Genomic DNA, 57,671 nt, shown 5'->3' with positions numbered 1-57,671 from the left:
CGGGCCAGCTACATAACCAGGAAGACTCTTTGAAGATGGTTGCCAGCACCTTTCCTGCCGGCACACTATCCGGGGCTCCCAAGCATAAGGCAATGCAGTTGATTGATAGGTATGAAACAACAAACCGTGCATTTTACGGTGGGTGTATCGGCTTTCTTGATTTCAACGGTAATTTTAACAGCGCCATTATGATCCGCTCTTTCCTGAGCAAAGACTATAAGCTATTTTATCAGGCAGGAGCAGGTATTGTAGCAGCCTCTGATCCACAGAGTGAACTGCAGGAGGTAGACAATAAACTGATGGCATTGAGGAAGGCATTAGAATTAGCACAGAAGATCAATTAAAATGAAAGTACTTGTCATAGATAATTACGACTCTTTTACTTACAACCTGGTACATCTGCTGCAGGAATTAGGTGCAGATGTAACCGTAAGGCGCAATGACAAAACCACTTTAGAGGAAGTCGCTACTTTTGATAAAATCATGTTATCGCCAGGTCCGGGAATTCCCGACGAGGCAGGCATGCTGAAAGAAATCATACACACGTTCGGGCCGAGTAAGAGTCTTTTTGGTGTATGCCTGGGGCATCAGGCAATAGGTGAGGTGTACGGTGGTAAATTGTTCAACAGCAATAAGGTATGGCATGGCATCTCAACTACTGTTAAAGTGGTAAGGAAGGATGAGCCGTTGTTTAAAAACCTCCCTGAACAGTTCAGAATAGGGAGGTACCACTCCTGGTTAGTGGAGCAGGAATTACCTGAACATTTAGTGCCCACAGCTATAGATGAAAAAGGGCATATCATGGCCATGCGCCACAAGGAGTATAATGTGTGTGGCGTGCAGTTTCATCCGGAATCTGTGCTAACAGAACACGGAAAGGAAATTATAAGGAACTGGTTAAGATCATAATACTATCTATAAGCTATAGTAAACTATTTTAACCGGAAACCAGAACGTATAGCGCCTTCAATCAGATAAAATGAAAGAGATACTTAACCATTTATTCGAACATAAAACACTTACCAAGGATCAGGCCCGTGAAGTGTTGGTCAATATTGCTTCAGGAAAGTACAACCAGAATCAGATTTCAAGCTTCCTGACCGTTTTCATGATGCGCAGCATTACAGTGGAGGAACTTGAAGGATTCCGTAATGCACTTCTGGACCTGTGCCATCGTGTTGACCTGGATGCCTATAACCCGATCGATCTTTGTGGCACGGGAGGCGATGGCAAAGATACTTTCAACATATCTACGCTTTCATCTTTTGTGGTTGCAGCTAACGGAGTACATGTTGCCAAGCACGGAAATTACGGGGTTTCTTCCTCTTGTGGCTCATCTAATGTACTGGAGGCGTTGGGGATTAATTTCACTACAGATACAGATGCCTTAGAGCGAAGCATAGACAAGTATAACATCTGCTTCTTACATGCGCCCCTGTTTCACCCGGCCATGAAGAGTGTAGGCCCGATCCGGAGAGAGTTAGGTGTAAAAACTTTTTTTAATATGCTAGGGCCAATGGTGAACCCTGCCTTCCCGAAGCGACAGATGGTTGGTGTGTTCAGCCTGGAGCTGGCACGCATGTACGGTTACTTATATCAGCAACAGCCGGAGGTACGCTACAGTATCATTCACACCCTGGATGGGTATGATGAAGTTTCCCTGACCAGCCCATTTAAAGTTATCTCCGACCAGAAGGAGTCGCTTTTAGACGCAGAGGTTCTAGGCCTGCCGCGTTTGCAGCATGAGCAGATAAAAGGAGGAACTGACGTGGCTGATTCTGCCCGCCTATTTATGAAAGTTTTGAAAGGAGAAGGAACCACAGCACAAACAGCCGTAGTAGCAGCGAATGCTGGCATGGCTCTTAAAACAGCTCGCCCGGAACTGGAAATCAAAGAAGCTGTTGCAATAGCAAAAGAAACACTTGAATCGGGTAAAGCTTACCACTTATTTAACAGATTAGTAACAGATCAAAAGGCAGTAGGAGCCTGATTTGTATAAAGACATTCTGAATAGAAAATCTAATAGAAAGAACATGAACATACTAGACGAAATAATCGCTCATAAACACAAGGAAGTTGCGGAAAGAAAAGCGCTCTATCCTGAAAAGCTACTGGAGAAAAGTCTTTATTTTGAAACTGCCTGTCTTTCTATGGAGCGCTACCTGCTCAGGCCAGACAAGAGCGGAATCATAGCTGAAATCAAACGCAAGTCTCCTTCTAAAGGAGATATCAATCCCTATGTTTCAGTAGAGCGTACTTCTATCGGTTATATGCAGGCCGGTGCTTCTGCACTTTCTATACTTACGGACCTGACCTTTTTCGGTGGTAAAAATGAAGACCTGATTACTGCACGAAAGTATAACTACTGCCCGATACTCCGCAAAGATTTTACAGTAGATGAATACCAGATCCTGGAAGCAAAGTCTATTGGTGCTGATGCTATTCTGCTTATCGCTGCGGCCTTGCCTGCAAAGCGTGTTAATGAGTTAGCTTCTTTTGCTCGTTCATTAGGGCTCGAAGTTATTCTGGAGGTACATAACCTTGAAGAGTTACAGGAAACGTATTGCCCGGAAGTGAATGTTGTTGGGGTGAACAACCGTAACCTTAAAACCTTTAAAACAGATGTGGGTTTGTCTTTCGAGTTAGCACAGCATATCCCGGCTGGTGTTACAAAAATATCTGAAAGTGGTTTAAGCCAGCCAAAAACACTTATGGAATTAAAGGAGGCTGGTTATAACGGGTTCCTGATTGGAGAAACCTTTATGACCAGCAGCAGGCCTGAGCAGGCGGCAGCCAGGTTTATCAAAGAATTAAAAGCCTTGCAGGATAAAAAAGAAGTTGTAGCATGAAAGTAAAGGTTTGTGGCATGCGAGAGCCGGAGAATATACGCCACGTAGCGGCACTTGGTCCGGACTACATGGGGTTCATCTTTTATGAGGGGTCCAAACGGTTTGCTGAAGGCCACATTACACCAGAGCTGTTAGAGGAATTGCCTTCTTCTATCCAGAAAGTGGGCGTGTTTGTAAATGCATCAACAGAGGTTATAAAGGAAACAGTTTCTAAATATGGCTTGGATGCAGTGCAGCTACATGGACGGGAAACTCCCAGGCAATGCACAGAAGTTAAGGAATTGGGGGTAGAGGTAATCAAGGTATTCTCTGTGGATGATAAGTTCTCCTTTGAGAATGCTCTTCTTTACGAATCCTGTGCTGATTATTTCTTATTTGATACACGCGGTAAAGAATATGGCGGTAATGGCTTTCCCTTTGACTGGGAATTACTAAAAGATAATCTCTCGCCCAAACCATACTTCCTTAGCGGCGGCATTAATCCAGATAATGTACAGCAGGTAGATAAGGTTCGACCAAAGCCATTCGCAATAGATGTGAATAGCGGCTTTGAAACAGAGCCTGGTTTAAAGGCGGTTGCGCAGGTGAGGCTCCTGTTGGAACAATTCAAAATCAGGGATTAACATAATTGGAAGGAAAGGTTAAATGAACAAGCGGATCATCAATAGGATGTTTTTAATTTTAAACAGTTCCGGGTCCCACCATTTCTAATCTATAATTTCTAATTCATAATTTAAAATTTATGAACTACAACGTTGATGAAAATGGCTTTTATGGCAAATTCGGAGGTGCTTACGTCCCTGAAATGCTGTATCCTAATGTAGAGGAACTACGCCAGAACTATTTAAAAATAATGCAGGAGCCGGACTTTCAGGAGGAATTGCAGGCACTGCTAAAAGACTATGTTGGCCGCCCTACCCCCTTATACTTTGCTAAACGCCTTTCGGAGAAATATAATACTAATATTTACCTGAAGCGGGAAGATCTGAATCACACCGGTGCGCACAAGATTAATAATACGATCGGTCAGATTTTATTGGCAAAGCGACTGGGTAAGAAAAGAATCATAGCCGAGACTGGAGCAGGACAGCATGGTGTGGCAACAGCTACGGTATGTGCGCTTATGAACTTGGAATGCATCGTATACATGGGTGAAGTAGACATTAAACGTCAGGCGCCTAATGTAGCCAGAATGAAGATGTTAGGGGCGAAAGTGGTGCCTGCTATCAGCGGCAGCAAAACATTGAAGGATGCAACAAATGAGGCAATCCGGGACTGGATAAATAACCCGGAGGATACCTATTACATCATCGGTTCAGTGGTAGGGCCACACCCTTATCCGGATATGGTAGCCCGTTTTCAGGCAGTTATATCTGAAGAAATAAAAGCCCAGTTACTGGAAAAGACAGGCAGTGAGAATCCGGATTATGTAGTAGCCTGTGTGGGTGGCGGCAGCAATGCCGCAGGTGCCTTTTATCATTATCTGAATACCCCGGAAGTAAAATTAGTAGCAGTGGAAGCCGCTGGTTTAGGTATTGATTCCGGGGAGTCTGCTGCGACTTCTGTGTTGGGTAAGATAGGGGTGATTCATGGAAGCAGAACCTTGCTTATGCAGACAGAGGACGGCCAGGTAACAGAGCCATATTCTATTTCAGCCGGTTTGGATTATCCGGGAGTAGGGCCTATGCATGCTCATCTGTTTGATTCTAAACGTGCCATATTTGAAAGTATAACTGATGAAGAGGCTTTACAGGCTGTGCTTGAATTAACGAGGCTGGAAGGGATCATACCAGCCCTGGAATCTGCACATGCACTTGCTGCTATCGGAAGAATTGGTGCCAAGCCCGATGAGGTGGTGGTAATTAACCTTTCCGGCCGTGGCGATAAAGATCTTACAACTTACCTAGAACGCTTTCAATTAGATGGAGAATAGAATAAAAAAACTTTTCGCTAACAAAGCCAAGGGCCTGCTGTCGGTTTACTTCACAGCTGGTTACCCGAACCTGGAGGATACTGTACCAATCATTCTTGAACTCGAGAAAAACGGAGTAGATATGATTGAAGTGGGCATGCCATTTTCAGATCCCCTTGCTGACGGCCCCACTATTCAACAAAGCAGCGAAATAGCCTTACGGAATGGCATGACTATTCCTAAGCTGTTCGAACAGCTACAGGAGATACGGAAACACACACAGATCCCGCTTGTACTAATGGGCTACCTGAATCCGGTGATGCAGTATGGCGTAGATCGGTTTTGCCGGAAGGCAAAGGAAACAGGCATTGACGGCATCATTTTGCCTGATCTTCCTTTAGCAGATTATGTGCGGGAATATAAACAGCTGTTTGAGCAAAACAACCTGAGCAAAGTATTTCTGGTTACGCCACAAACCCCGGAGCAGCGGATAAGAGAAATTGATAGTCACACCAACGGGTTCATCTATATGGTTTCATCGGCCTCTACTACCGGTAGCACAAATGGTAAAGCCGTTGCCAATACAGATTATTTCCAGCGAGTTGGTCTGATGGGGTTAAAGAACCCTAACATTATCGGGTTCGGCATTCACGACCGTGATACTTTTAACCAGGCCTGTAATCACTCCAGTGGTGCAATAATTGGAAGTGCTTTTATTAAGGCACTTGCACGGGAAGGAAGCCTGGAGCAAAACATTCAAACATTTATCCAAAGCATCAAAAACTAACCATGATCATACAACTACAGCAAGGTATTCCTGCTGATCTGAAAGAAAAAATCCTGCAACAGGTAAAAACTGTTGGTTTTAAAGGGACGGAAGTGCTGACGCAAGAGGGGCATTACATTGTTGGAATCGGTAAGAAGGATTTTGACATACGAACTATAGGTCAACTTCCGGGAGTAGCCGATATTCATCGTGTTTCAGATGAGTATAAACTCATCTCGCGCAAATGGAAAGTTGAACCAACCCGGATTGACCTGGGTGAAGGAGTAGTGATTGGTGAAGGGCAATTCAGCATTATGGCAGGACCTTGTTCTATTGAAAGTGAGAAACAAATAGAGTTAGTGGTGGAGCACCTGAAAGCAAATGATGTGAAAATCATGCGCGGTGGTGTTTTCAAACCTAGAAGTTCTCCCTACGCTTTCCGTGGTCTGGGACTTGAAGGGCTACAAATGTTCTACAGAATCTGTAGGGAGAATGGGATAAAGATCATTACAGAAGTAATGCAGGTATCGCAGATAGAAGACATGGTTGATTATGTAGATGTGTTCCAGGTAGGAGCAAGAAACAGCCAGAACTTCAACCTGCTTGATTCCTTGGGAGAGGCGCAGAAGCCAGTACTTCTAAAGCGGGGTATTTCCGGCACTTTAGAAGAATTGCTGCAAGCAGCTGAGTATATCTTCTCGAACGGCAATGAAAAAATCATGCTCTGTGAGCGCGGTATCCGGTCCTATGAAGGTGCTTACAGAAATGTGCTGGACCTGAATGCTGTGCCGGTACTTAAAGAGAAAACACACCTGCCTGTTATTGTTGATCCTTCGCATGGCATAGGCTTGCGTAACTATGTTGAACAAATGTCACTGGCAGCAGTAATGGCAGGGGCTGACGGCGTAATATATGAAACGCATCAGAAACCAGAAGAGGCCTTCTCCGATGGCCAACAGACCGTAAACTTTCAGGAATCTGAGCGTCTGATCAAGCGTATGCGGAAGGCCTACGAGCTGCGGGAGAGTTTTTAAAGTTAATTTCTTTAACAAAGGAGTTGGAGCTTGTTAAGCTAACAGTGTTTCTTTGATGCTTGTGGTGAAAAGTTTCTGAGAATCTGCTATACTTTATACTACAGATCTTTTACCTTTGCAACACAATGAAGGGTACCATGGCACATATGCATCATCATCATGCACGAAGCATTAGTTTCGGAGCCGTCTGCCTATGGATTTGCTAGAAGTACAAATAAAACATATCCAAAAGCCTGACTCCGAACAGAGTCAGGCTTTTTTTATTTTTATTGAGGCTGAGGCATTGCGTCCTTGATTTACCAGAATTTCTAATTCATAATATATATAAATGAACTTAGTTATAGTTGATTATAAAGCAGGTAACGTTCAGTCGGTGCTGTTTGCACTGGAGCGGCTGGGGGTACAAGCGACCTTGAGCAGCGACTTCGAAACCATTAAGGCAGCTGATAAAGTTATCTTTCCTGGTGTGGGTGAGGCCTCTTCCGCTATGTTGCAATTAAAATCCCGCAACTTAGATAAACTACTACCAGAGCTAAAGCAGCCTTTCTTTGGTGTATGCCTGGGGATGCAGCTACTGTGTAAGCACTCTGAAGAGGGTGATACAGACCTTTTGGGGATTATTCCACTGCAGGTAAAGCGGTTTCAGACTGAGTTGAAGGTGCCACACATGGGCTGGAACCAGTTAGAGGGGCTTAATTCACCTCTTTTTGCTGGTATTCAGGAAAAAGAATACGTGTATTATGTTCACAGTTACTATGTGCCGCTGAGTGAGTATACCATAGCACAGACTTCTTATCCTGAACCATTCTCAGGAGCCTTACAATATAAAAACTTTTATGCCGCGCAGTTTCACCCGGAAAAAAGCGGACCTGCAGGTGCACAAATTCTGAAGAACTTTTTAGCCTTATAATGGAAATTATACCAGCAATTGATCTGATCGGAGGCCAATGTGTACGCCTTACCGAAGGAGACTTTTCCCAGCAAACTACTTATGATAGTAATCCCCTTGAAGTAGCTAAACGTTTCGAGAGCCATGGTATAAAGCGCTTACACTTAGTAGACCTGGATGGTGCCAGAGCTCGAAAGCCAGTGAACCTTGCTGTACTCGAAACCATTGCGGCCAACACTGGTTTAGTTATTGATTTCGGTGGTGGCTTACAATCAGAAGAAGCGGTGAAGCAAGCTTTTGATGCTGGTGCCTCTCAAATAACTGCCGGTAGCATTGCCGTTCGCCAGCCCGAAACGGTCAAAGACTGGCTATTAAAGTACGGTGCAGAAAAGATTATCATTGGCGCAGACTTCAAAGGTACAAATATCGCCATCAGTGCCTGGACGGAGGAGAGTAAATATCCCTTGCAGGATTTCATTTCTGGCTACGTTAAAACGGGAGCTCGTCTTTTTATCTGTACAGATGTTAGCAAGGATGGTAAGCTTCAGGGACCATCATTAAATACGTATAGGCACCTGAGCCTTACTTTACCTGATGCAGGCATTATCGCGAGCGGTGGCGTAACCACAATTGAAGACCTGGAGGAGTTACAGGAAATTGGAGTGAAAGGCGCTATCATTGGTAAAGCTATTTATGAAGGCACCATACATTTAAAAGATTTAGAACGATTTATATGTTAACTAAACGCATAATCCCTTGCCTTGACATAAAGAACGGGCGCACTGTTAAAGGTGTGCAGTTTGAAAACATAAGGGATGCAGGTGATCCGGTGGAACTGGCAAAATGGTATGCCGAGCAGGGAGCTGATGAACTGGTTTTCCTGGACATTACAGCTACAAATGAAGAACGCAAAACCTTTGCTGAGTTAGTACGTGATATAGCCCGGCATATCGATATTCCCTTTACAGTAGGGGGAGGCATCAGTGCTGTAGCAGATGTGGAGGTTTTGTTACATGCTGGAGCTGATAAGGTATCAATTAATTCTTCTGCTATAAAAAATCCCCAGCTTGTTGAAGAGCTGGCGAGGCACTTCGGGAGCCAGTGTGTAACTGTTGCTATTGATACCAAACATAAAGATGAAACAGGCTGGAAAGTTTATACCAGAGCCGGCACCATAGAAACAGAACATAGCACGGTAGACTGGGCAAAAAGAGTAACTGACCTTGGAGCAGGTGAAATTCTGCTGACCAGTATGAATAATGACGGAACCAAGGCTGGATTTGCATTAGGAGTAACGGGTGAAGTTGCCAAAGCTGTTTCAGTACCAGTGATTGCCTCAGGTGGTGCAGGCACCAAACAGCATTTTGCAGAAGCATTTGAAGTTGCACATGCTGATGCCGCACTTGCAGCCAGTTTGTTTCATTTCCGGGAGCTAAGCGTTCCTGAACTGAAGGCATATTTAAAGGAAAAAGGTGTAGCAGTACGTATTTAAATTTTCAGGGGTTTATTACTTGCTCTTGCAGAATTCTTAATCATTTGAAATTTATAAAAGTGGAATTAGACTTTGAAAAATCCGGAGGCTTAGTGCCTGCTGTAATCCAGGATAATGTTACTAACCAAGTGCTTATGCTTGGCTATATGAATAAGGAGGCTCTTGAAAAAACAAGACAGGAAGGTGTCGTAACGTTCTTTTCACGTACAAAGAACCGCCTCTGGACCAAGGGTGAAACTTCTGGCAATATCCTGCAGGTAGTCAGTATTACCCGCGATTGCGATAATGACACCTTGTTGATCAAAGTTAACCCTAACGGGCCTACCTGCCATACTGGAACAACCAGCTGCTTTGGAGAGGAAGAGTCCGCAAATCGTGCCGAAGCTATACGTTTTATAGCACAACTAGAGGAGGTGATACAGCAACGCAAGGTAAACCCGCTCGAAGGTTCCTACACAAATTTCCTGTTTGATAAGGGAATCAATAAAATAGCCCAGAAAGTAGGAGAGGAAGCCGTTGAGACTGTAATTGATGCTGTAGCAGGCAAGTTAGATACAATGAAAGGTGAGGCTGCAGATTTGATGTATCACTTGTTAGTATTGTTGTCCGCTTCAGGTCTTGAGCTCAAAGATATAGTTGCAGTTCTAAAGGAACGACATAATAAACAGTAGATAAATGTTCAATAATGAACATCTTTTAACGAAAATGAACACTGCCATTCAGTTTTGAAATAAGACCTTCTGTATCTTCAACTGTACCTTAGAGATATACTTTCTGTTAATACAATAGTTTTATAAAAGGAAGGGGCCGGATTAGTAAAACCCGGCCCCTTCCTTTTTAGGTATTAAGCGTTATTGTAGGACTTTAACGTTGGCAAATGAACCCCTTAATGTAATGTCGCAGCGGCGAATAAGAGGTTCTGCTATATCATATCTTTTTGGATCTACTGCTTCTTTAATCCTGATTTCATAGCTTCCACTGATAAGCTTATTTTTAGCATCATAGCTTGATATTGTAAAGTGGCCATCCATGGTACTAAAAGTACTTTCAATAATGGAGGAGCTATTTCCGTCTCGTCTGTAGGTGTACCGCACCTGCGCTGCACCAGCAGCTGGGTTTGGTAATGACTTTAAAGCATAAGAACCAATATAATTTCCAAGCAGCTGTAATTTACTGATATTGAAGTGGATCACATCTGTGTCAGCAAGCTTGGGAAGACCACTAAAAGTAATATTCAGGCGCTCTTCTTCCAGACTAGAATAAGTTTCTACACTCCATGTACTATAGCTGGCAATTTCAGCACTCTGGGGTTCATTATAAGCATAAGAAAATGTTCTGCTCATTTCTGCCTGTGTTGCAGGTAGTACTGTTTCTGTTTCAATAGAATTGTCAGAATCACAGGAAGAAACCAAACCTGAGAAGGTAAAGAGGATAAATACTGGTAATAGCTTTTTCATAGTTTTATTTTATACGATTTACAAAATCCCCAAAAGCTAAAACTATGCCAATATTAAGTATACATTATATAAAGTTTTTTAACTCATTTGTTACCTCTCCACCTTTTTCCTCCTGCAGGAAATGCCCAGCATTAATTCTTTTGATTTTTGCTTCGGGAAATGCCTCATGCCATTTATCAAGGAAGTGCAGCGGTAGTAGTTTGTCCTTCTCTCCCCAAAGTATCAGCTTAGGGATATTTCGCAGTTTCTCGTGTTGTGTCCAAAGTTCCGAAAAGTAAAGGTTTGATTCGTGTAGTGCTTTAGCGAAATACCAGGTCCCTAACCGGCTGGAGGAGCTTGAAAGAGGTTTTTGATAATGCCCCCTGATATCTTTGGTTAAATGCCTCCGTTCATTGTATCCCTGTGGCAAAAGTACCCTCGCTGAAAAACCCAATTGCAGATATAAAAATTTACCCACGCCTCCACTCATAAAACGGCTTATCTTCATTATTCTGGCCTCTTGCTCCAAACTCCACATCCAGGTATTCATTATCACGAGCTTCTTTATATTTTCAGGATGACGCAATGCATAACCTAACCCTATGGGGCCTCCAAAATCATGCACCACCAGCGTAATATTCTTCAGTTGTAAATGATTGATCAGCTTTTCCAGATTGTCAGCATGCGCCTCTGGAGAGTAGCTAAAATCAGAGGGTTTATCCGATAAACCAAAGCCAATATGATCTGGCGCTATACAACGGAAATGGCGACTTAATGGTCTAATCTGCTGCCGCCATAAAAAAGACCATGTTGGAGTGCCATGCACAAACAAAACAGGATCTCCCTCACCTTCATCAACATAGTGCAGGTTGCCGGCTTCTACTTTTAGCGTGTGGTGCCGGAAAGGGTATAGGAGAGGGTCCAGCCATTTCGGTTTTTCCATAGTCTGTTAAAGTTATTGTTTGTCGTATTTTCTGATCAGCAAAGAGGCAACATCATCAATAGGATAATTGTCCAGTAGCAAATAATGACTTGCCATGCCGTCAATTGATGCGAAAAGTAGTTTTGCTTCCAGTTCAGGATGGGGGAAACCGGCAGTTGATAGGTTCTGTTTAATCTTCGTCTCAATAAGTTTAGCTTGCTCCTCTATTTGAGTTTTAAGAGCATGAACTACGGTTGTTTGCATCCGAATACCATGGAGCAGTTTCCAGAAAAGCTTCTTTTCCTTAAGAAGCCTTACAGTCTGGTTTATATGTTGCGCAACTTCAGAAACGTTTGCTTCTGAATTGGCTAAACCTTCTTCAAAAGACATGTGAATGTCTTCGCTACCCCGCCTGAAGATTTCCAGAAGCAGCTCTTCTTTGCTTTTAAAGTAGTTATACATCAAACCAAGAGATACCTCCGCTTCTTTAGCAATCATCCTTATAGATGTAGCCTCATAACCATTCTGAGAAAATAGTTTCAAAGCTGTATCGACTAACGCGTTGATGCTTTGCTCTCGCTTAATCTCATTCTTTCTCATATATTGAATGAACGTACGTTCATAAAAATAGAAAAGTTTTTCTAATTCTTATTAATAAGTAAGAAAAAAATTACCTAAAGCAAGTTATCAGAAACCGGGAGTTCAGTTTAGGGCAAGCGCAGATTCGGTTCCAGTAAATTCAAAGAATCGAAAATTAATTGCGAAGGAGCTACGATTAAATCCTCTTGCAAGCCCAAGTAAACTGATTAAAGCAAAGGGAGGGGTTTTGCTAGCATTGGGCTTGAGACTATTTCTAAGGAGTAGGTAAAAAAATGCCTTATACGTTCGTAGTCTTAATTAGTAACTTCCGGTATTTTGTGAATATACTTGACTTAGAAACAAACCCCAGGTATACATCTCCCTCTACTACAGGTAAGTTCCAGGCCCCGGATTCATCAAATTTCTTCATCACGTCCGCCATACTATCATCATATTGCACGATAGCCGGTGGCTTGACCATTAATTCTTTTACCTTCACAACATCATATTTCTCAGCTTTAAACATTATCTCCCGCACGTTTTCCAATAGAATTACACCTTCCAATGATTTCGAATCATTTACAACAGGGAAAAGGTTTCTGCGGGAGTGCGCTATCACCTGCACCAGTTCGCCTAAAGTAGCCTCAGGGGATACCTCCTGAAACTCTGTTTCGATGAGGTGCCTGATCTTCAGTATTCTCAGTATGGTACGGTCTTTATTGTGCGTAAGCAGCTGCCCTTTCTGTGCCAGCTTTTTAGTATCAAGGGAATAAGGCTCAAAGTATTTTACTAAGGCAAAAGAAGTGGCAGCCACTATCATCAACGGAATCATTAAGGTGTAACCTCCCGTGATCTCCGCTATAAGGAAAACAGCTGTCAGAGGTGCATGCATCACCCCACTCAATATGCCGGCCATGCCTACCATTGCAAAGCTTCCTTCTGGTAACTTAGTTACTTCCAGCAGATTCATTAACCTGGCAAAGAAAAAACCTGAACAAGCGCCAACGAACATAGAAGGAGCAAAATTGCCGCCGTTGCCGCCAGAGGCTATGGTTATGGTGGTAGCAAAAACCTTTACTAAGGCCAATGCACCTATAAAGCTGAGCAGGAGCCATTCATTTGTACCAAAAAAAGCTAACCAACTCTCCTGTAAAAGTTTTTCCGCATTATTCCCTTCTAACAGCCTTATGCTATCGTAACCTTCGCCAAACAACGGGGGAAACAACATAATGAGTAAGCCCAAAAGGATTCCTCCTATGATAGCCCTTTGGTAAACCTTTGTTTCGTAAGCCTCGAAAACCTCTTCCACACGAAGGGCCATCCGGGTGTAATAAACCGACATCATTCCGGAAATGATACCTACTAATACATAAAAGGGAACATGACCCGCCTCAAAGAACTCCCGCTGTCCGATATAGAAGAGAATTTCTTCCTGAAGAATGATCTTAGAACAAAGAGCACCCACCACTGCAGCGATAATAAGTGGTATGAAAGCCGAAATACTTATATCGGTGAGAAGCACTTCTATGGCAAATAGAACCCCAGCAATCGGAGCGTTAAAAACAGCAGCTATACCTGCAGCCGCACCGGATGCCAGCATAAGCGTCCGGTCACGGTAATTCAGATGATACTCACGGCCATAATTGGATCCTATGGCCGAACCTGTTACCACAATAGGCGACTCCAAACCCGCCGAACCACCAAATCCTGCTGTTATCCCGCTGGTAAGCACATGTGAGTACATCTTGTGCCGCTCCACCATGCTTGACTTCTGCGAAATGTTAAAAAGAATGTTTGCTGTTCCGCGACCTATGTGCCCGTTAAACATTACCCTTACCAGAAAAACAGTAAGAAGAATACCGGCTAAAGGAAAGACTACAAGCCAGTAGGGTTGATCTAGCAGTCTGTTGCCGTATGCCAGCAGTACATGTATATAATGTACAAGAGTTTTAAGTACTACAGCCGCCAATCCTGCTGTTAAACCTACCAAAACACTTGAGAGGAGCATAAACTCACGATCAGAAGTATGTCGGCGAAGCCAGAGAAGTGGGATTTTTAGCTTTTTATAATGGGGCATTTCAGTGTACAGGCCTGAAAGTGTTGTATTTGACCGGAGTGCAAAAGTAGCAATAACAAAAGCCAACCTCAATCAAAAAGTGAAATGATTTATTACATTGTACTATTCGAAATATAAGGTAGGAGTATAACCTGAAAGGCTTGATTAAGGTTATTATAGAATAAAGTGCACTTTGTTGTACCTAAACAGATTGGAGTTAATAGCATACCTGTATGAATAAAAAAGCTGCGCAAGAACTATATAACCTGGAGCTTCCGGATAAGCATGGCCCGTTTCATATCATTGGCGATGTGCATGGCTGCTTTGGGGAGTTAATGGCTCTGCTGGGGCAATTACATTATAAAGTCAATTTCCTTGAGGCAGAACAAAGGTACATTGTTGAAGCTCCAGCTAATTGTACGGCTGTGTTTGTCGGGGATCTGGTTGATCGTGGGCCAGATTCTCCTGAAGTGTTACGCCTCGTAATGGACATGGCTGAACAGGGAATAGCCTATTGTGTGAGCGGCAACCATGACGATAAACTGTACAGGATGCTCATTGGAAGAAATGTGAAGATACGGCACGGATTGGAGCTTACTGTTGAACAGTTGAAAAGATATGACTCTACATTTCATAAAAGAATTGTGAATTTCCTGTCTTCCTTACCGCACCATATTATTCTGGATGAAGGAAGGCTCGTTGTTGCACATGCAGGATTGGAAGAACGCCTGCATGGCAGAAATACCAGGGGAGTACGGGAGCTTTGTCTTTATGGACCAACTACTGGAGAAACAGATGAAAAAGGTTTGCCTATCCGGTTGGACTGGGCAGCAGATTACTGTGGGAAAGCTATAGTAGTTTATGGCCACACTCCGGTGCACGAACCACATTGGCGAAATAATACTATTAATATTGATACAGGCTGTGTATTTGGTGGTAGGTTAACCTGTCTTACTTACCCTGATCATGTTGTTACCTCTGTAGATTCTTTTGACACGTATGCCGAATCCGTAAGACCATTTATCCGTTATCACCACCATCATTAGGTTTTTCTCCCTGCCTTATCTCTTCTTCCTCATATTTATCATGTAGCTTTACTTTGTCTAAATGTGCTTTCTGCAAATAAGCTTCAAATTCTTTTAGATTAGTTTTTACCCAGAAAGGGGTACGGTTCTGCACTGCTGTTCTACCTATTACATGGGCAGCTACAGGTGCGGTAAGGAACACAAAGAAAATGATAGCCAGCACCTTTAACAATATATCCGGCTGATTAAAATATATTCCCATCCCTAAAAGAATTAGCCCAAGCCCAAGCGTGGCTCCCTTTGTGATAGCAGACATGCGTATGTAGAAGTCAGGAAAGCGTAACAGTCCTATGGTAGAGATTAACATCAAGATAACACCCAACATTATTAAAATGCAGCTGATGATCTCTTTTATAAAATTTAAATCAAAATTTGAGAACATAGGTCATTTATTGATTTTCATGATGTAATAAGAGAAAGAAATGGAACCCAGAAAGCCGAAGAGAGAGAGAATAATGGCAACATCAATGAAGTCTTCGTTACCAGTAAATTCCGTGTAGATGGCAATCATACCGATTACTATGGCTACAATCAGATCAAAGGCTGTAACTCGATCTGGCAAGGAGGGGCCAATAGCAAAGCGGGCTGCTGTTAGCAGCAAACAAAGGCTTAGGATAATCATTGCGATTATTAAGGTTATCTGAAATAAGCTCATGCTGTCAACTCCATCAATCTTCGTTCAAAACCATTTTTGATATGACGTTTCAGCTCCTCAACATCATTGTTTTTTACGTAAAGTGCATGTATATAAAGTAGTTTTCTATCCGGACTCACATCAATACTCAAAGTTCCTGGAGTAAGCGATATAATGTTAGCAAGTATCGTAATTTCCATGTTTGACCTGACTTTCAGGGGAAGGGCAATAACTGTTGGGCGCATGTAGTAGTGCGGCGTAACAACATCATAGGCAATTTTAAAGTTAGCCACCAACAGCTCCTTCAGGAAAAAGGCCGAAAACTCAATTGCCTTTGGCATTTTCCGAAAATATTTCCGGTTATAAGCAATACTTGTAAACCAGAACAGCCAAAAGGTCAGCAGGAAAATGAAGGTGGCGCTGATGGCACTATATGGCAACGGAGGGGCCTCCTGATGAAAAATTACATAAGTAAGAATAAATGCTATGATTGTATGTAGTAAAAATGTGCGCATAAGTTATTCCTTTTTAGGCACTGCTACTGTAGGATCAGCTTTATACAATACGGCATTGATGTAGATTTCGCTGTGCAGCAGCTGTTCAGCAGATCTTTTAGATAGGTTAACCAACGGCTGCGCCACCAGGCTCATTAACAAAATGAAGATGAGCAGGAACACAACAGGCACACGCAGTATCCTGCCACGGAGCACATCCTCTGCTGAGGGTTCAAGATGACGTTTTCGCTGTAGCGGGTTAGGTTTCCAAAACACCTCATTCCATATTTTAGTCATGGAAAAAAGCGTAACAAGGCTGACACAAAGAGAAGTAGCAACGATGATATAGTTGCCAGCCTCAAATCCGGCCATAACCAGCATTAACTTGCCCCAAAAGCCAGAAAGAGGAGGTAGGCCTGCTAAGGCCATTGCTGTTATAAAAAACATAAAAGCAAGCAGTGGTTGCTTAAGATATAACCCTCCTAACTGGTAGAGGGAAAACGTTCTGCGGCGCTGTGCCACCACTCCGCTAATCAAAAACAAGTTTGTTTTGACAAGAACATTATGTAGGATAAAAAATACACTGCCGGCTATCGCAAGAGGAGTATAAATTGCTAGCCCCATAAGCATATAACCAATCTGGCTGATAATGTGCAAAGATAGAATTTTACGCAAGTCTGTTTGGGCTGCTGCTCCAATCACACCGACCACCATTGTAAGCCCTGATAGCGTAAGTAGGAGCGGCTGTGTATCGTCCTGTATTTGAATAAAGATCAACGTATGGAGTCGGATAATAGCATAGATTCCTATTTTGGATATAAGCCCTGCAATGAAAGCGGAGATGGCAATAGGAGGAGTATGGTAAGAAGCAGGTAACCAGAAAAACAGGGGAAATAAAGCGGACTTGATTCCGAAGCCCGTTAAAAAGAAAACTCCTGCTACAGAAAGTAAGTGCAAATTTGGATGATCATCTCTTACCATGGCACCTAATTCCGCCATATTCAAAGAACCATATAAACTATAAATTACCCCAGTACCCATCAAAAGTATTCCAGAAGCTAAAAAGTTGATGGTAACATATTTTAAGGTGCCTTCTAGTTGAGCTTTTTTCCCTCCCAGGGATAACAAAGCGAAGCAACAGATAAGGATTACTTCAAACCACACATACAGGTTAAAAACATCACCTGTTAAGCAGACACCTGCCACACCCATCTGCAGCAAAAGCATTAGCGGATAGTATCCATACTTTTTTCTAGTCTTGTCAAGACCAACCAGTGAAAAGAAATAAACAGCCACAGCAGTTATACTTCCGGATAACAGCACCAGTGCACTAAATAAATCAACGATTAAAGTAATACCATAGGGAGCAGGCCAGTTACCTACCTGTGTTGTTAACACCGCTTTTTGCAGCACCTGGTATAGCAAAGCTCCTGTACTTATCAGCCACCCAAATTGGGTTAGGGCCACAATAAATGTCTGCCACCTTACTAACTGCCATAGGAACACGCTCATTACAGCCCCTATAAGCGGTATTAACAGAGGCATTATAATAAGCGCATCATCTGACATGGGAAGAGCTGTTGAATTAAATTTTTTCTGTGTTGTTCAGGTCGTCCAGGTTATTTGATTTAAACGATCTGTATACGCGGCGAATTAAGACAATAGCAAAAGCCTGGATGCCAAACCCAATCACAATAGCGGTAAGCAAGAGGGCCTGCGGTACAGGGTCAGAATACGGTTCAACGGGAAAGGTTTCTTCCTGCTTAATTATTGCTATACCACCACGCGTTATTCCTCCAACTACAAACAGAAATAGGTTTGTTGCAAGACCAAAAAGAATAAGTCCGAGAATTAGTTTAAAAAGGTGACGGTGAATTATCAGGTATAGACTTACTGAGAATAAAATACCGATCATGAAGGGTAAGAGTACTTCCATAGCTTCTAGTCTCTTGACATCGTAAAAATAATTTTCAAAACCATTCCCAACACTAGCTGGTACACACCCATATCAAAAAGTAAAGGAGTTCCAACTGATCCTATCACAGGAACTTTAGCATCAAGCCAGTAGCCTGTCATAAAAGGATCACCTTTAAATAAACCGACCATACCACTTCCAGCAGCCATAACCAATCCTGTTCCCATCACAAAACTTGGTCTTAGCCGGATCAGGTAATACCCCCATGGCTCCCCTTTAATTTCTCTATTAAAAAATTTATGGTTTATAAAGCGCTTAAAGTAATTAAATTGGCCTTGAGCAGGTAATTTTTCATAGCGATAAAGCTTTAAACTGAAATACTCTTTGGCGGTTCGTTGAGAACCATGTGCCAGCACATGAAACACAAAGGTTATAGAACCAATCAGTCCTCCTATAAAGCCTCCCCCGGGATGGTTGTGACCCCGGAAAAGAATATAAATAGAAAAAAGGAGGAAAAGCGGTGTCAGGATACGTATAGCTGTTGCAAAAATAATTGTCTTCATAGTCTATTCGTTTTTATCCTTTTTTAAACGCAACAGGGCATAAATCCCCAGTGCTGCTACAGCCAGCACTATTATTTCTCCTAAAGTATCTAAGGCCCTGAAGTCAACCAGGATCACATTAACTATATTACGCCCATGCGCCTGCACCAAACTGGCTTTTCCATAAAATTCTTTAAGATCGGACGAAACCGCGTGCTCCTGTACCAATAACATGGTGTAAGTCATTACAGAGCCAAATAAAATAGCGATGGCAATGAATTTATACTTCTTGAACTGATGGGATAAATAAACAAAAGCAGGCAATTTGTGTAGTAGCAGCACAAATATCACCACCGTTAAGGTTTCTATAAGAAGTTGGGTAGCAGCTACATCAGGTGCACCAAAAAGAATGTAAAAAAGCGCAGCAGAATAGCCTATCAAACCCATTACCACGATAGAAGTGAGCCTAGACCGAGTTCCCAGCAGGTAAAAAAGTGCCGTAATTACAAGGAAGTAAATCACTAATTCGTAAATTCTTATCTCTCTTATTTTATCACCCCATGTAACCATGGTCAAATGAGAGATATCTTTCCAAATAACGATGAAAGTGAGGGCTGAGAAAAAAAGGATGATGAAGATAATATAACTGCGTAAGTATCCACTCTGGATGGCGGAAATTAGCCCTTTTGCTCCTTTTAAAAAAAGAGTAAAGAATCTGTGGTAAATGGCATCAGGACCATAGGCATAAACCTTTTTCATCATGGGCACCATCTGTTGCTGTACCTGGTAAAGATATTTATACAAAAGGAGGCCTAACAATAAGGTCAGTACGCTGAGTCCTAATTCCTTTGTTACCCCATGCCAAAGCACCAATTTTAGTTTTAGCAGGTTTTCTCCTGAAACGCTTTGGACCGCTCTCTCCAGGATAGGAGTTACAACAGGCCCCGGCATTAAGCCTAGAGCTAGACCTGCAATTCCGAGGATCAGTGGCGGCACAAACAGAGCAGGAGTTGGAGAGTGTTCTACGTACGTAGGTGCTCCGGCACTTTTCCAGAAAATACTGTAGCTAAGAAGAATAGCTACTGTCACAAAGGTAACTCCTGTAAGAAAGGTAAGGCTAAATACCACCCAGACAAATAATGAGCTCTCCAAGGCAGCCTCGTAGATAAGTTCTTTCCCTATAAAGCCAAAAAACGGCATCAACCCAGCCATAGAGAGTGAAGCCAGTGTAGCACCAAGCGCAGTAACAGGCATATTTTTTGCCAGCCCCTTAAGCTGGTTAAAATCACGTGTACCAGCACTGTGGTCTACAGCACCTGCTACCAGGAACATAGTACCTTTGTAAAGTGCATGAGCCAAAAGAAATACCAGCATTGCTTTCAACGCTACGCCTGTTCCGATTCCTAGCATCGTCACCATCAGTCCCAAAGCTGATATGGTAGTATAAGCCAGTATAGCTTTAAGGTCGGAGTGCTGAAGTGCAAGGAAAGCACCAAGCAAGGCTGTTATACCTCCGATTGTTATCAGGGTGTATTGCCAAACTTCAGAAGTAGCAAATAGGGGAGATAAACGCGCCAGCAAATAGATACCGGCCTTTACCATTGTGGCTGAATGCAGGTAGGCACTTACGGGAGTAGGAGCCTGCATGGCATTGGGTAACCAGAAATGAAAAGGAAATTGCGCAGATTTTGTGAAGCATCCCAATAAAATCAAAAGCAAAGCAGGAAGAAACAGCGGACTTTCTAAAACAACCTGTTTACTTTGAAACAAACTGCTAAACGTAAAGCTTCCTCCGGCAAAGCCTAATAATACCAAGCCAGCCATAAGGGCCAAACCTCCCAACCCCGTAACCAGCAGCGCCTGCCAGGCTGCTACCCGGGATTTCTCCAAATCGTTATTGAACCCAATCAAAAGGAAAGAGGTAATGCTGGTAACTTCCCAGAAAATGAAGAGTAGAAATATATTGTCGGCACTTACCAACCCCAGCATGGCAGTCATAAACAGGCCAAGGTACATGTAGAATCTGCCCAGAAAAGGATGATCTTCTAAATAGCCACTGGCATAGATCATAACCAGAAAGCCGAAAAAAGAGATAAGAAGAGCGAAGAGAAGGCTTAGTCCGTCTAACCTGAAATTCAGGTTGACGGCTAAGGCTGGCACCCAGGTGTGCGACTGAATTATAAACTCCTGTTGTAATACTACAGGCAATAACAGACATAAATAGGTAAATACGGCAAAAGCTAAGAGTGCCATAGGCACAACTACATACCTGCCCAACAATTTATGTAAGGTCGGAGCACAAAAAGCAACTAAAAGGCTTATGATAATGACAACTATCATTTAAAGCACAAAGATTTGTATATATATTTCTTGAGCACCGTATGTAATTTTACAATAGTACCATACTAACCATATTAAGTTGCAAAGCAGGCATTTCATAGTTTGTGGAGCACCTAACGTTTAATGCTGAAATAAGAAAACACAATGAACACGCTGAATCGAATAATGGTAGGGCTAGACCTTACTATCATGGATGAGACCTTGATTAACTATGCTGCTTTTTTTGCTGCCGAACTGCAGATCGAAAAAGTCTACTTTATTCACGTTGAGAAAAGCCTTGAGGTACCAAATGAGTTGCTCCAAAAACTGCAGCGAGAGAACGTGCCAGCTGACGAGACAATACGTCAGGCTATTGAAGCAAAGGTACTTCCTGCCTTTGAAAACATACCACAAGTAGAAGTAGAAGTGATGGTGGAAGAGGGAAATCCTTTAAAGGAACTGCTGCATTGGTCTAAGGTAAAGCAGATAGATATGATGCTGGTAGGTCGAAAGCTGCGGCTTCGAGGCAGCGGTGTATTGGCACAAAAGCTGTTACGAAGCGGTAGATTAGGAGTGCTGTTTATTCCTGAAGCTTATGACCGGCCAAACCTGCAGCGAGTGGTGGTTAGCACGGACTTTTCTGAATATAGCGAAATGGCTCTGGACCGTGTCCTGCACTCTGCTATGGCTAAGCCAGAGATCAGGGTTATTTGCCTTCACGTGTACCAAGTACCTACAGGATATAGAACGCTTGGTATCAGCTATGAGGATTTTGATAAGCGTATGCGTGGCTTTGCAGAGGAGAAGTTCAGTAACTTAATGAAGCATTTCCCTGACTTAGAAGATAGAGCAGAACTTATGCTGGTACGGCAGGAAGACGAAGATGAAATAGGAGAGCTGGTGGTAATGGAAGCCAAGCGTGCCCGAGCTGATATGCTTGTGGTAGGTGCTAAAGGCATGTCTGCTGCTGCCTTATTTGTGCTAGGAAGCGTCACAGAAAAAATCATGCGCCACGACATGGATATTCCGCTGATGATCTTCAAAAAGAAAAATGAAGAAATTGGATTCTTAGATGCCCTACTTACGCCATAAGTTAAGGCAAACTTAAAAGAATAAAATTAGACAATCAAAAGCGCCTTGCTATACATTGAAGTACAGCAAGGCGCTTTTTGCATGGATAAACTTAATGGAATATGAAAATTAACTTTAGTGGCTGTAAAGGTGCTTTAAATAAGCAGGAGAATGGAGGGCAAAAGCCCTATGAAACCAATTCTTCCTTGCTTTTCGTGGAGGCATAGCGCAGGATGAAGTAAGCCACAATTCCTGCAAGAAGGGACGCGCATAGAATAGCGAGTTTAGACAGCGGCAACAGAGGCGATCCGGCAAAAGCCAGGTTTGCAATGAAAATTGACATAGTAAAACCAACCCCTCCCAATAGTCCGGCCCCAATCAGTTGCATCCAACTAAAAGTGCGGGGTTTAGCAGCTATGCCTGTAGCGGAAGCTATCCAGGCAAACAGGAGTATGCCCAAAGGTTTACCCAGCACGAGGCCTAAGATAATGCCTATTGGCAAAGAACCACTCAGTCCACCTACCAAATCCGCATCTATAAAAATACCTGCGTTGGCTAGGGCAAAAATTGGCATAATGGCATACGCCACCCAAGGGTGCAAACCATGCTCCAGACGATGCATTGGGGAGAGGGCTTCCTCACAATTTTTTTCGATGGTATGTACCGCACCCTGGTATATTTCCACGTCTGAAACCTGACTGGGTGCATTGCCACTAACGACTCCAGAAGCATCCAATTCACTCAGCACCTCATCTGTACTTGAGTAAAATTCGTCTTTGGTGATTTTTGTTCGACCCGGTATGGTAATGGCCAGCAGAATACCAGCTACGGTAGCATGTATTCCTGATTTCAGAAACGCCACCCACATCACCACACCCAAAAGTACATAGATCCAGATGTTTCTAACACGAAACGCACTCAGGACCAGCAACACACCAAAAATCAGAAAGGCAATCCACATGCTCAGGAAGTTTACCTCAGCCGTGTAGAAAAGCGCAATTACAAGAACGGCGCCAATGTCGTCTACTATCGCGTAGGCAATTAAAAACAGCTTTAGGGAAATAGGTACACGGTTACCTAGCAAGGTCATAATTCCCAGGGCAAAGGCGATGTCGGTTGCCATAGGTATTCCCCAGCCATCTAAACCAGCTCCATTGTAATTCATAACAGCGAATATACCTGCTGGCACAAGCATACCGCCTAAAGCTGCAGTAACCGGAAAAGCAGCACTTTTTAGTGAGGCAAGTTCTCCAACCATGGTCTCCCGCTTTATCTCTAGCCCCACTACAAAGAAGAAAATAGCCATCAAACCATCGTTGATCCAAAGGAGGGAGGCCTTTGTTAAACCATAGTCGCCGAGTGCAATGGTGAAGGGGGTAAGCCAGGTGTCTATGTAAGTTTGAGCCCATGGAGAGTTAGCCCAAGCTAAGGCAATCAGGGTAATGAACATTAGCAGAATGCCACTAAACGACTCAGCTTTAATAAAGTCAAGAAGCGGATATAAGATCCGGCGTGCAAGTACAGTTCTCTTTTTTGTAATTGTTTCGTTCAAGATTATTTTTTGTTAATTACCCTGATTAAGACGTGACAGCACAACTAAAAGTTATAGGGCAAACCACTTTCCGAAAGGCGCATAAAAGAAAATGTGTAACGTTACTCTATTATTACTTTCAAAAACTTGCCTTTTAACCTTTCCATTACTCTAAAAAAACGACTAACGGCACCACAATCTGTGGTTCGGTAGTTTACAAAACTTTAGACTTATTTTACTTTACAATCACTTTTTCGATGTATCGAGAGTTAAGAATACTCAGGGCACCCATGTAGCGCATTCCAAATTTTAGTGTATCACCCACTTTAAAATTGTTTTTATTCTCGCCAAGTTCAACAATAAGCATGTCGGAACTTGCGCCTATCACGCTTACTTCTTCGTCCTTAGGAATTAAAAACTTAGGATTGATGTCAAGAAGGCCTACATCAAGAATTGCACGGTGAGACTTTTTCCCATACAGACTTTCATTAATTTCGAAGCTTTCTCCGCTTGGGTTTTCAGCCATTAAGCCGTTAGGAACCATGGGCTTCTCTGTCAGTTCAATAATTTCAGTTACAAGCTCAAAAACATCATCATACATGCCTTCGAATGTTTCGCCGGTAAATAGGTTTAATCCAAAGAAGAGGGCTTCACCTATCCTAAAATGATTAATACCCTGAGGCAACTGATGATTAAACAGCAGCGGAATTGTAACCGAGGTGCCTCCGGAAACCCATGGAATTCTACGGTTAAACTTCGCTTCGATCACCTGCTTGTAAAGACTTAACTGTACCAGTTTATCCCGGGTTGGCATTACGCCATGCAGGCAGTTGAAATTGGCGCCAAGCCCAATAACAGAAATATTCGGTAGCTCAAAAACCTGCTCATAGAAATGGATCAAGGATTCTCCCATTACCCCCTCACGAAGATCACCCATCTCAATCATGATAATGATTTTGTGAAGCTTATTCTGCCTACCTGCTTCATCTGATAAAAGCCTGATTATTTCAAGCTCTGTCTGAAAGCTTACATCAGCATATTTAATTATATCAGGAATGCTTTTCTTGGGAGCAGGTTTTATGTAAACTGTCTGCACATCAGGAGCTACCTTCTTGATCGCTTTAAGGTTGGTTACCCTGGAGTCGTGTATCTCCTTAGTTCCAAGAGCCAGAACTTCTTTTAAAAACATTTCATGGCCGCATAGAAGCTTCGTTACAATGCCCCAATCGATTTTATGCTCCTTGAAAATTTTGTCGAGGTGATTATAATTATGTTGTAGTTTATGATGATACAGCTTTAGGACTGCCATAGTTTATCTCTGTAGTCTATACTCTAAATACTTGTTCGTAAAACCAAGCTTTTCATACAGGTGGCGTGCAGGATTCTGCGGCTCCACATGCAGGGCAATGCTTCCTTTGGAATTTTCTGCAGCTAATTGTACAAGCTTCTTGCCTACGCCCTTTCCGCGCTGACTGTTATGAACGGCAACGTATACAAGAATATTTTCAGGAATATACCCGCTCATACCCGTGTTGTTCATGATAAGAGCACCTACTACCTGGCCTTCTTCACGGGCCACTAAAACAGATCCTCCTTTTCCTTCAGACGTTGATAAGGCATAATCCATGCATTTGGCAATGTCTGCGCGTTGGTCACCGTATTCATCCAGGTGCTTGAAAAGAAAGTTAAGTACTTCGTCTTTCTCTAGTCCACTGTGGTTTTCTGGTGTATAGATGCTGTAGCTGACATTTTTGTTTTCTGCCATTTTTTTCCTTTTTGTTTATTAGGGTATAAGAATGTTAACGATACATATATTACTAGGGAGGCTGCCAAGCCAAATAAATTCGGATCCAGGTTAAAAGGTAACCGGAAAGTAAGGTTGAGCCAAGGCATATGTACGATACTGTTGGCAGAAAGTGTTTGATTTATCAGCTCCCTTAGCTCGAACTGATTCAAACTCATCCAGATAGTATTGAATTCAGCAGGGAAATAAGGATGTAATGTATGCGCAAGCAAGGTTATATCTTCCTGCGGTAGGGGTGATGCCACCTGGTTTACCTGTAATAAGACTGTCACTACACCGCCCATCAACATTGCCCAGAAAGCAGCTACACTGCTTTTCCGTTTCCAGAAGAGCGCACCAAGAACAGGAATGAACAGGCCAGAAACCATGAAGGCATAGGAGTACAGCATCAGGTCCAGGACGTTGGTCATCATAGTTGCCAGCCAAAGGGCAAAGGCACCCACAAGCAGCGTAATGATTTGGGACAGGCGAAGGGTAGAAGGTGCGTCTGGGTCAATTTTACGAAAATGGCTTATCACATCTGTAACAATATTGCCAGAAGAAGCCATCAGGCAACTGTCTGCCGTAGATAGGATCGCAGAAAAGTAAGCAGATAGCATTAGTCCCATAAGACCTACCGGTAAAACAGTGCGTAAAAGCATCGGCAATCCTGTTTCTGGGTCTACCACCGTACCTGCGCCTAAAGCTTCAAACATTCCTTGCTCAGCTGCAACCCGGGCCAGTATTCCCAGACATACCCCCATAAATGCCATAACTGGCCACTCAAAAAAGCCAGCAATGTACCAGGCTCGCCGGGCTGTCTTTTCATCCCGGCAGGCATAGATGCGCTGATAAAGCGTCATGCCTACAAACCAGATAGGAATTATGGTAATCCCCCAGTTTACAACCTGCTGCCATGTTATATTGGTCAGGCTAAGAAACTCAGGAGGCAAAGTCTTTTGAATAACGGTCATACTCCTGGAGGACTGTTCAGCCAAAAAATTAAGGTCCGTTAGCTGACTAAAACCTAAACTTTCCAATCCACCACCAACAGCCAGAAAGGAGGTAGGTATGCCAATGAAAATAAGACCTCCCATCAGGATCGCCCACTGAATGGTATCAGTATAAATCACGGCTTTTAAACCTCCCATCACTGTATAAACAACCGCAATGATGCCCATTATAAGCAGCGCAGTATTTAAATCAAGGTTGATAAAGGTACCGCTTGCCAGTTTGGCACCGGCCAGGATCTGGGAGCTGGTAAAGCCTGTATAACCAATAGCAGAAATGATACCGGCCAGCAAGGCTACTCTTGGACTGAAATAATATCCGAAGATCTGAGGAAAGGTTAGAAAACGAGAAAAGGCAGGATTATTTTTTACCTTTGGAATCAAAAACACTGCGGCTAACCAGGCACCAAGCAAGCCTGTAAATAACATCCAGGAGCCTGATAGTCCCATAGCAAAGCCTAGTCCGCCGAGACCAATGGAAAAGCCTCCGCCCACATCAGTGGCTACAACAGATAAACCAATATGACCGCTGCTCATAGAGCGGCCTCCTACATAATAATCTTCAGCGCCTTGATTTTTTCTTAGGAAATAAAATCCGACTCCAAGCATCGCGAGCATGTATAGCACGAAAATGGACAGGTCGATGTAGTGCATCTATTGGAAAAGTATAATTTTAAAAACCTCTTAGTAATGTGACTTTATTTAAAGATAGTCAAATTAAGCGTCTAAAACACCTAAATAAGCTTGGTGGTAGCTAAAGAGCATTATATACCAAATGAACCAGGAGAGGTTTTGTGCAAATTGATAGAACCGCTAAGATTGAAGGAGAAAAAGAAGTGAAGAAAACGCTGATGATCAATATTAGTTGATTACTATTTTAAACCACTTATTTACCCAAGAATTTTTTTTTCAAATCAAAACTTTACTTTATCAGCGTTATATCTGATCATCAAATAGTTGTGTGGCTGCTACGGAAAAGACTTAAATCAGGTTACGCATTTTTGAATTTTTCTTTCAGCACGAGGGTTCTAAATCTGTATAATTACCTTCTCTTAACTATGAGACAACTAATGAATAATGTGCAACAGGATATAGAGATAGGTTTCAAGTCTACAGTTGAAATAACACTGAAGGAGTTAGAAACATTGAAAAGTATAGTGATGTTAGCCAAAGTTAAGTGCGACAGGCTGACAGCGGAACCTGAATTACTTACAAGAAGCGCCGAGATCAAAGCTTTAGCGAACAAACTGCACAAGCTGGGTCTGCGCAATATTGAAGTTGTTTAAATTAAAAAAAGCTCTGTTAAAGAGCTTTTTTTAATGCTGTCTATTGAATCCATTCTGCTATTTAATTTAAAATGGAGGCTCACAGTATCTCCCACCTTATTTCCTATTTGGCCTTTTCTATCTCTTAAATGAGTAAGCTCCTGTCATCTTATATTTCTTAGTAGTAGGCTAAGATCGTTAGCCTATGTGTTTTCTGGTCATTTCGATCTAAACTGCTCACAAGTTTTCGGTTCTTCGTAGTGCTTTTAGGAGCTCTCAAAAAAGAAGGAAAACAGGATCCTTTGTTACTCAATACCGGAGGCGTGAAAAAGAGTAAGTTATCAGGCTCTGTTCCTGAAATAATATTTCTGTATACCAGCAACAAAATATTCAAATATAATTTATTGTATATCAACCAGTACGGTGTTACTTTTTGGTTTTAGTTTGCGTAATAAAGGTTAACATCCACTACTAAACCCTTAGGTATGACAAGAGCTGGTTTTCTCACGCTGCTTTGTCTTTTCCTGTACTTGTTGCCCTCGCTGGTAACCGCACAAGAGCAGCCACCATTCGAAAAAGATACTGTTTACTTCACATCCAAGCGGAAGAAGATAACTATACCCTTCAAGCTTGTCCACAATCTTATAATTATACCTGTACAGATCAATAATTCAAGTTCTCTCAATTTCATATTGGATTCTGGAGTAAAAAACACGCTGATCACCCGGCTTTACTTTTCAGATTCTCTTAACCTTAATACAGCGGATAAAATTAAAATTCAGGGGCTTGGCAAAGGGTATGAAGTGGAAGCCCTTTACTCCAGTGGGAATATAATGCAAATGCGCGGCATCAGGGGAGAAAACCATCAGGTATATGTTCTGATGGAGGATATTTTTAATTTATCCATGCGCATGGGCATGCCAGTTCACGGTATTATAGGATATGATATTTTCAAGAATTTTATTGTTAAAATCAACTACAACACGGAACAGCTTACGCTCTACAGACCTGATGCGAAGCTGCGGAAGAAGAAAAAAGCGGAAGAATACCCGCTCCATATTGAAAATTATAAAGCTTATGTCAATGCCAATGTACGGCAAAAGAATGGAGATACGGTAACTGTAAAACTCGTGTTGGATACAGGTGCCAGTCATACTGTTTCACTTTATCTGCCTACAGACAAACGGCTTACCCTACCCCCAAAGGTGATGGAGGCATACCTGGGCAGGGGGCTGGGAGGTGACATTCACGGAAAAATCGGTAGGTTAGATGCCTTTGCCTTAGGAAGGTATGAGCTTGAGGATTTACCGGCTTCTTATCCTGATGAAGAGTCGATCAAATTGGCGATGAACATATCTAACAGGAACGGTAACTTAGGATCTGACATTTTGAACAGGTTTACCGTAATATTTGATTACCCGCACAACAAGCTAACCCTTATCCCAAATAGTAAATTTAAGAAGCCGTTCAATTATAATCTTGCAGGGTTTGAGCTATCCACGCCCTTGCCAGGAACAAATTTTTACATTATTGCAGATGTGACAGACAATTCCCCTGCAAAACAAGTAGGCTTACAGCCCGGGGACCAGTTACTGCACATCAATGGTCTGGATTGCAAAGACATGAAGTTAATGGAAGTCCTGAACCTGATGGATAGTAAACCAGGGAGAATTTTGAGGCTAAAACTAAAAAGAAACACCCAGATATTTGATGTAAACCTTGTTCTCCAAAGCAGGATATGAGGGCACAAAATTACTGCGGCTGATTTAAATCAAGGTAAACCTGCAGCATCAGAAGAAGAACTGCCAAGACAAGCAGGAAAATAGCAGAGATAATTCTTGCCCTTGGAATTGGCTTAAGGTAGACTCTTCCTTGCTCATCTGTTGCAGTAAATCGGAGGTCAGACAGTATAAGTCCATTTCCAAAGCTAAGCCAAATGGCTGCAGTAAGAGTTTCTTTGGTGATAAACAGACTTACTAAACCAATAGCAGAAAATAAAGCCCCTATCAGGATGCGAAGAGAAAAGGATTTCATGTTTATTCTGATGAAAGAAAAAGCAACTTTGCAGAGGCTTAATTAAAGGCAAGTTACTAATTTTATAGAATGGATCGAATACAGTTTACTTCAATCCTACTAAACTAATAGCTAAAGAAGCTATTTGACGCAGGTTTTCGATGGTGTTATGAGAAATTTTAAGATGTCTATCTGTAAAGGTAACTGCATAATTGTTGCTCACTATCACTATGGTTGAGCCTGATAACATGTAGCTACTTTCTTAATCTACTAATGGTTTCTCCGGAGATCTTGGCAAGTATAAGCGGTAAAAGTATCAATGCGATTGCTAAAGCTACCACACGCCTTAGCCCCAACCGGAGCATCAGGGTACCTATCACACGATTGCGCATTTCTGAAAATAGAAGCTTGCCTGTTGCGGTCAAAGGTTTTCCTTTTAGTACCTCTTCTACTTCACGCCAGTTTCCCTTAACAATCTGCCTTTTAATGAAATCAACAACAGAATCCGTTGTAATGGATGTAGCTTCACTTAACTGTTCATGCCGGAGCTTTGTCCATTTCTGCAGTTGTTTGAGCTTCATTTCAGGAATGTGAGGGAGAAAATTGCGCATGTAGATCATAATATGGTTCGTTATACTTGTGCCTGTTTATAAATTAAACTACTATTTTTACGTAATTTCCCTTTGAACAAACACAGCATAACTTTAGTTAAAGAATCGAGCTGAGCATACTTAACTTATGAATAACGCCTGTAACCTGAACACTACCTATTGCCCGAGCCTTACGGAATATAAACGCAGAAAGACCCGAGTGGTGAACATTGGCGGAGTGCCTGTTGGTGGTGATAACCCGATCAGGGTACAATCCATGACCACCGTTGACACCATGGACACTATGGGTTCTGTAGAACAATGCATCCGCATGATAGAGGCTGGTTGTGAGTACATTCGTATTACGGCACCAAGCATCAAGGAGGCAGAAAACCTCAAGAATATTAAAGAAGAATTACTTAAGCGGGGCTATGATATTCCTCTTATTGCTGATATTCACTTCACTCCGAATGCTGCAGAGGTAGCAGCACGCATTGTGGAGAAGGTGCGTGTGAACCCTGGTAACTACGCTGATAAAAAGAAGTTCCAGGTAATTGAGTATGATGATGCCTCTTACCAAGCGGAGCTGGACCGTATTCGGGAGCGTTTTGTTCCCTTAGTTCGCATCTGCAAAGAGCACGGCACTGCCATGCGTATTGGCACCAACCACGGCTCTTTATCAGACAGAATTCTGAGCCGTTATGGCGATACACCACTGGGTATGGTGGAGAGCGCACTGGAGTTTCTGCGTATCTGCGAAGATGAGGAGTACTATGATATTGTCATCTCCATGAAAGCCTCTAATACACAGGTAATGGTACAGGCTTACCGGCTGCTGGTGCAAAAGCTAGAGGAAGAGGGATTGCAGCCTTACCCGTTGCACCTGGGCGTTACAGAAGCTGGTGAGGCGGAAGACGGCCGTATAAAATCAGCGGTAGGTATCGGTACTTTATTAGAAGATGGTCTCGGTGACACTGTCCGTGTTTCTTTAACAGAGGCACCGGAGGCGGAGGCTCCCGTAGCACAGGTGCTAATCGATCGTTATACCCACCGTGCGGAGAAGGCACAGCCTATAAAACCTGTCTGCAACCTTCCTATCAATCCCTTCCAGTACCACCGGCGTGAGACTGTTGAGGTAGAAAATATTGGAGGTCTTAACGTTCCCCGTGTTGTTGCCGACCTTAGCAGACTTTCTGATATTAAATATGCTGATCTTAAATCTGTAGGTCATTTATATTCCATGTTGCTGGATAAGTTTAACATGAACGACCTAGGGGCAGACTATATTTATACAGGTGATTACCCTATAAGTTTCATGCTGCCAAATGGCTTGAAAGAGCTTGTTAATTATACCTATTGGCTGAGAGCAGAACAACGCCAGGACCGCCATCCGTTACTAAGCGCTGTAGAGTACCTGGAATCAACTGAAAGGCATGCTAAGCTCAACTTTGTTCTTGCCAGTATTCACGACATCACAGTAGAGTTGATGGAACGGCTGAAGCAGGATGCTACAGTTGTATTGATGCTCTATTCAGAAAATGAGCATGCTATGCCAGAGCTCCGTAAATGCTTCTTCAGGTTAATGAACAATGGCATAAAGAATCCTTGCATCATCAAACGCGAATATGGAAATCTTACTCCGGACCAGGTACAGTTGTATGCAGCCACAGATGTAGGCGGACTGCTGATCGATGGTTTAGGAGATGGTATTATGCTTGGTACTGAACTTTTACCGGAACAGGAGAAAGGGGAGTGGCTACATACCATTGACAAGCTTAATAACCTCAGCTTTGGAATTTTACAGGCTGCCCGTACCCGCATGAGCAAAACGGAATACATCAGCTGCCCAAGCTGTGGTCGAACTTTATTCGACCTGCAGGAAACCACTGCCATGATTCGTAAACGTACTGACCACTTGAAAGGGGTGAAGATCGGTATCATGGGGTGCATTGTGAACGGTCCGGGAGAAATGGCCGATGCTGATTATGGTTATGTTGGTGTTGGCAAAGATAAAATAGCGCTGTACCGTGGCCAGAATGTAATAAAAAAATCTGTGCCAGCGGAACGAGCCGTGGATGAACTGATAGAGTTGATCAGGGAAGATGACAAGTGGATAGAGCCGATAAAACTGGAAGAATAAACCGGTTTTCCTGGTTAAAATTCTAATCTTTTCAGGCTTTTATGTGTTATGATTTAAAATAACTGGAGCTGCTCAAACAGCAATTAAATTTCTATAACTGAAACTGACATGAAGGGAATGTTCAATTTTTCCGAAGTAGCTACCTACTTCTTCCGTAAAAAAGACCCGAACCGGAAAACTAATTTCAACCTGCGTGCTATGCACACAATTAACAAGATTTCTATCCTGATGTTCCTCGCAGCCATGGTTTATTTCGTAATTAAGCACTGGTAATAAGCATACTGTATAGAAACTTTTTTTAGTCTCTGCGCCTGTAAAGAAAACACTGAAAAATAATTTGCTTTACAAGAAATAGGCGGGTTAACATTGTTTAGTTAGTCTTTCCCTTTCAAGGGAAAGACTTCTTTATTTAGGCTTACCTCACTCGTGGCCGTAATTACAGCTTTACTGTACATGACTTACTTATAAGCTTAATTATCATGTCTGATAAAAGTAGTTAAACCTAAAGTATCAAGACAGGGACCTAAAAAATAGTGATAAAATAACATAATATGTATGTTTTCGTATTTTTTTGGAATTACGGGTCTTAAATCCTTTCAAAGAAGTTAAATAAAGACTTTTAACCTTCTGAAAAATCATTTATTATTGTTATAATTGATAAACTCACCTTACTAAAAAATGATATTAGAGAACGAAGTCGGATTAAATTCATTTCGAAATGAATGGCAGAAAGCCAGTGTCAGTATCTTGTATACCTATGGCTTTTTAAGCAATGGTTATGAATCCTTTTTCAAGAAGTTTAACATGACCGGGCAACAGTACAATGCCTTGCGAATTTTAAGGGATCAGTATCCTAAACCGGTCTCCACCTCATTTTTAAGGGAGAAAATGCTTGATAAAATGTCTGATGCCTCGCGATTGGTAAGCCGGTTAAATGCTAAAGGCCTGGTAGAGGTTTCTCAGAATAAATCAGATAAGCGCTTAGTAAATATTTTGATCTCTCAAAAAGGGCATCAGATTATCAGCAGTATCGACAGTTCTTTAAGTGAACTGGATGAGATGCTAAAGAGCCTTACAGAAGAAGAAGCAACAACGTTGGTAGAACTTCTTTATAAGGTAAGAGGATCCATCAAAACAGTAGAAGAAAGAATTTTAGAAAAAGAGCAAGTGAATGTTTAAAACTCTACAACACTACATAACATCTAACTAACCGAAGACATTGTACAGCAGGTAATGAAAGTATATACTTTTATTACCTGCTTTTTCTATTAATTCTTAAGCTTCTTTCTATACCTGTTTTCCTGCCATGACTCTTGACACAATTTCAGCAGCTTCGGCAAAAGGCAGAAAAACAAAATCAGCGTTGGCGTTCTGAAGCCTTATTGCATCATCCGAACTAAAAGCTGTCACAGCAATTTTTCCTGAGTAATTCATTAATTTTAGTGTTTGAATCAGGGCCAGGTTAAGCTTTGTATCAGCTATACTACTTATAACAGTTCTTGCCTGCTGCAGAGGTAGCTGATCTGGTAACTCCGGATCTTCAAGGTCTCCATACTGAACAAGGAACCCTCTCTTTTGCCAATACTTAATATGATTTGGATCAAAGTCTACAGCTAAAAGCGTGATACCATCCCTTTGCAAATCCACTGCTATGTTACCTCCAAATCTACCCAATCCAATCAAGACTACATCTATCGGCTTGTCTTCTTTGGACGAAATAAGATCTTCCCTGAAGGGAAGTTTCCTTTCAAAAACATTAAGAAAGGGCGAAAGAAGATTGAACAGGTCGTGTGAATAAAGTATCATATAAGTAGAGATACCTATTGTAATCAGCCCAACTAATGTGATCAATCCAACTGCTTCCTCATTAATGTGACCCAACTGCAAACCTAAGGCAGCAAACAAAAGGGAGAATTCACTGATTTGAGCTACTGTTAGACCAGCTAAAAAGCTTGTACGCTTACGGTAACCCATTACTCCCATAATAATCATCACGATCAGAGGGTTACCAACTAGCACAAACAAGGAAAAGTAAAGTGCAGGCTGCACCTGATCACCTATAAGCTGCAGGTTAAGATGCAATCCCAAGTGAATGAAAAAAAACAGCAACAAGAAGTCACGTAAGGTAACCAACCGGCCACTAATAACATTTCTATAAGAGGTAGAAGCCAGGGACACACCTGCAAGAAAGGCACCTACTTCACGGCTAAAGCCTAAAAACTCGCTTCCAGCCGCAACAGTAACAGCCCAGGCTATAGAGAAAAGCACCAGGAGTTCCCGGTTTCGGGCAAGGTAATGGATCAGTTTCGGAATTACGAAACGCATCAGAAGTCCTAACACTATTATTATTAGACCTCCTTTCGCGAACATGATCAGCGTATTCTGCACTATTTGAGAGGTACCGCTTGTTTCCAGAGACTTCAGGAAGAGCATTAGTAAAACGACCACCAGGTCCTGCACTATTAGGAATCCAATGGCAATCTGCCCATGCAGGGAATCGATTTCTTTCTTATCTGAGAGTAGTTTAACAATAATGATCGTACTGGAGAAAGTAAGGGCTATGGCAATATAAAGTGAAGTTAAAACATCATACTGCAGAGAAAGGGCTATTATAAAACCTATGACTGAGGTAAATATTACTTGACCCAGGCCTGTGTATAGTGCAATTCTTCCTGTAGATTTTATCAGGTTTATATCCAGTTTTAGTCCCACCACAAATAGCAACAAGGCTATTCCAAGATCAGACAGCATCTCGATATTTGTTGTCGTTTCAGTTACGTTTATACCAGAGGGACCCACCAGGATACCTAGAGCAATAAAAACCACTATGAGCGGCTGACGCAGAAAAAGGCCTATTGCCCCCAGTATTGCGCCCAACATGAGGATGATGGCTATTACAAAAAATGGATGTAGTGCAGTTGTATCCATACCCGGGCTCTGGAAATTATTGAGGAAGCCGTTGCTGTGGGATTACAAGTAAAGGCAGATTGAATTTTTCGGCAACCTCCTCTGTCAGACTACCAGAAAAAGTGTCTTTCCAAAGTGTACTCTTTTTTGGAAAAATGACTAATAGATCTGTAGCAGATTTTTGCAGATGTTGTTTTAATTCCTGTTTCTCATTCCCTTTTGAAATGAATTTATGTAATATGGAAGCTTCTTTAGGAAGTTCCACATTGTTGCCTTGAATTAGCTCCCTTATGCATACTTCTGGATCATCAGTTCCTTGAATGAATAAAAAATGGATCTCCGAACTAAACGTCCGGACGAACCTTTCCAAAATTCTTAAACCGGGTCTGTTTTTTAGCTCTTCAAGTGCCATCATTATCGAGATAACTTTAAATCCCGCGAACTGGTATTTCTTAGGAATTACTAACAGGGGTACTGGTGTAAGATTGATCATCTCAAGGGTATTGCTGCCCATGAAAAATCGTACTAATCCACTATTTCCGCTCGATCCCATTACCACAAGGTCAACGTTGTTTTTGGCCAGCGCTTGCAGTATAGCATCTGCTAAGGGAGTGGACAATATCACAACCTGTTTATACAGTTCTGTTGGCCGTAGTCCAACTTCCTGATATACTATTCGGCTTTCTTCCTGAAGTCTTTCCTGGGCCTGTTTGCCTTCCATATCAAATATGCTTTCATACACATCTGCGGGTGAGGTTGCCGGTACAACAGGCCTGGACATGGCATGCATGAAAATAACTTCGGCCCCATAGCAACGAGCAAGCTTAACAGCGCTAATCAAGGCATTGTGAGCGGTATCAGAAAAATCGGTGGTAGCCAGTATTTTCATTAGCACATATTTAGAAGGGAGATTAAATCTTTTCTTTATACGACTAAGAAAATTTGTGGGAACAACAGAAAGGACTAAAATACAACAAGCCGCCAAGTTTGGGGCTTGAGCGGCTTGTTGCAATAGTTAATTGGTAAGATGGAGGTCTATTATACTACCACATTTATAATTTTGTTAGGTACTATAATAATTTTCTTTGGTGTTTTACCTTCAAAAAACTTGTTTACCTGCTCATCGTTTACCACTGCTTTCTCCATCTCTTCCCGAGGTGCATCTAAGGCAAACGTCATTTTAGCTCTTGTCTTGCCATTCACTGACACTGGATACTCAAATGAGTTCTCCACCAGGTATTCTTCTTTCCATTGCGGAAAGTTTGCATAGCTAATGCTCTCCTGGTTCCCCAGTTTCTCCCAGATCTCCTCAGCTATGTGCGGTGCATAAGGAGAAAGAATAACGGTAAGCGGTTCAAGAATAGCACGCTTGTTAGTCTTTAACTGGGTCAGTTCATTTACACAAATCATGAAAGTTGACACAGATGTGTTAAAAGAAAACCGTTCAATGTCTTCCTCTACTTTCTTTATCGTTTTGTGTAGTGACTTTAACTCAGCAGCAGCGGGAGCGTCATAGGAAACGGAGAAGTTACCTTCGTTGTCATGGAACAATCTCCAGAACTTCTTCAGGAACTTATGTACTCCATCCATACCATTTGTATTCCATGGTTTGAACTGCTCCAGCGGTCCCAGGAACATCTCGTACATGCGAAGTGTATCGGCGCCCTGACGCTCTACAATGTCATCCGGGTTCACCACATTATACTTGGATTTAGACATCTTCTCAATCTCCACACCCACTATATAGTTGCCATCTTCCAGTATGAATTCAGCAGCAGCATTCTCTGGTCTCCAGTTCTTAAAAGCTTCCAGATCCAGCACGTCGTTCTCCACGATGTTCACATCAACGTGTAAAGGAGTAGTTTCATACTGACCTTTCAGGCCGTAGGAAACGTATTTGTTTGAATCCTTAATGCGGTACACAAAGTTAGAGCGCCCTTGTATCATTCCCTGGTTGATTAGCTTTTTGAACGGCTCCTGTTCAACTACAAGGTCAAGGTCATACATAAACTTATTCCAGAAGCGGGAGTAGAGCAGGTGCCCTGTAGCATGCTCAGAACCTCCGATGTACAAGTCCACATTTCGCCAATAAGACACAATATCTTTATCAGCAAAAGCCTCATCGTTTTTCGGGTCCATGTAGCGGTACCAATACCAGCTTGAGCCAGCCCACCCTGGCATGGTGCTCAATTCATACTCGTACTGGTCTTCATATTTCCAGTCTACTGCACGGCCTAGCGGAGGTTCGCCTGTCTCAGTAGGCAAGTAAGCGTCTATTTTAGGCAACTCCAGCGGCAGCTCTTCTTCCTTGATCAGGAGCGGAATACCATCTTTAAAGTACACCGGCACCGGCTCACCCCAGTAGCGCTGACGGCTGAAAACTGCATCGCGCATACGATACTGCACACGGCCCTTGCCAACACCCAATTCCTCGGCCTTGGCTATACCTGCTTTAATCGCATCCTTAACTTCCAAACCGTTTAGAAAACCGGAATTAATGATCTTTCCTTCTTTGGCCGCATAGGCTTCTTCTTCTAAATTTCCGCCTGCTACAACCTCTCTAATTGGTAGGTTAAAGTGTTTCGCAAAAGTATAATCGCGGCTATCGTGACCAGGCACGGCCATTACAGCGCCTGTACCATAGCCAGCCAACACATAATCCGCGATCCAGATCGGCACACGCTCTTCAGAGATAGGATTGATAGCATAAGCACCTGTAAACACACCACTCACGGTCTTCACATCCGTCATGCGCTCACGCTCAGAACGGTTCTTGGCTACCTGCACATAGGCTTCTACTTGCTGCCGCTGCTCCCCGGTGGTAATTTGCTCTACCAACTCGTGCTCAGGGGCAAGTACTACGAAGGAAGCTCCGAAAATGGTATCAATACGGGTGGTGAAAACTTTGATATGACCATCGCCTTCAATAGCAAAATCCAGTTCGGCACCAACAGATTTGCCGATCCAGTTGCGCTGCATTTCCTTTACCGGCTCCGGCCAATCAATTTGCTCCAGCCCCTGTAGCAAACGCTCGGCATAAGCTGTTATACGCATCATCCACTGGCGCATCTTTTTGCGCTCTACAGGATATCCGCCCCGCTCAGACACACCACCCACCACTTCGTCATTAGCCAGTACTGTACCCATGGCAGGGCACCAGTTCACAACTGCCTCGGCTACATAAGTGAGTCTGTACTTTAAAAGTATTTCTGCCTGCTCCTGCTCATCCATATTTTGCCAGGCATCAGCAGAGAAAACTGGTGTATCATCATCACAGGCAGCGTTCACCTTAATATTTCCGTTCTGTTCGAACTCCTTCACAAGCTCCTGAATCGGAGCAGCTTTATCAGTACTATAGTTATAGTAGCTGTTAAACAGCTGCATAAAGATCCACTGAGTCCACTTATAGTAGCTCGGGTCAGAAGTGCGTATCTCACGGTCCCAATCGAAAGAGAAACCAATGTTTTTTAGCTGCTCCACATACCGCTCAATATTTTGTTCTGTGGTAATAGCAGGATGTTGTCCGGTTTGTATGGCATACTGCTCAGCAGGCAAACCAAAAGCGTCAAATCCCATCGGGTGAAGCACGTTAAATCCCTTCAGGCGCTTATAGCGGCTGACAATGTCAGAGGCAATGTAACCAAGCGGGTGCCCTACGTGCAATCCTGCACCAGAAGGATAAGGGAACATATCCAGTGCGTAGTACTTAGGTTTTTCGCTTTTATCAGCAGGCTTAAAGATCTGGTTCTCTTCCCAGAAACGCTGCCATTTCTTCTCGATCTGTATGAAATTGTACTCTGACATTGATTATTCTGTGTTTCTTCTGTTCGTTCCTAAAATGCTAAGATACTTCTTAATCTTTAATTGTTGAATTGAAGGCCCATTTTGTTTAAACCCTGAGTAGCTAAACAACTGATTAGCTATGTAATGAGCATAAAAGGATCAAACAAAGCTTAAATCTTAGTACCATATTTCAAATTGATGTTAATTTTGCGGATTCGTATAAAATAAAAAGGGTGCTGAAGAGTGGCCTGAGCAGCAAGAAACTAAATCATCATTAGCTAATATTAGTATCATGACACAGAAACACGATTTACTTGATATCATACACCTGATTTACGTTATGGATCCGATGTGCTCGTGGTGTTATGGTTTTGCTCCTGTGGTAAAGCGATTGGTTGAGGAGCATCAGGGAAACATGCAGTTTAAGATGGTAATGGGAGGTCTAAGACCGGGTACTGAAAAACCATTGGAGCCGCAGATGAAGGAAACCATCAAGCAGCACTGGCAGGACGTGGAAAAAATAACAGAGCAGCCTTTTGATTATAACTTCTTTGAAAGAGAAGACTTTGTTTACGATACTGAACCAGCGTGCCAGTCTGTGGTAACCATGCGCTATCTTGCTCCGGAAAAAGAATTGGAAATGGCAGAGGCCGTACAGCACGCTTTCTATGCGAAAAATAATGATGTAACCAGGCCTGAGGTATTAGCTAGCATAGCTTATCAGTTTGGGGTAGAGGAGGAGGCTTTTTTGGAGAAATTTAATTCCGATGAAATAAAAGAAAAGACGAAGCAGGACTTTACCATTGCGCGGCATTTACAGGCTACCGCTTTTCCTAGCTTATATCTGCTCAATGGTACCAGTATTCATCTTATTAGCAGAGGCTATAGACCTTATGATGGCATGAAGGCGCACCTGGAGCGGGTAATTCAGCAGATTGCTCCGGACCAGCTTCCCGGGTCATAGCGCTAATAATCTTCCTCAGAAGTAGTAGCTTGCGAGGGTATTTTGCGTAAGGCTTCAGTAGGGGCAAAATTTTAACCTATGAAACCGCAGCACAGGATCACCGGCATTTGCCAGATAACAAAAAAACACTTGCCTTACCATCTACTGGTGCCGGTTACTAGCATACGTAAAAGCATTTTGGACCTGATAAAAGCAGATCACCCTGATCTGAATGAGTCACATTATATCGCACTAGATGTTGTTAACCGATACAGAAAGAAGTACCTGGAAGAGCTTCTGAAGCATGAAATAGGAGAGTTGTCGGACCTGGAAGAGGAGGTAATTCAAAGCATAAGCAAACAGGAGCTTTTATCTTCTAATATCGAAGAGGAAATAAAAGAGCAATATACAATCGGGGAGAGGTTATCAGATAAAATCGCTTCGTTTGGCGGTAGCTGGACCTTTATCATCTTCTTCTTTTCATTCATCCTCTTTTGGATGATGCTTAATGTCTGGTTCCTATCATCTGATTCATTCGACCCTTACCCTTTCATCCTGTTAAACCTCATCTTATCCTGTCTTGCTGCCATACAGGCACCTATTATTATGATGAGCCAGAACAGGAAAGAAGCAAAAGACCGCCAGCGTTCTGAATACGATTACCAGGTAAATCTCAAAGCCGAACTTGAGATTCGACTGCTTCATGAAAAGCTAAACCACATCATAAATCAGCAAAACCAGCGACTAATGGAAATTCAGCAAATACAGGTTGAACTGCTTGAGGATATTATTGGAAGAATAAGGCCTTAGAACCTACAGGTTAATCAAATATATCAACTACAGTACATCCGGTACCACAAGTTGTTTTACCGGATCAATACCATTCCATGAGCCTTCACTAGCTACAGGTATGAAGCGTGCAAACAGTTCTTCACTATACCACCTTTTTGCTCTTGTTCGGTGAATTACTTTCTTATGATCCGCATGTTTGTAGGCATATGCTTTCATTGCTTCTTCTGATTCCCATATACTAAACGTTGCCTGCCGCACCAAAGGCAACTCACCCAGACCAATAGAGCAGATCAATCCTTTGGCATCTTCCAATGCCTTACTTGCTTTCGGTACAAAGCGCCAGAAATCGGGGAGGGCCAGCCAGTTTATACTAGCCCGGGTAAGCACAGCAACTGGACCTGAGGAATATTTTTCAGCCAGCGTGGGAGTGAAAGGTTCCTGTTTATCCCACTGTCCATGTGATTGGTAGGGCAGAAGTTTTACTGTCCAGGACTCATAGGTATGAGTTACATACTCCTGCATCAGCTCTGAACTATTCAGAAAAGCATCTGCAGCGGCTTCATTTTCCCAGGTGCACAATAAGCCGTAGCGCCAGAAGTTTGGTTTAATACTAAAGCCCTGGCCGTGCCCGCTACCCAGGAGCTTGTAGAATAAAAGGCCTGGTATTTTAGCAAGGTGCGGTCCTGAGGTACCCATTTGCGCCAGTCCCCAGCGCAGGTGTCCTTTTTTTATACCGAATAACGTTAGTGTGGTTAAACGTGCAGGAGTAGGGGTGTGTGAGTTCAAGAAAGCAGTTTTTCGTTTTACGAAAGATAGTAAATAACAAGAAAACACCTGCCAGTCAATAATGTATGGCAGGTGTCGCTTTCAAGCTATAGTAAATTTGTACTTACAAATTCAATTTTTTGTTGTCGCCTGTTTTGGCTCCTTCACCTGTCAGAGCAGCTTTAGCCATTCCATATAAATGGATAAGGGTGCTGTTAGGAGCGTCCCAATATTCGGCTTTATCTATTGTAACTTTCAACAGACCAATGTTTGGGTCATCTTTTCCTCCAGGAAACCAGGCCTTCAGGGTGGGATCCCAAAGTTCTTCAATTTTTTGCTTGTCCTTGGTTAAAGAGGCACGTCCTGAAACTGATACATACAGTTCATCACTAGGTTTAGAGTAACTAAGGTTGACATGAGCATCATTATCTTTAATCTCATGCGATTTTCCTGACTCATATCCTGTAAAGAACCACAAAATGCCATCTGTCCCAGATTTCTGTGTGCGCATTGGCCGGCTTCTAAGGCTTCCGTCATCATCAATGGTAGTCATCATGGCGATGTCCACATCTTTGATCATATCAATAAGTTTGTTCAGGTTTTCCGGTGAAGTTTGGTTGTTATTCATAGTTTTTATTTATTCTTTGTGATTTTGATTACGCGGTGAAACTGTATAGGGTTTATTCAGTAAGCACTGCTTATTGTATACTTTGGGAACAGTTCCTGCTGGGTTATGTTTATACTTATTGCTTAAGTAAAGGCGATTTCAATCTACTACCACGTGAATTTTTTAGCACATGCTTTCCTCTCCGGAGATGACCCGGATCTGTTACTGGGCAACTTTATAGCTGATTCTGTAAAGGGGAAGCAGCTGGATCTGTATACGCCGGCTGTTGCCAACGGAATACGCCTGCACCGCCTGATTGACACCTTTACCGACACACATGAAGTAGTAGGGGAGACAAAGGCCCGGTTGCGCCCTAAGTACAAAAAGTTTGCTCCGGTTATTGCAGATATGTATTATGACCACTTTCTTGCCAGCCGTTTTGAAAGGTTTGGCAAAGAATCGCTCCAGGTTTACACGCAATGGGTTTATGCCATTATTCAGAAATCATTTGATCTTTTACCTGAACGAATGCAGCATATATTTCCGCACATGATGCAGCATGACTGGCTTTCAGGCTATGCTCAACTGGAGGGCCTCAACAGAGCATTAACAGGAATGAGCCGTCGCGCCTCCTTTGTTTCTGGAATGGAAACAGCAGCTTTGGAACTGCAGGAAAACTACAGCCTTTACGCTGCCGAATTTGAAGATTTTTTTCCAGAACTTATATTGTATGCGGAGAAGGAAAGACAAAATCTTTAATGTTATTTTTTTTCGTTACTGACGGAAGATTAAGTTATGCAACTTCTTATAATGATGAATGGCTTCAAAAATGTTTCTTTTTATAATCCTGAAGCCATTCACACTTTATAAATAATTTTCCTTAAATCAGATCAAGCCCTTCATCCTTCTCTCCTTCCAGTTTCACATTCTTCACATTATCCTCCAGGTTAAGATCGATCAGCAGGTAGTTCGGATCAATGCCACCACGGGCTGGTTTGTCTTTCACTATAATGGTAATGGTCTGCTCGCCGGAGCGGATGCGGTGCTTTTGCATGTAGAGCGGTTTATCTGAATTTTTATCTTTATTCCAGGGAGCTAAAACTCCGATTTCCACCCAATCATTCATCGGCACAGCATTCTCAGCCCCTGTGCTGTCAACCACTATCTTCTGTGCGTGCAGCTTAAGGTTCACTTCCCAGTTACCTGAAGCAAGTTGCCGCGCATCAGCTTTTTCTGTTTTAAGCTGCCAATACATGTTCTTTTCAAAGTAATCCTGTAACAGATACTGTAATGAGTCCGGTGTTACAGTCTTCAGTTCCCTGTAAAGATCCAGTGACGTAGCATACGGCGGATTCGATGATCCAAACTTCTCAATCAGGCGAGCTAAAGCCATATTAACAGGCTCTTTACCTATGTATTCAGATAAAGCATGCAGGGCAAGCGGACCTTTGCGATAGCCAATGAAAGCGTCTGTAGCCTGCAACAGCGGAGCCGTTGCGCGTGAACGTGGCACCTCATACGATTTGCGCCACATGTCCAGGAGCCTCTGTGCGTGTTCTTTGCCGTAGGTTTCTTCCACAAGCTGCAGCGATGTGTAATTGGCAAGTGTTTCGGAAACCACAATACCACCTTCTACATGCGCTGGTAGCATTTGTGCCGCTCCCCACCACTGGTGCGCAATTTCGTGTGCAATCGGAAAGTAAACCAGGTCCAGCGCCCACGGGTTATCCTTCAGGCTTGAGAAGGTAAAGGACTCGCCATAGTCAACAGTGGTTGGTTCTGCGTTCAGTTCACCTGCATAACCAGACCGTTCTATAATGGTAATGTGGCTGTAGGGGTATGGACCATACTTCTTCGTGTAGTAAGTGAAAGAATTTTTTATACTCTTCACCATGCGTCCTATGTGTTCACCATGATCTGGATGATAATATAAGCTGATATCAATGGTCTGCTCGGAATCTAGGTTTTTCCATTTAGCTTCATGCATTGCATAGTTAGCTGAGAAGAAGGAATAGGTGTTCCGTATCGGGGCACTTGTCGCATAATGGAAATAGCTGCGTCCTTTATCCTTCCACTTCCGGAGAAGCACCCCGGGTCCGATGGCTATCTGTCCTTCAGCTGTACCAACCACGGCTTCAAAGCTGATCAGCTCCTGCCCGGGCATGGTCTGGTTCATATTAGTAGTATCATAAAGTGAAGGATAAACCCAAGGACCCAAGCCGTATTTCTTCCTTTCTCCGTTGTCTCTCAGCTCGCGGTAAGCCTGATAGCCGATGGCAGGTAACCAACTATAGTTGATAAAATAAGTGCCGTTCCTGATAACGGAAGCATCAATTCCCTTGTGCGGAAAAGCCTGTGCATCATACTTTACTTCAAAGCTGAGACGGAGTGAATCGCCCGGCTGAAGCGGCTTCTCTAAAGTGTATATACTGTGGCCAAGCTGCTCGTCTTCCTGTGTTTTCGCAAAGGGACGATCAAAAGTAACGGCTCCTGTTTTAACGCTTTGTACAGTGGCCAGATGGATAGTGTCAATAGGCACATCGCTTTTGTTAACCAACGTATAAGTACCACTTATATCGGCTATTCTTTTATCGGGATAGAGTTCGACCCGGAGCTTTGTCCCGGTCAGAAGCGGTTGTGGGTTATGCTTATACTTCCCGTATTTCAGCTCGTATTGGGCACTCTGTTCTGTTCTGTCCGAAGCAGTTGTGTAAGTGTTCAGCACATTGGTGTTATAGAAAATATACCCACCTGGAACCAAAACAAGGACTGCCGCTACAGCAGCTGTTAGGGCAGTTGCACGGGTGAAGCGGTGGCGTGTAAGCTGCAGGCGCAAATTAAGGTCCTGGGACATGCTCCGCACCCAGAACAATCTTGCTACCACTGCGAGCAGCAGCGCCCAACCAACCCAGTATAATTTGAACCATAGCCAGGGCCCCAGGTAAGGTCCGAAACCGCGCATATCGGTATAAGACCAGCCCGGGTCGGACGCGTAAATAAGCAGGTTGTGCTCAACACCTATCTTTGCGGCGAACACCATTCCCATATAGACCAGCAGCATAACCCCATGCCCCAGGTACTTCTGATTCACCAGGACGTGTACCACCAGTGCCAGCAGCGCGAAGAGCAGGTAATCCGTTAGCTGAAATCCGAACAACGCCAGCACCAACACCCCGATGTTGGTGTTGCTGAACCCCATCGTAACCGGTATAAGTATACCTGCCACCAGCAAGAAGCCCAGCCATATGATAATGATAAACGCCAGCCCTAAAAACTTGCCGAGCAAGAGCGTCCATTCAGAGACAGGCATAGTATCAGAAATCCTGTCTAGTCCATTCTCTCTTTCTCTCCAGACCAGTTCTCCGGCATAAAAGGCAATAAGAATTGGTATGATGATCAGCGGACTCTGGAAGTCCTTCAGCGAAGCAGTCAGCATCCCCAGGAGATTCATGGTAGTAGGATACTGAGGAACACCGCGGAACTCCAGGTATTCTATAGCGAATACGATCATCTGCAATGTCAGGAGCCCCACTACGATCAATCCTCCCTTGCTTCTCACGATGGCACCAAAAGACGACCAGGCAATGGTAAACACCTGCCGTACGTGAGCTGTTAAGCCAAAGCTTCTGTTAACCTGCGGTATTGAAATGTTCAGGTTCTCCACAATCCTGGAAAGAGCAGGTGCAGGAGCCTGTGCTTTACGTTTGCGTCTAAAGCGACTCCACCAGGAGCCGGCTACAACAGGATGGGCAAACCTGAAACGGTAGTAGGTATAGGCAAGTAAAGCCAGTGCAATACCAAGCCACAACAGGCGGTTCCAGAGAAACATGCCTTCCAACTCGAGCAGGCTCGTATTCTTTTGGTAGGGTGTCAAGGTATCCAAGGTGCTTATAACGCTGACCCCAATTGGATCAATAAGTTTTACAAGCTCCCAGTTTCCTGCCAGTTTAGCCACCACTGTTCCGATCAATGGGAAAGCTACCGGGAACAGGAGTATACTTACCACATAAGCCACTATGGCTCTCCGCTGCAGTACTGCAGCAGAAAACTGACATGCCGTAACTACAAAGGCAAGTGGCAGCGACAAATAGCAGTAAGTAGTCACGAATGCAGCAAGCCTGAATGGGCCAACTTGCGCCGGGTCTTTAGGCAGGATGTAAAAGCTCAGAAAAAAAGCGATGGGAATGGTCAGGAGAATCAACGCATGAAGCAGAAAGGCAGCCAGAAAGCGGCCTCCCAGATAGTCTGTTTTACTAACGGGCACCGTGTAAGTCAGGGAATGCATACGGGTTTGCACATCGCGTGCAGCTGCATGACCGGCTATCGCACCAGAAGTCAGCAACCATATCACGCTTGTAAAAACCGTCACGAAGACGAGAAAGAAAGGGGAGTTCAGGAAAACGGCACTATCTGAGGGGTTGCCTATTGCTGAAAAAAACAAAGGAAATAAAAACACAATCTTCAGAAAGATCCAGGTTGAGAAACTACGCAGCTGGTAGTTAAATTCAAATTGAAAGATCTTCCAGAACTTCATAGTACTTCCTTTTTGTTTTGTAGATTCATCTTCTGATTGACAGGTTTTGCTATACTGCCCGCCTCTTCCAACTTCACTTCCTTTACATTATCTTCCGGCTTCGCATCAATGAGCAGGTAGTTCGGATCCAGGCCGGCTCGTGCGGGTTTGCCAGACACCGTTACCTGTATGGTTTGCTCGCCCGAACGGATGAGATGCGGCTGCAGGTAGAGCGGCGAGCTACCATCTTGGGAAAAAACACCTACTTGTATCCAATCGTCCATCGGTGCTTCCGTCTCTACACCCGCTTCGTCGAACACCAGCTTGCGAGCCTGCACTTTCAGCGTTACCTCCCAGTTGCCTGCTGCGGTTTGCTTTGCCGCAACCTGCTCTGCTTCAAGTTCCCAGTTCGTATTTACCTCAAACAGGTCGTGTAGCAAGTATTGGAGCGAATCCGGTGTCACCGCCTGCAGTTCCCGGTACAAATCCAAAGTAGTGGCCAGGGGTGCATCTTTCTTTTCGTGCTTCTCCACCAAGCGCCGCAACGCGAGATTTACCTTTTCTGTGCCAACATACTGGCTCAGCGTGTACAGCGCGAATGGACCTTTGCGGTAGGACATGTAGGGGTCAAGTCCCCGCAACAGAGGTTCACCGCGGCGTATCTCCTGCCGATAGGGAGCATGCATCCAGCTCATAAACTGCTGAAAATGCGCTGGTCCTTTAGTCTTTTCCATAACCTTCATCGCGTAGTACCAGGCAAGGCTCTCCGACATGACCGGTGCACCCTCTACGTTGGCATAGGGAACATTCCACTGATGGGCCATCTCGTGCGCTACTACTGCAAAGGGAACATCAGGATCACTTGAATCATCTTTCGGCTGCCAGTGGAAGAAACCTTCAGCATAAGAGATCATGCTGGCATCAGCGTGCATGCCTGTACCCATTCCGGGTCGCTCCACAAAGCTTAGGTGACTGTATTCATAGGGGCCAAACTGTTGGGTGTAATAGTTCAGTGAAGCATTAATGCTCTGAACCATACGCTCCAGCTGTGTTGCATGCGCCGGCTGATGAAAGATCTGAATATCTATCGTTTGTCCGGATCCTTTATCCGTCCACTGCTCCTTGTGCACTGCATAGTTACCTGAGAAGAAGCCCCACTCACCCCCAATCGGACCATCGGTGCTATAGTGGAAGTAACGGCGACCATCTTCTGCCCATGTCCGGCGCAGTGCCCCCGGCGCGACAGCAACCTGATTTTTCTGGGTGCCTACCACCGCTTCAAACCTGATTCCCTCGCCCTGCTTCTTCCGTGCTTCAGGGTCGTAAAGAGACGCGATGATTGGGCGTGCAGGAAGGCCATACTCCCGCCTGTCGCTGGCATGGATGAGTTCTCGACTTGCCTTATACCCGATTGTGGGAAGCCAGCTGTTTGTAAAATAGGTGCCGTTCTCTACTACCGAGGCATCCACTCCGTTTTCGCGGAAGCCATTTGGTTTATTTATTACCTGAAAGTTGAGCTGCAACGATTCACCCGGCTGAAGCGGCTTCTTCAGTTTATAAACCCTGTGGTGAAGCTCTTGATCATCGAGCACCTGTACTGCCTGCCGACTAAAGGCTATCGCTCCTGTTTCGACACCCGGAACCAAAGCCATGTGTATGGAGTCGATAGCCTCCGTGCTTCGGTTCGTAAGGCTATAGGTGCCGCGGATATCCACGGTTCTCTGATCAGGGTAAATTTCCACATACAGTTTGGCTGCTGTCGGAATAGGCTGCGGCCTATCGGCGTACTTTCCGTAGCGTTTTTCGTACGCAGCCTGCCGTTCCTTCATTTCAGATGCAGTCACATAATCGTTCAGCACGTTAGTGTTGTAGAAGATAAATCCGCCTAACAGCAAAACAAGACCTGCACCCACAGCGGCAGTCCAGGTAGTAGCGCCTGTAAAGCGCCCGCGCGCCAGCTGTAGCCTCTCACGCAGATTGCTCTCATTGCCACGAACCCAAAGCAGCCTTGCCGCCACAGCGAGCAGCAGCGCCCAGGCTCCCCAGTAAAGCTTGAACCAAAGCCAGGGCTCCAGGGATGGACCGAAGCCGCGCATGTCGGTGTACGACCAGCCGGAACTGGCACCGAAGATGAGCAGGTTGTGCTCTATTCCAAACAGTGAGGCCATTGCGATGAAGACGAAGGCGATGATCGCCACCAGGTGGCCGATATACTTCTGATCCACTACCACATGCACCACCAGCGCGAGAAGTGCGAAAAGAAGGTAATCGGTTAGCTGCAGTCCGAACATAATTTTCAGGTACTGCCCTATTTCAAAGTCATCATAACCCAGTATCACCTGAGATAGAATGCCGGCCATAATCTGGAAGGCCAGGAATACGATTAGTATAAGGCCGAGCCCCAGGAACTTGCCGAGGAAAGGAGCCCAGTCCGAACCGGGCAGCGCATCGGTAATCTCACCCATGCGCGCCTCCCGCTCGCGCCAGACCAACTCCCCGGCGAAGAAAACGATGAGAAACGGAATAATTACCCATCGGCTCAGTTCATCAGACAGTGAACCTGTAAGTTCTTGGATAACAAATATCGTTTTTGGCACCAGCGGAATGCCTCTGGATTCCATCTGATCAAGTACTACCGGAACAGACAGGAGCGGAAGGACCACCAGCACGACAAGTCCACCCCAACTTACCGCTAGTGTCCGGAATGATGCCCAGGTAATGACCAGCACCTGGCGCACGTGTGTGGCAAAGCCAAAGTTTCGGGAAATATACGGAACAGTGATCGGCTTACTTGCCGTAACTCCTATGCCATTTGTCTGCGGGGTAGCATCTGATTTTTGTTTTCTGCGCCACCACCAGGTGCTTGTGGTGCGATGTGTAAACCTGAAACTCAGGTAAGTAATAGCAAGCGCCAATAATCCGATACCAAACCACACAAGACGGTTATGGAGCACGATGCCTTCCAGCGCGAGCAGGCGCCTGTTTTGTTCGATTGTTGTCCATAGGTGAGCGACATCTTCTATAATGAAGCGAACTCCAATCGGGTCCAGCAGTGCACCTATGCTCCGGTGATAAAGCACCATAGCAGCTAAAAAGAAACCCATGAAGATGAGCAGGAAACTACCTGCGTAACCGCCCATCGCACGGCCACTTCGCGCCGCTAAACCAAATTGAATAGCCGTAGCAGTAAAGGCGTTCGGAAGTGCGATGATGCTGTAGGCAGTAAGAAATGCCCCCGGCCGGAACGGACCAATTAATTCGGGGGCCACGCCAGGCAAGTATACGCCTAGCAGAATGCCCACCTGCACTGCAAGTAGGATGATGGCGTTGAGAACAAGGGCGGCAAGAAATCGTCCTCCGAGGTAATCGCCCTTACTCACAGGGCTAGTGTAGGTTATGGTATACATTCGCGTAGCCACGTCGCGCGCTCCGGCATCCCCGGCTATGGCAGCGGCCATCACCAGCCAGATCAGGCTGCCAAACACGGTAGTTTTAACGATAGAAAATGGCGCATTGATAAAGATGTCGGTATATAGCATCATTGAAAGGGAGGCATCCCGCGTCATCAGGAAGCTGAATATGACCAGAACAACTACGAAGAGCCAAGGCCAGGGACGGCGCACCTGGTAATCGAACTCAAAACGAAAGACCTTCCAGAACTTCATGACAGCACCTCTTTCTGTGTATTGGCGCTGTAGTATCCTGCCATGGTGCTGAAGTAAACATCTTCCAGATCGGGCTCTATTAACTCAAAGCCATTACCCGGATCCTCCTGGCTGTAGATGTGCACCAGGGTACGTCCGCTCAGCAACTTCGTAGATATGACCTGGTGCTCCTGCTCCAGGAAAGGCAAAGTCTTTTTCTCAATCAGTTTGCGCCAGATATGTCCCTGCAGGGCCGCCACAGCTTGCAACGGCTGTGCCTCCAGCAAAATCTGACCTTTATTGATGATAGCCATGTTGGTGCACAGTTCCGATACATCTTCCACGATGTGCGTGGAGAGAATGACGACACTGTTCTCACCCAGCTCACTGAGCAGGTTCAGAAACCGTACGCGCTCTGCAGGGTCCAGGCCCGCTGTTGGTTCATCCACGATCAGCAGCTTCGGGTTACCTAGTAGCGCTACTGCCACGCCAAAGCGCTGCCGCATTCCCCCCGAAAAGCCGCCTAGTTTCTGCTTGCGCACCTCCCACAGGTTTGTCTGCCGGAGGAGCGCCTCCACTACCTCCTTGCGGGAGGCACGGTTGGTGATGCCCTTGAGCACGGCAAAATAGTCGAGCAGACTTTCAGCACTCGCTTTTGGATAAACACCAAACTCCTGGGGTAGGTAGCCGAGTGTTTTACGGACTTCCTCCTTCTGGTTCACCACGTCGATGTCGCTAAGGTGGGCGCTCCCGCTGTCCGGCTCCTGCAGCGTGGCCAGGATGCGCATGAGTGTGGACTTGCCGGCTCCGTTCGGACCAAGCAGACCGTACATACCTTTGGGAATGGTGAGCGTGACGTTCTTCAGCGCCTGCACGCCGTTGGGATAAGTTTTGGAGAGATTTGTGATTTGTAGTGCCATATTTTAATTCGTTTTAGGAGAGTTTATATCAAGAATTCATTGCTGTGTGGCTATCTATGCCCAGGTTCTAAGTCCGATCACCCCGTACCATAAAAGATAAAAGGCTACGAGCAGGTGTAACACGGAGAGCAAAGTGGCAGGTAAGTAAACAGATCTTCTTATTCCCTTATTTCGGTAAATGATCGCCATGACAACAGTCAGAACTGCCGAAGCAAAGAAGGCTATAGTTGCCAGCATGACAATGATTGAAATGAAACTGGGCTTCGCCAGGAGTACTTTACCTTCCATAGCACCAAAACCAAGAAACACAGCAGCTATCGCCAAGAAAACGACAGGTAATAAAGGCCAGATCCTGATGAGTACATTAGCACCACCGGGAATTTTGCCTTTCCAGTACCGGTAAGCCCAAAAGGGCAACAAAACACCAGCGCGAATTATAAAAATTATCCAGAGTATAAGCACTGTTATCCTTCCAAATACCAATACCCCTGGAACTGAGCCAAGTGTAACCGTTCCGCTCTCCGTCCCGGCCAGTTCTAAAATTTCACCCTCCAGCGGATCATTGACGACAACAAAATCTGGTCTGCCAGTGTGTAGATTATGATATAAGCCTTTCTCAGCAGGTACAAACTTTACTATTTGCCCAACATGAGCAGGGAACTGATTATAAATGGTATCTCCCTCTGACCAGATCCTTTCTGCCAGTAAGGGAGGCAACTTGAAAGGCAACTGTTTAATTGGGTTTATTTGTTGGTAATAGCCATCCACAGGTTTCGTGAAAGCTCCAGATCCAGAAGAAGTGATTGCTGTAGCCGGCTTTGGCAGCTGACTTGTCTGATATTCCCGGATAAGGGCCCCAATTTTTCGAATAGCTGCTACATTATCTGAATTGGTCTGCACAGAATAGCCTACACCATACTCGGGGAGGTAGGAAAAATCTGACTTTCCTGCACCTATGCTGCCGCCATGCTTGTAGTAAGTGTAGCCATTATAGTCAGACGTATAAAGCCCTAAGCCGTACCCATACTTTAAACCTGCCTTAGCGCCTGAGGTGGTCGAAGGAGTTTCCATTCTTTTTACAGAACCATCAGATATCAATTGTTTGTCGTTAACCTTTCCCCGGTTGATGAAAAGCTGAAGCAATTTGGCCATATCCTTAGGAGATGCATTAATTGCTCCCGAAGGCCTTGTAATCAGATGCCAGTATTTTTGTGGGTACCCGCCTTCTTTATAAAGTGTGGCGCCTTGCTGCTTATAATCTTCTGAAAGAAAATAAGTCATAGTCTCCATACCCATGGGAGAGAAAAAGTTCTTCTCAATGTAGTCTTCGTAAGTTCTGCCAGATATTTTCTCAACAATATAAGCTGCCACTGCAGGACCAGAGTTAACATAGGCCATTCTGGTTCCGGGAATCCATTTGGATGTCCGGGAATGAGGGTGAAAGTCAAGTCCTTCTTTGAGAGAGATGTTTGGGTCGTTGTGTATGAGCTCCGCCAGGTGTATATCATCCCATCCGGTTGTGTGCTCCAGGAGGTGCTCTACCAGTACAGGGTTGGTGGTCTCCCAGGGGTTATTAAATTCTATTTCGGGTACTAAATCCCTGACTTTGTCTTTCAGGCTCAGCTTTCCCTGTTCCTGTAATTTTAAAATGGCAAGTGCAGCAAATATTTTGGAGGTAGAGCCGATTCTGAACATGGTTTCCTGGTCAGCTTTAGTACCTTTAGCAATGTCAGCCATGCCAAGACCTTCCACCCACACCGGACCTTCTTTTTTGACCATGGCTATACCGGCAGCAGGTGTGCCTGTTTCCTGTAGAACCTGGAGAATTGCTGTTCTTAATTGTTCAATAGTCTTAGGAGCCTGCTTCTCTGTAACCGACTGACCATAGGTTACAGAAGTGAAAGCAATAGCCAACAGAACTATACAATAGGAATGGAATGTGATGAACTGTTTCATGAGTTACATACTGTCATAAACATGTTTTTCAGAAAGCCTGCTGTGTTAAAGTCTCTTTTTCATGCGTGAGAATTTTGGGCTCACTAACAGCAGAATCCTAGTTTAAAATAGCCAGAGGTAGGAGAGAGGTAGCATCAAAGTTTACATGCTTATAATTTTTTTCCGAATCATGTACAGTCACTGGTATTTCGCTATCCATAGTAGCCTTGCCAGATGGTTTGACTTTAGAGAGAATGGACTCCAGCACAGGCAGCATGTTGTTCAGGTTTTTTGTCTTGATCAGGAAATTCCAGAGCGGCTCAAACTTCTTCCATCCACCTGAATACATAAAGTGCTTCACTTTGTGTTTATGCGAAGTATGGTTCATGCTGGACCGGAAAATATTCGACCAGCTGTAGAATTCTTTGTATGCCCAGTCGTAGCCGTTCTTAAGTTCTTCTGCTGTTAGGTTTTTTGTTTTGTACACTACCTGGCGGGTGTCGTACAGGTCCCAGTTTCGTGTGAGGATGCGACCCTGACTCTCCATATCTTTAAAAAGCTTTGTACCAGGGTAAGGAGTAAGCACATGATAGGTAGAGGTAGTGATAGCATTCTTTACGCCCCACTCTACTGTTCTTTTAAACACATCTTTATCATCATCGTCGAGCCCGAAAACAAAGCTGCCGTTGATCATAATGCCCAGGGCATGTAACCGACTTACAGCTCGTATATAATCCTTCTCCAGATTCTGTTTTTTATTGCTTTGCCTCAGATTGGCAGGCGAAAAAGTTTCAAAACCCACAAACAGACTTCTCAGGCCTGCATCTGCCGCCTTTTCGATCAGGTTACCCCTAAGGATAGAATCAACAGTAGCAGCTCCCTGAAAAACGCGGTTCATGCCTCTCATCCCATCGAACAGCTGGCTTGAAAACTTTGCGTTCCCTAAAAGGTGATCGTCCAGGAAATAAAGATGTCTCCCCGGCAGCCGGTCAATTTCAGAAAGTGCGTCATCTACTGCCTGGGTATAGAAAGTCTTTCCTCCTTCAAAAAAAGCATCTTTGTAACAGAAGTTGCAGTGGTGCGGACAGCCCCTGGTCACCACTATTGAATTTGGAACCAGGTAACGCTCCCGCTTAATGAGGTCACGCCGGATTGGCGGAATTCCACTCAATGTCCTGATAGCAGAACTATATACTTTGCGTGGGGTTTTGTTCCTGAAATCTCTCAGGAATTGGGGGAAAGTCTCTTCCCCTGGTCCCAGGAAAATAGTATCGGCATGAAGGGCAGCTTCTTCGGGGAGCGAAGTAACATGGAGCCCGCCCAGTATAACATAGGCGCCTCGGCTCCTGTAATGGTCAGCTATCTGATAAGCTCTGTACGCATTGGTTATATACACCTGAATGATCACCAGGTCCGGGGAGTCCTGCAGGTTCAGTTCTTCTACGTGCTGGTCCTGCAGGTCTATTTCGTCATCAGGAGAAAGATACGCTGCCAGGGTAGCAAGACCGAGCGGAGGAAACAAAGAATACTTTATTGGTCTCCAGAAGGGGCTCTCGGCTTCTGCAAGTGCTGGCAAAATCATTTTTACTTTCATAGTTGAATCATATTATAACAGACGAAAGCCCTCATTCTATTCATCCTGGTTTTCGCATCAGCTTTAATGGCCAGCTAACCTGAGACACATTCATTTTTCTGCTGAAATGCAAGATGATACAATCTTATGTAAAGTACTTTGTATTTCAAAGTAAAGTTTTATTAAATTTTACTCCGCAAAGAAATTTGATGAAATTTAGGTGACAACTGTTGCCGATAGAAGTGGGATGAATATGTTTAGCAGGACAGCTTTGTATGCTGGCAGAAAGACTCCAGACTCAGGTTTTGATTATAATCTGGTATACAACTTACTTCCTTTAAGCTCTTTTGATTTCTCTTCTGATGATAATTCCGCTCCCAATGACAGGGACCATGCTATTGAAGAAGTACTTTCCGTCTCTACCTATTAACTGGTTTTGGGGTAACTTTTAATAGCACATCTGGCTATCAGCTCCTCATCAAGAGGTACAACAGGATATAAGAATGGTTTTTTTGCTGGAAATTTTATTTTTCAGCGAGTTCTTTTTCGTCCCTTTGTTCGGATGAAAATCTTGCAATCAACATTGGTAATAAGATACAAATGAATCCAATTACTGATTTTAAACCGAAGTCAGCAATAAAATTCATTCCAGTTAAATATAATCCACAAATCAAAAAAATTATATTAATCAGTTTTTTGTTCCAAATAAATCCACCAACTAAATATGCAATCCCGATTAGGGTATACATTGCAGTGTTGATAATATGATTTGTTTCATAACTATAATTTAGAAACCAATTTGATATTTTACCGATTAAAATAATCCCAATTAAAATTATAAAAATTAAAAGTAGTGCTTTTTTCATTTTCTATGTTTGGGTAAGATACTACTGCAACGTCCCGTATAAAAACTGTGCGAGCTGGCGAGCGTGATTGTCCGCAGGACAATCCGCTAAACAAGCGAGCACTTAGCTTCTAAGCAAGACTGAATTAAGCATTGTTTTTATATGCTGTTGTAAACTGTGCTAATTGTGCTTAATTATCTTGTCCTTCTTCTTTTACTTCTAAAAGTAAAATTAAAGCTGCGGTCTGATCGGTCAGAAGGGATTGAGATTGATTTTTTAGTTCATTTCATATATATAAGAATTATTAACTAATTCCGTTTGAAGCCTCGTTAATTCATCAAGAGCTATCTCCTTTGTGTCATATAATCCAAGGACAACGTCTTTCCCCCACCACGATGCATTTAAAACACTACCAACTATGGCACTCTTTTTCTTGCCTCCCCAATTTCTTGCTAATGAGAATGATGTACATTTAACTAATTGTTTTCTGTCTTGACTTCTTACCCACATTGTGTCTTCTTCTCTTGATTTCATAAATTATATTTGAAAATTTTGTCTGTTATGGCCATTTAGGCTACTCTTTTTATATTTGGCATTTGGCTGCCTTGGCATTGTTTACAACGTCTTGTATAAAGGACGAACGAGGCATAGCCGAGTATGGCTTATATGCCTTGTTGGTAGAAGTTGTTTTAAAACGAGGTTATGATAAAGTATAAACCCATTAATATTCCAAATCCTGCTCCTGAAATAAGTCCAGCATTACCTATATCAAGCCAATCTCTTTCTTTTTCATCGTATGAGAAGAGTATCAGCAATAGTATAATGCCGACTAATATAAAAACGATTCCCCATAAGAAGTTATACCAATCCATTCTTCAGCTTTATTTTTAAAAATGATAGTATTGGCACTTTGAGTAATTCTTTTTGAATTTTGGGCAATCCCATTCTTTTTATAACTACCATTTACTACCAACGTGCTCGTGCATAAGGTGTGCAAGGCGTAGCCGAAGCATGGCTTATGGACTTGGTTATGCTATTTGTTTTTTATTCTATCCTAACTGGCAAATAGAACAGTGAAGGTTCTGTACACCCTTCTTGACTGTTACTTCTCAACTGAATGTACTCAACATGCTTAATCAATACTGGCAGCAGTTGAGACAATTCCTTTTCAGTCATGGTCAAAGGCTCTTCGGTATTTTTAGAGCGGAGCTTAGCTACCATGATTTCATACTTGTTGAACTTTAGGCTTTCCCTATCATACTCTGCTTTCAGAACAACTAAGCCCTGATAATCTTTTTGAAGATTAAGAGACTGTACACTATCGTCCGTTAGTTGATAGCAAGGTATTTCAATAGGGAATACATGTGCTTCTGATGTGTCGGCACTTGCAGCTAATTGTTTTTTCTCAACTTCTGTAGAAGGCACTCCTACTTCTGCTTCTTCTGTTGATTCGCACGAGAACAGAACAAGCGTAAGCAGTAGATAAAGTTGAGTAAGCAATATTGCTTTTTTCATTCTTAATTTACATTAAGCATAACGGACTTGGCCATAAGGCGGTGTAGCTGGCTTATGGGTTTGGTTGTGGTACGTGATTCTTATTTTACTTTTTTCATTACCCAAGCTTTCTGATTTACAGATTTGTTGGACAAAAATAGCCTACCGTCCCTTATTAAATAATGCTGCTCTCCGTTCAGCAACAAAAGGCTATCCTTCTTTTCCCAAGTGCCAACTTCATCTCTGTCAAATGTTGCACTTTCTCCACCTTTATACACATACCTATAGGTTTGGTCATCATATAATATTAGATGCTCTTTCCATGCAGTAGATGTTCCAATCAAATTATAATACCAACGAGTAAGAAAATTCCCCACTCTGACATGTTTTTCATACTTCTCAAGAATATTTGTCTGTTCTTGACCATATGCTACCAAAGTCAGGGTCAGCATTACAAAGATTAGTGTTCGTTTCATCTTTAATTTAATATGCACCACAACGAAATAGGCCATAAGACGGTGAAGCTTGTGATGCTTGATTCAGTGTCTTATGGGTGTTGTTGGCCGGGGTTGTTTTTCCCTTTTTTCTCCCGGTACTGCGTGTAAAAATAAGGGAAAAACAAC

Annotated in this window: 55 protein-coding genes (1 of these 55 running past the window's edge); 23 read left to right on the top strand and 32 right to left on the bottom strand. The window is 43.5% G+C overall.

The features are described from left to right. From ACFSRY_RS19455 to hisIE, 12 genes are all read left to right on the top strand, one after another. On the top strand, positions 1-344 hold the 3' end of the coding sequence (locus ACFSRY_RS19455) for an anthranilate synthase component I family protein (RefSeq protein WP_377512124.1). Its footprint begins 1,066 nt before the window's first position; the window shows 344 of its 1,410 coding nt (coding positions 1,067-1,410); its start codon lies beyond the left edge, outside the window; it ends in the stop codon at positions 342-344. A gap of 1 nt (position 345) precedes the next feature. Beyond that, positions 346-909, top strand: a complete 564-nt coding sequence (locus ACFSRY_RS19450) for an anthranilate synthase component II (protein ID WP_377512121.1) — start codon at positions 346-348, stop codon at positions 907-909. Positions 910-979: 70 nt separating this feature from the next. Further along, positions 980-1,990 (top strand): anthranilate phosphoribosyltransferase, encoded by a 1,011-nt coding sequence (trpD, locus tag ACFSRY_RS19445; RefSeq protein ID WP_377512118.1) that lies wholly within the window; start codon positions 980-982, stop codon positions 1,988-1,990. A gap of 43 nt (positions 1,991-2,033) precedes the next feature. Further along, a complete protein-coding gene (gene trpC / locus ACFSRY_RS19440) occupies positions 2,034-2,849 on the top strand; it encodes an indole-3-glycerol phosphate synthase TrpC (RefSeq protein WP_377512115.1) in 816 nt (271 codons plus the stop codon). Continuing rightward, positions 2,846-3,472 carry a phosphoribosylanthranilate isomerase gene (locus ACFSRY_RS19435; RefSeq protein ID WP_377512112.1) on the top strand — a complete coding sequence of 209 codons (627 nt, stop codon included), beginning with the start codon at positions 2,846-2,848 and terminating at the stop codon, positions 3,470-3,472. The genes trpC and ACFSRY_RS19435 overlap by 4 nt, the downstream gene beginning before the upstream one ends. A 119-nt stretch (positions 3,473-3,591) precedes the next feature. After that, entirely contained in the window at positions 3,592-4,782 is a 1,191-nt protein-coding gene (trpB, locus tag ACFSRY_RS19430) for a tryptophan synthase subunit beta (RefSeq protein WP_377512109.1), read from the top strand. Continuing rightward, on the top strand, positions 4,772-5,548 hold the full coding sequence (trpA, locus tag ACFSRY_RS19425; RefSeq protein WP_377512105.1) for a tryptophan synthase subunit alpha: 777 nt from the start codon (positions 4,772-4,774) through the stop codon (positions 5,546-5,548). Before trpB ends, trpA begins: the two co-directional genes overlap by 11 nt. Before the next feature lie 2 nt (positions 5,549-5,550). Then, positions 5,551-6,561: a bifunctional 3-deoxy-7-phosphoheptulonate synthase/chorismate mutase gene (locus ACFSRY_RS19420; protein ID WP_377512101.1), complete on the top strand. Its 1,011-nt coding sequence runs from the start codon at positions 5,551-5,553 to the stop codon at positions 6,559-6,561. Between the two features lie 328 nt (positions 6,562-6,889). Then, a complete protein-coding gene (gene hisH / locus ACFSRY_RS19415) occupies positions 6,890-7,471 on the top strand; it encodes an imidazole glycerol phosphate synthase subunit HisH (protein WP_377512098.1) in 582 nt (193 codons plus the stop codon). After that, positions 7,471-8,190: a 1-(5-phosphoribosyl)-5-[(5-phosphoribosylamino)methylideneamino]imidazole-4-carboxamide isomerase gene (hisA, locus tag ACFSRY_RS19410; RefSeq protein ID WP_377512095.1), complete on the top strand. Its 720-nt coding sequence runs from the start codon at positions 7,471-7,473 to the stop codon at positions 8,188-8,190. Before hisH ends, hisA begins: the two co-directional genes overlap by 1 nt. Beyond that, positions 8,184-8,942: an imidazole glycerol phosphate synthase subunit HisF gene (hisF, locus tag ACFSRY_RS19405; RefSeq protein ID WP_377512092.1), complete on the top strand. Its 759-nt coding sequence runs from the start codon at positions 8,184-8,186 to the stop codon at positions 8,940-8,942. The genes hisA and hisF overlap by 7 nt, the downstream gene beginning before the upstream one ends. Positions 8,943-9,001: 59 nt before the next feature. Beyond that, positions 9,002-9,613, top strand: a complete 612-nt coding sequence (gene hisIE / locus ACFSRY_RS19400; RefSeq protein WP_377512089.1) for a bifunctional phosphoribosyl-AMP cyclohydrolase/phosphoribosyl-ATP diphosphatase HisIE — start codon at positions 9,002-9,004, stop codon at positions 9,611-9,613. Between the two features lie 180 nt (positions 9,614-9,793). Here hisIE and ACFSRY_RS19395 read toward each other — a convergent pair whose 3' ends face one another. The 4 genes from ACFSRY_RS19395 to ACFSRY_RS19380 all read right to left on the bottom strand — a co-directional run bounded on the left by ACFSRY_RS19395 (position 9,794) and on the right by ACFSRY_RS19380 (position 13,956). Next, positions 9,794-10,399 carry a hypothetical protein gene (locus ACFSRY_RS19395; protein ID WP_377512086.1) on the bottom strand — a complete coding sequence of 202 codons (606 nt, stop codon included), beginning with the start codon at positions 10,397-10,399 and terminating at the stop codon, positions 9,794-9,796. Between the two features lie 64 nt (positions 10,400-10,463). Next, entirely contained in the window at positions 10,464-11,321 is an 858-nt protein-coding gene (locus ACFSRY_RS19390; protein ID WP_377512083.1) for an alpha/beta fold hydrolase, read from the bottom strand. A 12-nt stretch (positions 11,322-11,333) separates the two neighbouring features. Further along, positions 11,334-11,900 (bottom strand): TetR/AcrR family transcriptional regulator, encoded by a 567-nt coding sequence (locus ACFSRY_RS19385; RefSeq protein ID WP_377512080.1) that lies wholly within the window; start codon positions 11,898-11,900, stop codon positions 11,334-11,336. A gap of 277 nt (positions 11,901-12,177) precedes the next feature. Next, positions 12,178-13,956, bottom strand: coding sequence for a chloride channel protein (locus tag ACFSRY_RS19380; protein ID WP_377512077.1), 1,779 nt, complete (start codon positions 13,954-13,956; stop codon positions 12,178-12,180). A 212-nt stretch (positions 13,957-14,168) separates the two neighbouring features. Between ACFSRY_RS19380 and ACFSRY_RS19375 the strand changes: the two genes are divergently transcribed. Further along, entirely contained in the window at positions 14,169-14,981 is an 813-nt protein-coding gene (locus ACFSRY_RS19375) for a metallophosphoesterase (protein ID WP_377512074.1), read from the top strand. Here the strand turns inward: ACFSRY_RS19375 and mnhG are convergent. From mnhG to mbhE, 7 genes are read right to left on the bottom strand one after another with little or no spacing between them, the layout of a single operon-like run. Further along, positions 14,956-15,402, bottom strand: coding sequence for a monovalent cation/H(+) antiporter subunit G (gene mnhG, locus ACFSRY_RS19370; RefSeq protein WP_377512071.1), 447 nt, complete (start codon positions 15,400-15,402; stop codon positions 14,956-14,958). The genes ACFSRY_RS19375 and mnhG overlap by 26 nt on opposite strands. A 3-nt stretch (positions 15,403-15,405) precedes the next feature. Then, positions 15,406-15,642: a monovalent cation/H+ antiporter complex subunit F gene (locus ACFSRY_RS19365; protein ID WP_377512068.1), complete on the bottom strand. Its 237-nt coding sequence runs from the start codon at positions 15,640-15,642 to the stop codon at positions 15,406-15,408. A gap of 29 nt (positions 15,643-15,671) precedes the next feature. After that, positions 15,672-16,169 (bottom strand): Na+/H+ antiporter subunit E, encoded by a 498-nt coding sequence (locus ACFSRY_RS19360; protein ID WP_377512064.1) that lies wholly within the window; start codon positions 16,167-16,169, stop codon positions 15,672-15,674. A gap of 3 nt (positions 16,170-16,172) precedes the next feature. Next, positions 16,173-17,693 carry a proton-conducting transporter transmembrane domain-containing protein gene (locus tag ACFSRY_RS19355; RefSeq protein WP_377512061.1) on the bottom strand — a complete coding sequence of 507 codons (1,521 nt, stop codon included), beginning with the start codon at positions 17,691-17,693 and terminating at the stop codon, positions 16,173-16,175. 40 nt (positions 17,694-17,733) lie between these two features. Continuing rightward, positions 17,734-18,084, bottom strand: a complete 351-nt coding sequence (locus ACFSRY_RS19350; protein WP_377512058.1) for an NADH-quinone oxidoreductase subunit K — start codon at positions 18,082-18,084, stop codon at positions 17,734-17,736. Between the two features lie 5 nt (positions 18,085-18,089). Further along, complete coding sequence (locus ACFSRY_RS19345) at positions 18,090-18,626, bottom strand: MnhB domain-containing protein (RefSeq protein ID WP_377512055.1); 537 nt, start codon at positions 18,624-18,626, stop codon at positions 18,090-18,092. A gap of 3 nt (positions 18,627-18,629) precedes the next feature. After that, entirely contained in the window at positions 18,630-20,858 is a 2,229-nt protein-coding gene (mbhE, locus tag ACFSRY_RS19340) for a hydrogen gas-evolving membrane-bound hydrogenase subunit E (RefSeq protein WP_377512051.1), read from the bottom strand. A gap of 231 nt (positions 20,859-21,089) precedes the next feature. On the opposite strand from mbhE, the gene ACFSRY_RS19335 reads away from it, so the two are divergent. Then, the gene (locus ACFSRY_RS19335) at positions 21,090-22,016 is read left to right on the top strand and encodes a universal stress protein (RefSeq protein ID WP_377512048.1); all 927 of its coding nucleotides are present in this window, start codon (positions 21,090-21,092) and stop codon (positions 22,014-22,016) included. A gap of 166 nt (positions 22,017-22,182) precedes the next feature. On the opposite strand, the gene nhaA is transcribed toward ACFSRY_RS19335, so the two are convergent. The 4 genes from nhaA to ACFSRY_RS19315 all read right to left on the bottom strand — a co-directional run bounded on the left by nhaA (position 22,183) and on the right by ACFSRY_RS19315 (position 26,973). Next, positions 22,183-23,547, bottom strand: a complete 1,365-nt coding sequence (nhaA, locus tag ACFSRY_RS19330) for a Na+/H+ antiporter NhaA (protein ID WP_377512045.1) — start codon at positions 23,545-23,547, stop codon at positions 22,183-22,185. Between the two features lie 214 nt (positions 23,548-23,761). Next, positions 23,762-24,835, bottom strand: a complete 1,074-nt coding sequence (locus ACFSRY_RS19325) for an alanine racemase (RefSeq protein WP_377512042.1) — start codon at positions 24,833-24,835, stop codon at positions 23,762-23,764. Between the two features lie 3 nt (positions 24,836-24,838). Then, entirely contained in the window at positions 24,839-25,291 is a 453-nt protein-coding gene (locus ACFSRY_RS19320) for a GNAT family N-acetyltransferase (protein WP_377512039.1), read from the bottom strand. Beyond that, positions 25,231-26,973, bottom strand: coding sequence for a sodium:solute symporter family protein (locus tag ACFSRY_RS19315; RefSeq protein WP_377512036.1), 1,743 nt, complete (start codon positions 26,971-26,973; stop codon positions 25,231-25,233). Before ACFSRY_RS19315 ends, ACFSRY_RS19320 begins: the two co-directional genes overlap by 61 nt. A 404-nt stretch (positions 26,974-27,377) precedes the next feature. Between ACFSRY_RS19315 and ACFSRY_RS19310 the strand changes: the two genes are divergently transcribed. Both ACFSRY_RS19310 and ACFSRY_RS19305 read left to right on the top strand, forming a co-directional pair. Next, positions 27,378-27,605, top strand: coding sequence for a hypothetical protein (locus ACFSRY_RS19310; protein ID WP_377512033.1), 228 nt, complete (start codon positions 27,378-27,380; stop codon positions 27,603-27,605). Between the two features lie 464 nt (positions 27,606-28,069). After that, a complete protein-coding gene (locus ACFSRY_RS19305; RefSeq protein ID WP_377512030.1) occupies positions 28,070-29,326 on the top strand; it encodes an aspartyl protease family protein in 1,257 nt (418 codons plus the stop codon). Positions 29,327-29,336: 10 nt separating this feature from the next. On the opposite strand, the gene ACFSRY_RS19300 is transcribed toward ACFSRY_RS19305, so the two are convergent. Together ACFSRY_RS19300 and ACFSRY_RS19295 are read right to left on the bottom strand one after the other, a co-directional pair. After that, positions 29,337-29,618, bottom strand: coding sequence for a hypothetical protein (locus tag ACFSRY_RS19300; RefSeq protein ID WP_377512027.1), 282 nt, complete (start codon positions 29,616-29,618; stop codon positions 29,337-29,339). A 233-nt stretch (positions 29,619-29,851) separates the two neighbouring features. Then, positions 29,852-30,208 carry a hypothetical protein gene (locus ACFSRY_RS19295; protein ID WP_377512024.1) on the bottom strand — a complete coding sequence of 119 codons (357 nt, stop codon included), beginning with the start codon at positions 30,206-30,208 and terminating at the stop codon, positions 29,852-29,854. 127 nt (positions 30,209-30,335) lie between these two features. Here ACFSRY_RS19295 and ispG point away from each other — a divergent pair, with 127 nt between their 5' ends. The 3 genes from ispG (at position 30,336) to ACFSRY_RS19280 (ending at position 33,506) form a co-directional block, all read left to right on the top strand. Further along, positions 30,336-32,327: a (E)-4-hydroxy-3-methylbut-2-enyl-diphosphate synthase gene (gene ispG / locus ACFSRY_RS19290; RefSeq protein ID WP_377512021.1), complete on the top strand. Its 1,992-nt coding sequence runs from the start codon at positions 30,336-30,338 to the stop codon at positions 32,325-32,327. A 108-nt stretch (positions 32,328-32,435) separates the two neighbouring features. Next, positions 32,436-32,600, top strand: a complete 165-nt coding sequence (locus tag ACFSRY_RS19285) for a DUF6728 family protein (RefSeq protein ID WP_377512018.1) — start codon at positions 32,436-32,438, stop codon at positions 32,598-32,600. Between the two features lie 405 nt (positions 32,601-33,005). Then, entirely contained in the window at positions 33,006-33,506 is a 501-nt protein-coding gene (locus tag ACFSRY_RS19280) for a MarR family winged helix-turn-helix transcriptional regulator (protein WP_377512015.1), read from the top strand. Positions 33,507-33,614: 108 nt separating this feature from the next. On the opposite strand, the gene ACFSRY_RS19275 is transcribed toward ACFSRY_RS19280, so the two are convergent. The 3 genes from ACFSRY_RS19275 to leuS are packed head-to-tail and all read right to left on the bottom strand — an operon-like array spanning position 33,615 to position 39,038. Next, positions 33,615-35,255, bottom strand: a complete 1,641-nt coding sequence (locus tag ACFSRY_RS19275) for a cation:proton antiporter (protein WP_377512012.1) — start codon at positions 35,253-35,255, stop codon at positions 33,615-33,617. A 16-nt stretch (positions 35,256-35,271) separates the two neighbouring features. Beyond that, on the bottom strand, positions 35,272-36,246 hold the full coding sequence (locus ACFSRY_RS19270; protein WP_377512009.1) for a universal stress protein: 975 nt from the start codon (positions 36,244-36,246) through the stop codon (positions 35,272-35,274). A 26-nt stretch (positions 36,247-36,272) separates the two neighbouring features. Continuing rightward, positions 36,273-39,038, bottom strand: coding sequence for a leucine--tRNA ligase (gene leuS / locus ACFSRY_RS19265; RefSeq protein ID WP_377512006.1), 2,766 nt, complete (start codon positions 39,036-39,038; stop codon positions 36,273-36,275). 271 nt (positions 39,039-39,309) lie between these two features. Between leuS and ACFSRY_RS19260 the strand changes: the two genes are divergently transcribed. Together ACFSRY_RS19260 and ACFSRY_RS19255 are read left to right on the top strand one after the other, a co-directional pair. Continuing rightward, a complete protein-coding gene (locus ACFSRY_RS19260; protein WP_377512003.1) occupies positions 39,310-39,981 on the top strand; it encodes a DsbA family protein in 672 nt (223 codons plus the stop codon). A gap of 78 nt (positions 39,982-40,059) precedes the next feature. Next, a complete protein-coding gene (locus tag ACFSRY_RS19255) occupies positions 40,060-40,770 on the top strand; it encodes a DUF1003 domain-containing protein (RefSeq protein WP_377512000.1) in 711 nt (236 codons plus the stop codon). A gap of 27 nt (positions 40,771-40,797) precedes the next feature. Here ACFSRY_RS19255 and ACFSRY_RS19250 read toward each other — a convergent pair whose 3' ends face one another. Then, complete coding sequence (locus tag ACFSRY_RS19250; RefSeq protein WP_377511997.1) at positions 40,798-41,538, bottom strand: spheroidene monooxygenase; 741 nt, start codon at positions 41,536-41,538, stop codon at positions 40,798-40,800. A gap of 103 nt (positions 41,539-41,641) precedes the next feature. Further along, positions 41,642-42,145 (bottom strand): pyridoxamine 5'-phosphate oxidase family protein, encoded by a 504-nt coding sequence (locus tag ACFSRY_RS19245; RefSeq protein WP_377511994.1) that lies wholly within the window; start codon positions 42,143-42,145, stop codon positions 41,642-41,644. Positions 42,146-42,298: 153 nt separating this feature from the next. Between ACFSRY_RS19245 and ACFSRY_RS19240 the strand changes: the two genes are divergently transcribed. Continuing rightward, positions 42,299-42,883 carry an acyl carrier protein phosphodiesterase gene (locus ACFSRY_RS19240; RefSeq protein ID WP_377511991.1) on the top strand — a complete coding sequence of 195 codons (585 nt, stop codon included), beginning with the start codon at positions 42,299-42,301 and terminating at the stop codon, positions 42,881-42,883. A gap of 121 nt (positions 42,884-43,004) precedes the next feature. Here ACFSRY_RS19240 and ACFSRY_RS19235 read toward each other — a convergent pair whose 3' ends face one another. The 5 genes from ACFSRY_RS19235 to ACFSRY_RS19215 all read right to left on the bottom strand — a co-directional run bounded on the left by ACFSRY_RS19235 (position 43,005) and on the right by ACFSRY_RS19215 (position 54,730). Further along, positions 43,005-46,658 carry an ABC transporter permease/M1 family aminopeptidase gene (locus ACFSRY_RS19235; RefSeq protein ID WP_377511988.1) on the bottom strand — a complete coding sequence of 1,218 codons (3,654 nt, stop codon included), beginning with the start codon at positions 46,656-46,658 and terminating at the stop codon, positions 43,005-43,007. Continuing rightward, positions 46,655-50,302, bottom strand: coding sequence for an ABC transporter permease/M1 family aminopeptidase (locus ACFSRY_RS19230; protein ID WP_377511985.1), 3,648 nt, complete (start codon positions 50,300-50,302; stop codon positions 46,655-46,657). The genes ACFSRY_RS19235 and ACFSRY_RS19230 overlap by 4 nt, the downstream gene beginning before the upstream one ends. Further along, positions 50,299-51,201: an ABC transporter ATP-binding protein gene (locus ACFSRY_RS19225; RefSeq protein ID WP_377511982.1), complete on the bottom strand. Its 903-nt coding sequence runs from the start codon at positions 51,199-51,201 to the stop codon at positions 50,299-50,301. The genes ACFSRY_RS19230 and ACFSRY_RS19225 overlap by 4 nt, the downstream gene beginning before the upstream one ends. A gap of 54 nt (positions 51,202-51,255) precedes the next feature. Then, complete coding sequence (locus ACFSRY_RS19220) at positions 51,256-53,157, bottom strand: serine hydrolase domain-containing protein (protein ID WP_377511979.1); 1,902 nt, start codon at positions 53,155-53,157, stop codon at positions 51,256-51,258. Positions 53,158-53,254: 97 nt separating this feature from the next. After that, positions 53,255-54,730 carry a B12-binding domain-containing radical SAM protein gene (locus ACFSRY_RS19215; protein WP_377511975.1) on the bottom strand — a complete coding sequence of 492 codons (1,476 nt, stop codon included), beginning with the start codon at positions 54,728-54,730 and terminating at the stop codon, positions 53,255-53,257. A 232-nt stretch (positions 54,731-54,962) separates the two neighbouring features. Here ACFSRY_RS19215 and ACFSRY_RS19210 point away from each other — a divergent pair, with 232 nt between their 5' ends. Beyond that, a complete protein-coding gene (locus ACFSRY_RS19210) occupies positions 54,963-55,139 on the top strand; it encodes a hypothetical protein (RefSeq protein WP_377511972.1) in 177 nt (58 codons plus the stop codon). A 94-nt stretch (positions 55,140-55,233) separates the two neighbouring features. Here the strand turns inward: ACFSRY_RS19210 and ACFSRY_RS19205 are convergent, their stop codons facing one another. The 5 genes from ACFSRY_RS19205 to ACFSRY_RS19185 form a co-directional block, all read right to left on the bottom strand. Beyond that, a complete protein-coding gene (locus ACFSRY_RS19205) occupies positions 55,234-55,575 on the bottom strand; it encodes a hypothetical protein (protein ID WP_377511969.1) in 342 nt (113 codons plus the stop codon). 255 nt (positions 55,576-55,830) lie between these two features. Further along, positions 55,831-56,088, bottom strand: a complete 258-nt coding sequence (locus ACFSRY_RS19200; protein WP_377511966.1) for a hypothetical protein — start codon at positions 56,086-56,088, stop codon at positions 55,831-55,833. A gap of 155 nt (positions 56,089-56,243) precedes the next feature. Continuing rightward, positions 56,244-56,426, bottom strand: coding sequence for a hypothetical protein (locus ACFSRY_RS19195; protein WP_377511963.1), 183 nt, complete (start codon positions 56,424-56,426; stop codon positions 56,244-56,246). A gap of 172 nt (positions 56,427-56,598) precedes the next feature. After that, positions 56,599-57,069 carry a hypothetical protein gene (locus tag ACFSRY_RS19190; RefSeq protein ID WP_377511960.1) on the bottom strand — a complete coding sequence of 157 codons (471 nt, stop codon included), beginning with the start codon at positions 57,067-57,069 and terminating at the stop codon, positions 56,599-56,601. 80 nt (positions 57,070-57,149) lie between these two features. Continuing rightward, a complete protein-coding gene (locus ACFSRY_RS19185) occupies positions 57,150-57,560 on the bottom strand; it encodes a hypothetical protein (protein ID WP_377511957.1) in 411 nt (136 codons plus the stop codon). Positions 57,561-57,671: the final 111 nt, after the last annotated feature.

Source organism: Pontibacter locisalis (genome assembly GCF_042684605.1).
Classification (GTDB): domain Bacteria; phylum Bacteroidota; class Bacteroidia; order Cytophagales; family Hymenobacteraceae; genus Pontibacter; species Pontibacter locisalis.
Note: the sequence above shows the minus strand (reverse complement) of the source record. Positions and strands in the feature narration are given on the sequence as shown.

Bases quoted from the DNA above. Each gene is read 5' to 3' on its own strand.
- hisF (WP_377512092.1), top strand. From the start codon at position 8,184: ATGTTAACTAAACGCATAATCCCTTGCCTTGACATAAAGAACGGGCGC.
- ACFSRY_RS19275 (WP_377512012.1), bottom strand. From the start codon at position 35,255: ATGGATACAACTGCACTACATCCATTTTTTGTAATAGCCATCATCCTC.
- ACFSRY_RS19345 (WP_377512055.1), bottom strand. From the start codon at position 18,626: ATGAAGACAATTATTTTTGCAACAGCTATACGTATCCTGACACCGCTT.
- ACFSRY_RS19245 (WP_377511994.1), bottom strand. From the start codon at position 42,145: ATGAATAACAACCAAACTTCACCGGAAAACCTGAACAAACTTATTGAT.
- ACFSRY_RS19420 (WP_377512101.1), top strand. From the start codon at position 5,551: ATGATCATACAACTACAGCAAGGTATTCCTGCTGATCTGAAAGAAAAA.
- ACFSRY_RS19390 (WP_377512083.1), bottom strand. From the start codon at position 11,321: ATGGAAAAACCGAAATGGCTGGACCCTCTCCTATACCCTTTCCGGCAC.
- ACFSRY_RS19200 (WP_377511966.1), bottom strand. From the start codon at position 56,088: ATGAAATCAAGAGAAGAAGACACAATGTGGGTAAGAAGTCAAGACAGA.
- ACFSRY_RS19380 (WP_377512077.1), bottom strand. From the start codon at position 13,956: ATGCCCCATTATAAAAAGCTAAAAATCCCACTTCTCTGGCTTCGCCGA.
- hisA (WP_377512095.1), top strand. From the start codon at position 7,471: ATGGAAATTATACCAGCAATTGATCTGATCGGAGGCCAATGTGTACGC.
- ACFSRY_RS19300 (WP_377512027.1), bottom strand. From the start codon at position 29,618: ATGAAATCCTTTTCTCTTCGCATCCTGATAGGGGCTTTATTTTCTGCT.
- ACFSRY_RS19355 (WP_377512061.1), bottom strand. From the start codon at position 17,693: ATGCCTCTGTTAATACCGCTTATAGGGGCTGTAATGAGCGTGTTCCTA.
- ACFSRY_RS19215 (WP_377511975.1), bottom strand. From the start codon at position 54,730: ATGAAAGTAAAAATGATTTTGCCAGCACTTGCAGAAGCCGAGAGCCCC.
- ACFSRY_RS19220 (WP_377511979.1), bottom strand. From the start codon at position 53,157: ATGAAACAGTTCATCACATTCCATTCCTATTGTATAGTTCTGTTGGCT.
- ispG (WP_377512021.1), top strand. From the start codon at position 30,336: ATGAATAACGCCTGTAACCTGAACACTACCTATTGCCCGAGCCTTACG.
- ACFSRY_RS19190 (WP_377511960.1), bottom strand. From the start codon at position 57,069: ATGAAAAAAGCAATATTGCTTACTCAACTTTATCTACTGCTTACGCTT.
- ACFSRY_RS19385 (WP_377512080.1), bottom strand. From the start codon at position 11,900: ATGAGAAAGAATGAGATTAAGCGAGAGCAAAGCATCAACGCGTTAGTC.
- trpB (WP_377512109.1), top strand. From the start codon at position 3,592: ATGAACTACAACGTTGATGAAAATGGCTTTTATGGCAAATTCGGAGGT.
- trpA (WP_377512105.1), top strand. From the start codon at position 4,772: ATGGAGAATAGAATAAAAAAACTTTTCGCTAACAAAGCCAAGGGCCTG.
- leuS (WP_377512006.1), bottom strand. From the start codon at position 39,038: ATGTCAGAGTACAATTTCATACAGATCGAGAAGAAATGGCAGCGTTTC.
- ACFSRY_RS19285 (WP_377512018.1), top strand. From the start codon at position 32,436: ATGAAGGGAATGTTCAATTTTTCCGAAGTAGCTACCTACTTCTTCCGT.
- ACFSRY_RS19225 (WP_377511982.1), bottom strand. From the start codon at position 51,201: ATGGCACTACAAATCACAAATCTCTCCAAAACTTATCCCAACGGCGTG.
- ACFSRY_RS19280 (WP_377512015.1), top strand. From the start codon at position 33,006: ATGATATTAGAGAACGAAGTCGGATTAAATTCATTTCGAAATGAATGG.
- mnhG (WP_377512071.1), bottom strand. From the start codon at position 15,402: ATGTTCTCAAATTTTGATTTAAATTTTATAAAAGAGATCATCAGCTGC.
- ACFSRY_RS19375 (WP_377512074.1), top strand. From the start codon at position 14,169: ATGAATAAAAAAGCTGCGCAAGAACTATATAACCTGGAGCTTCCGGAT.
- ACFSRY_RS19350 (WP_377512058.1), bottom strand. From the start codon at position 18,084: ATGGAAGTACTCTTACCCTTCATGATCGGTATTTTATTCTCAGTAAGT.
- ACFSRY_RS19235 (WP_377511988.1), bottom strand. From the start codon at position 46,658: ATGAAGTTCTGGAAGATCTTTCAATTTGAATTTAACTACCAGCTGCGT.
- ACFSRY_RS19320 (WP_377512039.1), bottom strand. From the start codon at position 25,291: ATGGCAGAAAACAAAAATGTCAGCTACAGCATCTATACACCAGAAAAC.
- trpC (WP_377512115.1), top strand. From the start codon at position 2,034: ATGAACATACTAGACGAAATAATCGCTCATAAACACAAGGAAGTTGCG.
- ACFSRY_RS19325 (WP_377512042.1), bottom strand. From the start codon at position 24,835: ATGGCAGTCCTAAAGCTGTATCATCATAAACTACAACATAATTATAAT.
- ACFSRY_RS19230 (WP_377511985.1), bottom strand. From the start codon at position 50,302: ATGAAGTTCTGGAAGGTCTTTCGTTTTGAGTTCGATTACCAGGTGCGC.
- hisH (WP_377512098.1), top strand. From the start codon at position 6,890: ATGAACTTAGTTATAGTTGATTATAAAGCAGGTAACGTTCAGTCGGTG.
- ACFSRY_RS19365 (WP_377512068.1), bottom strand. From the start codon at position 15,642: ATGATTATCCTAAGCCTTTGTTTGCTGCTAACAGCAGCCCGCTTTGCT.
- ACFSRY_RS19335 (WP_377512048.1), top strand. From the start codon at position 21,090: ATGAACACGCTGAATCGAATAATGGTAGGGCTAGACCTTACTATCATG.
- mbhE (WP_377512051.1), bottom strand. From the start codon at position 20,858: ATGGCACTCTTAGCTTTTGCCGTATTTACCTATTTATGTCTGTTATTG.
- ACFSRY_RS19205 (WP_377511969.1), bottom strand. From the start codon at position 55,575: ATGAAAAAAGCACTACTTTTAATTTTTATAATTTTAATTGGGATTATT.
- ACFSRY_RS19295 (WP_377512024.1), bottom strand. From the start codon at position 30,208: ATGCGCAATTTTCTCCCTCACATTCCTGAAATGAAGCTCAAACAACTG.
- trpD (WP_377512118.1), top strand. From the start codon at position 980: ATGAAAGAGATACTTAACCATTTATTCGAACATAAAACACTTACCAAG.
- ACFSRY_RS19450 (WP_377512121.1), top strand. From the start codon at position 346: ATGAAAGTACTTGTCATAGATAATTACGACTCTTTTACTTACAACCTG.
- ACFSRY_RS19185 (WP_377511957.1), bottom strand. From the start codon at position 57,560: ATGGCCTATTTCGTTGTGGTGCATATTAAATTAAAGATGAAACGAACA.
- ACFSRY_RS19195 (WP_377511963.1), bottom strand. From the start codon at position 56,426: ATGGATTGGTATAACTTCTTATGGGGAATCGTTTTTATATTAGTCGGC.
- ACFSRY_RS19360 (WP_377512064.1), bottom strand. From the start codon at position 16,169: ATGCGCACATTTTTACTACATACAATCATAGCATTTATTCTTACTTAT.
- ACFSRY_RS19260 (WP_377512003.1), top strand. From the start codon at position 39,310: ATGACACAGAAACACGATTTACTTGATATCATACACCTGATTTACGTT.
- ACFSRY_RS19395 (WP_377512086.1), bottom strand. From the start codon at position 10,399: ATGAAAAAGCTATTACCAGTATTTATCCTCTTTACCTTCTCAGGTTTG.
- ACFSRY_RS19310 (WP_377512033.1), top strand. From the start codon at position 27,378: ATGAGACAACTAATGAATAATGTGCAACAGGATATAGAGATAGGTTTC.
- ACFSRY_RS19255 (WP_377512000.1), top strand. From the start codon at position 40,060: ATGAAACCGCAGCACAGGATCACCGGCATTTGCCAGATAACAAAAAAA.
- ACFSRY_RS19435 (WP_377512112.1), top strand. From the start codon at position 2,846: ATGAAAGTAAAGGTTTGTGGCATGCGAGAGCCGGAGAATATACGCCAC.
- ACFSRY_RS19210 (WP_377511972.1), top strand. From the start codon at position 54,963: ATGTTTAGCAGGACAGCTTTGTATGCTGGCAGAAAGACTCCAGACTCA.
- ACFSRY_RS19305 (WP_377512030.1), top strand. From the start codon at position 28,070: ATGACAAGAGCTGGTTTTCTCACGCTGCTTTGTCTTTTCCTGTACTTG.
- ACFSRY_RS19315 (WP_377512036.1), bottom strand. From the start codon at position 26,973: ATGCACTACATCGACCTGTCCATTTTCGTGCTATACATGCTCGCGATG.